This window comes from Micromonospora sp. NPDC005161, assembly GCF_053599855.1.
In genome coordinates this window covers 1-45741 of record NZ_JBSFYQ010000048.1, presented here as the reverse complement: position 1 = coordinate 45741, position 45741 = coordinate 1, and the positions used below count along the sequence as shown (strand labels likewise).

Below are 45741 nucleotides of genomic sequence, written 5' to 3'. Positions count from 1 at the left end.
GCATCATCGTGCTCGTGGCGGGCACCGCCCTAATCGCCTTCTCCGCGCCGGCTACCTGATCGTCTAGCCGCATCTGTCACGAAGGTCCCGAGACTAATCCGTCACAGAGGTCCTGAGACTCGACATCGCCGGCAGCCGGCCGGACTCACCTCGGGGGCTGTGTAGCTGCGTCGCCGGTCTGCTCGCGCCACTGGCCGCCGTCGGCCTGGACGAGACGCTTCACCATCTGCCGGGCCTCGTCCTCGGTGTCGAACTCCCACCGCAGCACCTTGCCCGTCTCTGAGTCGCCGGACCTGGCGACGACGTGCCACCGGACCTCGCGGGCGAGCCACACGTCACGCCGGGTCAATCGCCCCCAAGTCCCGTTCCACCAGCGCTCCACCAGCTCCTTCACAAGAAGATCGTACAAACGTTCTAATGCATCGCGCTGGTCACCGCCCGATACGCACCTGCTCCGACCGGATCCACTGATACATCCGGTAGTCGCGGTGGAACTCAAGGAGCCCTAGATGCTGAAGAGTCACCACGACCGGCTTCGCCTCCACTCGTGCCAGCGCTGCCGCGACGGGTTCCGCGGCTTGCGCTGTGTTGGAGTAGGCAAGGCTCACATGAGGGCGGTAGCCCTGGACGTGCTCGGGTGCCAGCTCGACGTTGCCGGTGCCCAGGACGCGGCTGATGACATCTCTTACCGCGTGACGTACCGCCGCGATGGGTGTTGGCGGGTTCGCAGGCAGGTAGACAGCCTCCGGTCTGACGACAGGGCGGTGGAAGGTGACGACCGGTGCGGGTAGCTCTGCAAGCTCTTCCCTGATCCCGTAGGTCAACCGGGCGACCTGCTCATCGTCCAGGTCGTCCACGAATCCGATCCCCTGCATGGTCAGGTGAAGCCACGTTGAGGGGATGAGGTCGAGCCCGGGAAACGGTCGTAGTGCCATCTGGTAGCGCTGCACCAGCTCCCCGAGCTTGGCGTACTCGCCCATCGTGAAGTGGCAGGCGTAGAAGTGCCGGCCCGCACGCCAGCCTGGCCGCCACCACCAGTGGTCCTTCATCTTGTCGACGTGCTCGATCGGAGGGGGCATCTTCTTCCCTGCCTAGAGGTCTGAGAGGCCCTCTGCATCCTCGGGTTGTTGCGTCACGTCGTAGTCGTCGCGGGCCGCACTCGCCGAGGTGTGGGAGGACCATGACCTTGTCTTTCCCTCGAAGCGGGGCACCCCCATAGAGCCCACCAACCTCAGCCGCTCGTTCGCCCGGCTCCGCGAGGCCGCCGGACTGCCTGGTGTCCGCCTGCACGATCTCCGGCACGCCGATGTAAAGATCACCCTCAAGGTCTACGCTCACGCCAACCTCGATGCGATGCGTCAGGCGCTTTGCAAGCTCGACGGGAAGCTCTCGTGAATCGCGTTGCTGTCAGCGTTGCTGTCAACCGGCCGACCCATGGCAGTGCCCGTCGGGAAATGCCTGGTGGAATTGGAGCCCCCGGCCGGGATCGAACCGGCGACATCTCGCTTACAAGGCGAGTGCTCTGGCCAGCTGAGCTACAGGGGCGCGTGCGTCGAAGTCAGCATAGCGAGTGACGTCTGGATATCCCGCTCGCGAGGGCTCCCGAGCACGGGAAACGTCAACAACCCGACGCCAATACGGCCTCCCACGGACGCGCCATGCGTCGATTGATGCATGACCGTGCCCGACTGACCGTATTGCGTAGGCCGTGCGCCACTTCCGGTGCGCCCCCGCCTTGGCAGCGCGGGGAAACCCGTTTACGGTGCAGTGACACGGACGACAGGCCGGCCGCCACGCGATCGGCCCGCCGTCCGTTGACCGGCACGGACATGTGCCGGTCGCTCCTTCACTCGGATCGTCCGGCACGTTCCTGCCGGTGAAAGGAAGCGCTTCACCATGGCTACGGTCACCTATTCCAAGGCGTCCCGAATCTACCCGGGCACCGAGCGTCCCGCCGTCAACGAGCTGGACCTCGAGATCGGCGACGGCGAGTTCCTCGTCCTGGTCGGCCCCTCCGGTTGTGGCAAGTCCACCAGCCTGCGCATGCTCGCCGGGCTGGAGGACGTCGACGCCGGCTCGATCTACATCGACCAGCGTGACGTGACCCACCTGCCCCCCAAGGCCCGCGACATCGCGATGGTCTTCCAGAACTACGCCCTCTACCCGCACATGACGGTGTACGAGAACATGGCGTTCGCCCTCAAGCTGCGCAAGACCTCCAAGTCGGAGATCGACCGGCGGGTGAAGGAGGCGGCCGGGCTGCTCCAGTTGGAGGAGTACCTCGGCCGCAAGCCGAAGGCGCTCTCCGGTGGTCAGCGTCAGCGCGTCGCGATGGGCCGGGCGATCGTCCGCGAGCCGCAGGTCTTCCTCATGGACGAGCCGCTGTCGAACCTCGACGCCAAGCTGCGCGTGCAGACCCGTACCCAGATCGCGTCGCTGCAGGCCAAGCTGGGCGTCACCACGGTCTACGTCACGCACGACCAGGTCGAGGCCATGACCATGGGCCACCGGGTCGCGGTGCTCTTGGATGGCGTCCTCCAGCAGGTGGACACCCCGCGGGCGCTCTACGACACCCCGGCCAACGTCTTCGTCGCCGGTTTCATGGGCTCCCCCGCCATGAACATCAAGACCGTGCCGCTGAACGAGCAGGGCGCCGAGTTCGCCGAGCTGCAGATCCCGCTGACGCGCGAGCAGGTCGAGGCGGCCCGCGCCGAGGGCGGCGACGGCAAGGTGACGGTGGGCTTCCGCCCGGAGGACTGCGACCTGGTCAGCCCGACCGAGGGTGGCATGCCGGTCGTGGTCGAACTCGTCGAGGACCTCGGCTCGGACGCCAACATCTACGGTCACGCCGCGCTGGGTGGCAACTCGGAGCGCTTCGTCGTCCGCACCGACCGACGCAGCATGCCGAACATGGGTGACACCGTGTTCGTCAAGCCGCGCACCGGCCGCAGCCACGTCTTCCACGCCACCACCGGCAGCCGGATCTGACGTAACGCCGTACCGACAGGGGCGGTCCGCTTCGGCGGGCCGCCCCTGTGGCATCTCCGGACCCGGTCGATCCCGCCGCCGGACACGATGAGGCCCCGTCCCCCGGAGTATGCGGGGAACGGGGCCTCGATGACGCTCGTCTACTGCTCGGCGGCGCGTCGGCGGGCGACCTCGGCCAGGGTGACCGCGGCGGCCACGCTGGCGTTGAGCGACTCGACCTCGGAGATCATCGGGATGCTGACGGTCAGGTCGCAGGTCTCCCCGACCAGCCGGGAAAGCCCGCGCCCCTCGGAGCCGACCACGACCACCAGCGGGCCGACGGCGGCCTCCAGGTCGTAGAGCTCGGTGTCACCGTCGGCGTCCAGACCGATGACAATGAAGCCGGCGTCGCGGCACGCCTTCAGCGATCGGGTCAGGTTGGTGACCTGCGCCACCGGCACCCGCGCGGCCGCGCCGGCACTGGTCCGCCAGGCGGTCGCCGTGATCCCGGCGGCACGACGCTCGGGTACGAAGACACCCTGCGCGCCGAACGCGGCGGCCGAGCGGATCACCGCGCCCAGGTTGCGCGGGTCGGTGACACCGTCCAGCGCGACCAGCAGCGGGGCCTGCTGCTCCAGGGCCGCGGCCACCATGTCCTCGAACGGCTGGTACGCGAACGGCGGCACCTGCAACCCGACGCCCTGGTGCAGCACCCCGCCGGTCATCCGGTCCAGCTCGGCCCGGCTGATCTCCAGGTTGGCGATGCCCCGGTCGGCGGCGGTCCGGATGATCTCGTTGATCCGGTCGTCCACGTCGATGCCCTGGGCGGTGTAGAGCGCCGTCGCCGGCACCTGGGCGCGCAGCGCCTCCAGCACCGGGTTGCGCCCGACCAGCAGCTCCGGAGTGTCCCTGGCCGGGTTGGACTTGCGCCCCGGCGTGACCCGCGGGCCGGACCGACCTGCGGGCTTGCCGCCCCGGCCGCCGGTGCCGCCCCGGTTGACCGGAACGCCCCGGCCACCGCCCTTGCCCCAGGTGGTGTCCTTGCTGCCGGGCTGGCCGATCTTCGGGGCACGCCCCTCCTCGGCCGCCGCCCGGCGCTCCTTGTCCTGCTTCCAGGCGGTGCGCTGGGGCAGCTTCTCGGTGCCCGAGTAGCCCTTGTGCCACGGCCGCTCGTCGGCGGGCAGGGTGCGCCCCCGCCCGGCCAGCGAATCCTTGTTCTTGCCGCCGGTGCCCTTGGGGGCGCCCGCCTTCGGCGTCAGTCGCCGGCCACGGCGCTGCGAGTTGCCGGCCATCAGTCCTGCTCTCCAATAGTCCAACGGGGGCCCTGGGGTGTGTCCTCGACCACCACGCCGGCCAGCTTGAGCTGGTCGCGTACCGCGTCGGCGGCAGTCCAGTCCTTGCGGCCCCGGGCCTGTGCGCGCTGCTCCAGGGCCAGCGCGATCAGGGAGTCCACCACGGCACGCAGATCATCCGAGCGGCCGCCACCGGTCCAGGCCAGGTCGAGGGGGTCGATCCCGAGGATATCCAGCATCGCCCGTACTGCGGCCAGGGTGGTGCGGACGGTCACATCGTCGCCGGTGCTCAGCGCGGTGTTTCCGTCCCGGATCTGCTGTTGCAGCACGGCGAGCGCGGCGGAGGTGTTGAGGTCGTCGTCCATTGCCGCGACGAAGCCGCTCGGCAGCTCGCCGAACTGCCCGGCGCCGACCCGCTCGGCGGCCCGCTGCACGAAACCCTCGATCCGGCGGTACGCGGTGGCCGCGTCGCGCAGCGCGTCCTCCGAGTAGTCGATCATCGAGCGGTAGTGCGCTGCGGCGTAGTAGTAGCGCAGCTCGACGGGCCGCACCCCGAGCGAGTCCACGTACGCCAGGCCCAGCGCGTTGCCGGCGGACTTGCCCATCTTGGCTCCGCCGATGCTGAGCAGCCCGTGGTGCACCCAGTGGCGGGCGAACGGCAGCCCGGCCGCCTGGGACTGGGCGATCTCGTTCTCGTGGTGCGGGAAGGTGAGGTCGAGCCCGCCGCCGTGGATGTCGAACTCCGGGCCCAGGTAGCGCCAGCACATCGCCGAGCACTCGATGTGCCAGCCCGGGCGGCCCAGCCCCCACGGCGAGGGCCAGTAGGCGTCCGCCGGCTCGTCGGGCTTGGCGCCCTTCCAGAGCGCGAAGTCGCGCGGGTCGCGCTTGCCCCGGTCCGGCGCGTCACCGGCCGACTGCATCGCGTCCGGCGACTGACCCGACAGCGACCCGTACGCCGGCCAGGAGGCCACGTCGAAGTAGACGTCGCCGGAGCCGTCGGTGGCCGGGTAGGCGTGCCCGTCGGCGATCAACTTGGTGATCAGCTCGTGCATCTCGGGGATGTGCCCGGTGGCGCGGGGCTCGTAGGTGGGCGCCAACACGTTCAACGCCCGGTACGACTCGGCGAGGATCAGCTCGTTGGCGTACGCGATGGACCAGAACGGCCGGCCCTGCTCCCCCGCCTTGACCAGGATCTTGTCGTCGATGTCGGTCACGTTGCGGATGAAGGTGACCTGGTAGCCGGCGGTCAGCAACCAGCGGCGCAGCACGTCGTAGTTGACGCCAGAGCGAAGGTGACCGATGTGTGGCGGGGCCTGGAGAGTGAGACCACACAGGTAGACCCCCACCTTGCCGGCTTCCCGCGGGACGAAGTCCCGCACCGATCGGGTGGCGGTGTCATACAGGCGTAGCGTCACCGTACAAGGGTAGCCGTCCACGCCTGTCCGGGTCCGCCGGTGCCGGGTCGTACGCTGCCAGGCGTGGATGCGACCGCACGCCCCGGTGAGCCGCCGGCCAGCCCCAGCGCCCCCGCCGGCCGAGCCGACGCGGTTGTCGGGCGGGCCGGCGAGACGGCACAGACCCTGGACCGCGGGTTACGGCTGCTGCACCTGGTCGCCGAAGCGCCGGCCGGGCTGACCGTCACCGAGGTGGCGAACCAGCTCGGCATCGGGCGAGCGGCCGTCTACCGGCTGGTCGGCCCGTTGACCGGGCACGGAATGCTGCGCCGCGACGCCGACGGCCGCCTCCGCCTCGGCGCGGGAGTGCTGCACCTGGCCCGGCGCGCCCAGCCGCTGCTGGCCGAGGGAGCGCTGCCCGCCCTGCGCCGGCTCGCCGAGCATGCCGGCGCCACGGCACACCTGACCGTGGTCGAGGGTGGCGAAGGCGTCGCCCTGGCCGTGGTCGAGCCGAGCTGGACGTCGTTCCACGTCGCGTACCGGACCGGGGCGCGGCATCCGCTGGACCTGGGGGCGGCGGGCCGGGCCATCCTGGCCGGGCGTGCCGGGGCGGCGGGACCGGTGAGCAGCAGCGGCGAGTTGCAGTCCGGCGCGTACGGGGTGGCCGCGCCGGTGCTCGGCGTACCCGGACTGGAGGCGAGTGTCGGCGTGGTCGCGCTCGCCCCGCTGGACGTCGAGACGGTCGGCACCCAGGTCCTTGCCGCCGCCACGGCCGTCGCCACCGCCCTCCGCTGACACGCTGCGGCTTGGTCGACTCGGGTTCCCGGACATCGTGGTGTCCGGGTGGCCGCGACAGCCCGACTTCCAGGAACGCGAGTCGATCACCACCTGTGCCATAGCAAGATCGGCCGGTCGATCCGCGGTTGTCCACAGGGACCGGTCGGACGTCCGGTCGGGGTTGTCCACAGGGGTTTCGGCGGCCACTCGGCGGTCGGCACGCTGCCTGGCATGCCGCCACGTCCGCACCGACCCGAGACTCTGACCTGGCAGGTCTTCCGCGGCTCCGACGCGATCCGGGATGGCCTGCTCACCGAGCACCAACTGCGCAGCGCCGCCTGGGTGCGACTGCGCCACGACGTCTACGCCGACGCGCGGCTCGACCGGGACCACACCCTGGCCTGTCGCGCTGCCCTCCTCCGGCTACCACCCGGGGTGGCGGTCGGAGGCCCGTCGGCCGCATACCTGCACGGCGTCGAACACGCCGCCGCCTTCACCGACGACGTTCACGTCCTCGTGCCCAGACCGCTGCGGATCGGCGCACAGCGCGGCCTGCGCGTGCACGCCAATGCCATCACCCCGCCCCTCGACGTCCGCCCGCGAGAGGAGGCCGCGACCCCTGCGCAGACAGGACGTCCGCGGGAATCAGGACGCCTACCGTCGGCCGGGCTTTCACCAGCGGCAGGGCTTTCACCGGCGGGAGCAGGACTGTCACCACGCCCGACACGGCAACCGCCCCGGCAGCGTGCGGCGGCGGCCAGGCCGGGCAGCACGGTGGCGGTCAGACCGGGCGACGAACGGGGGGCGGCCGCCGCGCTGGGACCGGTCTGGGACCCGGGCGGCGCGATCCCCCGTTCCGACCCCGGGCGAGCTGCCTGGGAGACCGCCGTCTGGCTCGATCCGATCCGCGCGGTCGCCATCGTCGACGCGCTGCTCGGGCTAGGGCTGACCAATCGCGACACGCTGGCCGACGTGGCCGCTCGCAACGCGAACCTGCCCGGTGGGCGACGGGCACGGTGGCTCTTCGATCTGGCTGATGGCGGGGCAGAATCTCCGCCGGAGTCGCACCTGCGCGTCCGGCTGGCGCTTGGTGGGCTGCCGCGACCGGTCGTCCAGCATCCGGTACCCCTGCCCAACGGCGTCGTCCTGCATCCCGACCTGGCCTGGCCGGAGTACCGGGTAGCCGTCGAGTACGACGGGCAGTGGCACGCCGACGCTGACCAGCTGCACCGCGATCGCCGCCGGCTGAACCTGCTCGTCGGCGCCGGGTGGCTGGTGCTGCACGTGACCAGCCGACGCCTGCACGCCGAGTTCCCGGCGGTGCTCCGCGAGGTGCGCGGCGCGCTGACCGATCGGGGATGGCGCAGGTGACGCCCCTACCCGGACCAGGGCGAGGGGCGGTACGGGCGTGGCGGCCGCCGCGACCCGAGGCGACAAGGTCCACTCGGGTTCCTGGAAATCGTGCGGTCCGCCCGCCGATGACACCCCGCCTTCAAGGAACTCGAGTCGATCAAGAGGTGCCGCCGCGCACCGCGCCAGCCGGCGCCCTGCACCGCCGGGCCCGGGAACGCGACGGGGCCCGGTCGACCTGCGTCGACCGGGCCCCACCTGATCACGTTACGGTCGGGCGTTCGGCTTGAGCGGGGTCTTCACCGCCGCGTAGGCGTCGACGATCCCGTACCCGTAGAAGCCGTTGAAGTTGACCCCGCCGGCGCAGTAGGCGTCGAAGGTCTCGTCCCGGCCCTCATTGCGGTACTGCTGCAGCCGCGGCTCTGGGCAGGCGTGCTCGGCCGCCGTCCGGTAGAGGTGCTGCTCGACCAGGTCCGGCGACATGCCGAAGCCACCCCGGCGCTCCGGCTTGCCGTACCGGCTGACGATCAGCGCGGCGACGCCGGCGGCGTGCGGGGACGCCATCGAGGTGCCCTGGAGGTAGGTGTAGTAGCCACACTCACCGTTGGCCTTGCACTGCTTGAAGACCGACTGCTCGAAGCCGGCGACGATGTTGCCGGCGGCGTCGACCGAGCCCTCCTCCTGGAGCACGTGCTTCGGGTACGACGAGAGGGTCATGTTGGCGTCCGTGCGGAACGTGTCGGTGCCGAATCCGTCCCGGAACCAACCGCCCGGCGCGGCGACCGAGATCTGCTCGGTGCCGTAGTTGGAGAAGTCCGACTTCTTGCCGGACGGGCCGATCGACGACACGCCGATCACGTGCGGGCCCTCGGTGGGCAGGTCCCAGCAGCTCTCGTTGTCGATCGGGCGCGGGTACGGGTCGGCGCCGTAGTCCGGGCTGGTGACGTCGGTGCGCGGGGCGCCGAGGTCCTCGTTGTTGTTGCCGAGCGCCCCGACCAGGGTGACGCCCTTGTTGTGGGCGAAGACCAGCGCCCGCTTCATCGCCTTGATGATGGCCCGCTGCTCGGCCTGGTCCTCCGGCGAGTCGGCGGGGTTGGCGGTGCAGTTGTAGAGCCACGGGTCGACGTAGAACGACATGTTGACCACGTCGATCCCGGACCGGCCGGCGTAGACCAGGGCGTTGACCACCGGGTCGAGGAAGAAGTAGCCGGAGTCCTGGCCACCCTTCAGTTCGACCAGCGAGACGTTCGGGGCGACGCCGGAGAGGCCGAAGCCGTTCGCCGCGGCGCCGATGGTGCCGGCCACGTGGGTGCCGTGCCCGCCGTCGTCGGTGCCGACCGGGTCGAGGCAGCTCGGCACCTCGCAGGCGCCGTCCACGTCGGTCATGTCCGGCGCGAAGTTGCGCGACAGCGCCCAGTTGAAGTTCGGCGCGATGTCCGGGTTGCTGGCGTCGACGCCGGTGTCCAGCACGCCGACGGTCACCCGACGGTCACCTGGCTCGATCTTGCGCGCCTTGTCGGCCCGGATCATCTCCAGGCCCCAGAGCTTCTCGTCGAGCGGGTCCAGCCTGGCGCCCTTCTTGGCAGCGGCACCGGCGGCGGCCTTGGCGGCCATCAGCTGGTTTTCCTGCTCGACCCGATCCAGCTTCGGCTTACGGCCGATGGCCTTCTGCTCGGTGGCGCCGATCAGCGTCGGGGCGGCGGTCGCCCGTGCGGCGAAGTCCGCCCGGTCGCTGGTGACCTGGAACATGCCGACCTCGTCGGACCGGGACACCACCGTGCCGCCGGCCGCGCGGATCGCCGCGATCGCCGTGTCGGCGGCGACGCCGTCCTCGGCGACGACCGTGAAGGTGCCGGAGCTGGTCGGCGCGGCGCTGGCCGGTACACCCAACCCCGTCGCCGTAAGTGCCAGCACTGTCGCGGTCGCGACGGCACCGGCGGTGAAGCGCTTGCTCACCACATCGGATCCTCTCGTTGAGGGACGTGGCAGCCATCACACAACACCCGACGGATTTACGCCAGCTGAACGCCCGCTATGGCGGTGAATCTCTCCTTCATCCACCCGGGTCGACGCGTGCCCCACCCGGATCGACGCGCAATTCCGGCACATCGGGCGGCGTCAGTGGCCGGTCGGACGGCATGGCGGGCAGGTCAGACGGCACACCGGGCAGGTCGGCCAGCGCTGCCGGCGGGTCAGCCATCGTGGACACACCACCGTCAGCACGGTGCCCACTGTCTTAACGACCGTCGGCCACCAGCACCGGCTCGGGCGAGGCAGGCGGGGGTTCCGCTGCCGGCCCGCGCAGCTCGTCGAGCCGCACCAGGGCCACCCCGGCGACGATCAGCCCACCACCGAACAGCTGCCAGGCGGTGGGCAGTTCGTCCAGGAAGAGCCAGGCGATCAGCACCGCGAAGAGCACCTCGGTCAGCCCGACGAACGACGAGAGCCGGGGGCCGAGGATGCGGGTGCCGGCGATCCCGGCCAGGTACGCGATCACGGCGGCCACCAGGGAGAGCCCGGCGATGGGCAGCAGCCAGCTGGTGCGCTGTCCGGCGAAGGTGACCTCGCCGAAGGTGGCACGCAGCGGCAGCAGACCGGTCAGCCCGATGAGGAGCAGCACGGCGGCGCCGACGGCCATCCCGCCGCTGGCCATGGCGACCGAGGGCAGCCGGGAATCGACCCGACCGGCGAGCACGAAGTAGCCGGCGAGGCCGAACGCGGCGCCCAGCCCCCAGAGCACGCCCACCGGGTGGAAGTTGGCGGTGCCGGTGAGGTCCAGCACGAACGCCAACCCGGCCAGGGCGGCCACCGACCCGGCCACGGTGAGCCGGCGCGGCTGCTGCCCGTGCCGCAGCCACATCCACCCGACGACAAGGATGATGCCCAGGTACTCCAGCAGCAGCGCGACGCCGACCGGCAGGTAGCGCACGGCGTTGAAGAAGCAGACCTGGGCCAGCGCCACGCCGAGCAGGCCGAACATTCCGATCGCGGTGACGTTCCGCCGCAGCACGTCCCACCTGCCCCGCAGCGACAGCAGCGCCGGGATCGCCAGCACCAGGGCGGCCACGCCGACCCGGGCGATCACCGCTGACTCGGCCGACCAGCCGGCCTCGATGAGCGACCGCGCGAAGGTGCCCGAGGTGGCGAAGGTGACCGCGGACAGCAGCGCCAACGCGGCGCCGACGGCGGGTCGTGGCTGCATCCTGCGCTCCTCGGATCGGCGATGGCGTCATGAGCAAACTATCCTTGTGCCCATGACGCTATGCGGCCCCTGTGACAGGAGTCAAGTTGCTGTTCGCTCATGACACCGAGTGTTCTCTGATCGCCGCTGCCGCGCTGGTCAACACCGCGGGCCGAGACGGCGAGCTCCTGCCCGACATCGCCGCGCTGGACGCGTTCTTCACCCGGCACTCCTACAGCGGACGGCACGAGCACACCGACGCCGAGCTACGCGCTGTCCGGCAGTTGCGGCCCCAGCTGCGCCGCATCTGGCACGCCGAACCGGCCGAGATCGTCGCCGTGGTCAACGGCCTGCTGCTGGAGCACCGGGCGCTGCCACAGCTGATCGAACACGATGACGAGCCGTACCACCTGCACGCCGTGCCCCGCGACGCGCCGCTGGCCACCCGGATCGCCGTCGAGGCGGCGATGGCGATCGCCGACCTGGTCCGCGCCGACGAGTTGAGCCGGCTGCGGATCTGCGAGTACCCCGACTGCGAGAACGTGGTCGTGGACCTGTCCCGCAACCGGTCGCGGCGGTTCTGCGAGGCCGGCTGTGGCAACCGCGCCGCGGTGACCGCCTACCGCGCCCGCCGGGCCGCCGGCCGCTGATTCTGCCGGCGCGACCTCCACGATGCGGCACCCACCGCGGCAGGCCGGGAGTCAGGGGTGGGTCATCCGGAGCAGGTCGAGCACCTCGTCGAGCTGGGTCTCGCTGAGCTTGCCGGAATCGACGTGCCCCCGGGAGATCACCACCTCGCGGATCGAGGTCTGCCTGGCCAGCGCCTCCTTGGCGATCGACGCGGCCTCGTCGTACCCGAGGTAGCGGTTGAGCGGGGTGACGATCGACGGCGAGCCCTCGGCGTACGCCAGGCAGACCTCGGCGTCCGCGACCAGGCCGGCCACCAGACGGTCGGCGAACAGCCGGCTCGCCGCGGACAGCAACCGGATCGACTCCAGCAGGTTGCGGCCCATCACCGGGAGCATCACGTTCAGCTCGAAGTCACCCTGCGAGCCGGCGAAGCCGACCGTCGCGTCATTGCCGATCACCTGGGCGCACACCTGCCGCATCGCCTCGGCGACCACCGGGTTGACCTTGCCCGGCATGATCGACGAGCCGGGCTGGAGGTCGGGGATGCGCAACTCGCGCAGGCCGGCGCGCGGGCCGGAGCCCATCCACCGAATGTCATTGGCGATCTTGTAGAGGCCCACCGCGACGGTACGCAACTGGCCGGACGTCTCCACCAGCGCGTCCCGGGCACCCTGCGCCTCGAAGTGGTTGCGGGCCTCGGTCAGCGGCAACCCGGTCGACTCGCGCAACCTGCCGATGACGGCGGCGGCGAAACCTAGCGGCGTGTTGATCCCGGTGCCCACGGCGGTGCCGCCCAGCGGCAGCTCGGCCAGCCGGGGCAGCGCCCCCTCCAGCCGTTCCACGCCGTAGCGGACCTGGGCGGCGTACCCGCCGAACTCCTGCCCGAGGGTGACGGGCGTCGCGTCCATCAGATGGGTACGCCCGGCCTTCACCACCGTCTCGAACTCGGCCGCCTTGCCCTCCAGAGCCTCCGCGAGGTAATTGAGCGACGGCAGCAGGTCCTCCGCGATGAACTGGGTGGCGGCCAGGTGGATTGAGGACGGGAACACGTCGTTGCTGGACTGGGAGGCGTTGACGTCGTCGTTCGGGTGCACGTCCCGGCCCAGCTCGCGGGTGGCCAGGGTGGCGATCACCTCGTTGGCGTTCATGTTCGACGACGTCCCCGACCCGGTCTGGAACACGTCGACCGGAAACTGGTCGTCATAGCCGCCAGCGGCCACGTGCGCGGCGGCGGCGACGACGGCGGCGGCCACGTTCGCGTCGATCACGCCCAGCTCACCGTTGACCTCGGCCGCCGCCCCCTTGATCTGGGCCAGCGCCTTGATCTGGGCCGGTTCGAGGCCCCGGCCGGAGATCGGGAAGTTCTGCACCGCACGCTGCGTCTGCGCCCGCCACAACGCTTCGGCGGGCACCTCCACCTCGCCCATCGAGTCGCGTTCGATCCGGTAACCCGTCGCCTCTGGAGTCGTCACGCGTACCATCCTGCCGCGCCCGTCGCCGACTCGCAGATGAACCCTCAGTCCAACTCGGCCAGCAGCCGCTCCACCCCGTGCTGGTCCGGTGACTCGATCTGTCGGAACAGGGGCAGGGCCCGGATCAGATGCGCGCGGGCCGCGGCCGGGTCGGTGTCCCGTAGGCAGCGGGCGATGCCCTCCAGCGCGCGGGCCAGCTCGTACCGGACACTCAACCGGGTCGCGTCGCCGAGCACCCGTCGGTGCAGGTCGAGCGCGCTGGCGACGTCCCCCTGGTCCAGGATCGCCCGGGCCAACAGGTTGCGCGAGGCGCACTGCCCCACCCGGTCGCCCACCTCCATCATCGCCACCAGCGCGTCCCGGTGCAGGGCAGCGGCGCGTTCCGGCCGCCCGGCGACGCGCTCCATCACACCGATCTCGTTGAGCACCTCACCCTCGCCGAACCGGTTGCCCCACTGGCGCTTGAGGTGCAACGCGATCCGCAGGATCCGACGGGCCGGGCGCAGGTCACCCATCCGGTGCCGGATCATGCCGAGGTGCCCGATCGCGTTCACGGTCTGCCGCATGTCCTTCGTCTGACGGGCCAGGAGAAGATGCTGCCGGGCGGTGCGCAGCGCCTCGTCGTACCGGCCCCAGCCGACCAGCGCGAAGCACAGGTTGTTCTGCAGGTTGGTCAGCTCGTGTGCGTCACCGAGCCCGGTGACCAGGCTCAGTGCCTCGTCGAACTTCGCCTTGCCCTGCCGGAAGTCACCGTTCGCGGCGTACGAGATTCCGAGGTTCCACAGCGTGCTGAGCACGTCACCGCGCAGCCCGAGCCGGCGGCGCAGGTCGAGCGCCACCTCCATCGACCTGATCGCCTCCGGGAAGCGGGCCAGCCGGAAGTACGCCGAGGAGAGGTAGTTGAGCATCACGGCGACGGCCGCATCGTCACCGAGTCGCTCGGCGACCCGGAGCCCGATCGTGTGGGTCTCGATCAGCTCGTCGAGGTGCCCGCCGTCGAAGTTGAGCCGCCAGCAGGCCCGGGCCAGCTGCCAGCACTGGGTGGGGAAGTCCTCCTCCTCCGCCAGCCGGACCAGGGCAGTGAGCGCGGCAAGGTTCTCCTCGAACCACGCCCGCCCTTCGGCAGCCGGGGCGGCCACCAGATCGGGCCGGCTGGGCATGCTGATGGGGATGGTGCGGCGACTGCCCGCCGCCTCGATCGACCAGGCGATCGCCACCGTGACGGACAGGTGGTGGTCCAGCAGCCGCTCCAGGGCGGCCCGGCGTTCGTGCCGCCACTCCCGGGAATCCAGCAGCAGCCGGGCGTACTCCCGAAGCAGGTCGTGCAACCGGTACCGGCCCGACTGCACCTCCTCCACCAGGTGCGCGTCGACCAGCTCGTCCAGCAGCTCCTGAGTTTCGGTGAGGGACAGCTCCGCGAGGGCGGCAGCCACCTCGCTGTCCAGGCGTCCGCCCGGGTGGAGGCCGAGCAACCGGAACAGCCGTTGCGCCGGCGGAGAGACCTGCGCGTACGACAGTGCGAACGCCTGCCCCACCGAGCGCTGCCCGGCGGCCAGCTCGGCCAGCGGGCCCGCCCCGGTGACCAGGCGCTCGGCGAGGTCGGCGACGCGCCAGTGCGGTCGGTGCGCCAGTCGGGCGCCGGCCAACCGGATGGCGAGCGGAAGGTGGCCGCAACGACGCGCCACCTCGGCGGCCGCCTCCGGTTCGGCGGCGACACGTTCCGCGCCGGCCACCCGACCCAGCAGCTCGACGGCCTCGTCGGCGTCGAGCACGGGCAGCGACGACGGTCGTCCCTCGTCCACCCCGACCAGCCGGCGGCGGCTGGTGATCAGGACCAGGCAGTGTGAGCCGTTGGGCAGCAGCGGTGCCACCTGGTCGACGCTGGCCGCGTTGTCCAGCACCACCAGGGCGCGCCGGCCGGCCAGCTCGGTCCGCCAGAGCGCCAGCCGGTCGTCCGGGTCCACCGGCATCCGCTCCGCCGCTACGCCAAGCTGGCGAAGCAGGGCGGCCATGGCCGTGGCCGGCGTCAGCGGGCTGCGCTCGCTGTGCCCGTGCAGGTCGACGAAGAGCTGGGCATCCGGGTAGCGGTCGGCGAGCGCGGTGGCGACGTGCACGGCGAGGGTGGTCTTGCCGCTGCCGGCCATCCCGTCGATCAGTTGGATCCGGCTGCCGTCCTCCTCGATCTCCTTGACCAGGCGGGCCATCGTCTCGTGCCGGCCGGTGAAGTCACCGATCGCCCGGGGTAGCGACCGGACCGGGGCGACCAGCCTGGTCTCCCGGCCGGCCAGGGCCAGGTCGCCGGCGAGCACCCGCTGGTGCAGTTCCTGCAACTCGACGCCCGGTTCGATGCCCAGCTCGTCGGCGTAGATCTGCCGGCCCTCCCGGTAGACCGCGAGCGCGTCGGCCTGCCGGCCGACCGAGGAGAGGGCGAGCATCAGTTGGCCGCGCAGGCGTTCCCGCAGCGGGTGCTGGTCGACGCTCTCGGTCAGCTCCTCCAGCAGCTCGGCGGCCTGGCCGAGGCGCAACTCGACGTCGACGCACTCCTCCAGCGCGGTGAGGCGCTGCTCGTCGAGCCCTTGGGCGCGGCGGCGGACGCTGCGGCTGGTGATGCCCCCGAGTGCCGGCCCACGCCAGAGCACCAGGGCCGCGCGGAACCGTTCCCGCGCGTCGACCAACCGACCGGCCGAGACAGCGGCCCGGGCAGTCTCCACAGTGCGGGTGAAGACCTCGGCGTCCAGGTCAGCCGGCGCGGTACGCACGCCGTACCCCGCCGGGTCGGTGACGATGGTCTCCGGTGCCAGCCCGAGCTCGGCGAACCGGCGCCGCAACCGCGACACGCAGGTCTGCAACTGTGCGCGGGCGGTGGCCGGTGGGCGCTCCTCCCAGACTGCGTCGACCAGCTCCTCGACCGGCACCAACCGGCCGGACCGCAGCAGCAGCATGGCGAGCACGATCCGGTCGCGACCGGCGGTGACGGTGGACTCGCCACCGCCGACCCGCAGAGGCCCCAGGATCCCGAACCGCATCTGCTCCCCCGCATCGATGGTGCAACTTCCAGCAGAGTAGCCCCACGGTCACGGATCGCCTCGATCCGGCGATAGTGATCTGAGAGCGGATCGACAGCGACGCGCCGGAGACTCGCTCCGGGTTGTCGGTGACGACATCCGACGGGGGCGGTGCGCCCGTTCCCACCCCAGCGGGGGCGGGCGCACCGATGTCGGTGAAGCACAGACGACAGAAGGGGGCGTCGGGCTGATCGCCCGGTGCCCCCTTCGCGTACGCGGGTCAGCGACGACCGACGGTGAGCACCGGCTTGGTGACCTCGGCGAAGAAGTCGTTGCCCTTGTCGTCGACCACGATGAAGGCGGGGAAGTCCTCCACCTCGATCTTCCAGATCGCCTCCATGCCCAGCTCCGGATACTCCAGGACCTCGACGTGCTTGATGCAGTCCTGGGCAAGGCGTGCGGCGGGGCCTCCGATCGAGCCGAGGTAGAAGCCGCCGTGCTGCTGGCAGGAGCGGGTCACCTGACCAGACCGGTTGCCCTTGGCCAGCATCACCTGCGAGCCGCCGGCGGCCTGGAACTTCTCCACATAGGCGTCCATCCGGCCGGCGGTGGTCGGCCCGAATGAGCCGGAGGCGTACCCCTCGGGGGTCTTGGCCGGGCCGGCGTAGTAGACCGCGTGGTCGCGGAGGTACTGCGGCATCGGCTCGCCAGCGTCCAGCCGCTCGGCGATCTTGGCGTGCGCGATGTCCCGGGCCACCACCAGCGGGCCGGACAGCGACAGCCGGGTCTTCACCGGGTACTTGGACAGCTCGGCGCGGATCTCGTCCATCGGCCGGTTCAGGTCGACCCGGACGACCGTCTCGGCGTCGAGCGAATCGTCGGTGACGTCGGGCAGGAAGCGCGCCGGGTCGGTCTCCAGCCGCTCCAGCCAGACACCCGACGGGGTGATCTTGGCGACCGCCTGCCGGTCCGCCGAGCAGGAGACCGCGATCGCCACCGGGCAGGAGGCACCGTGCCGGGGCAGCCGGACCACCCGCACGTCATGGCAGAAGTACCGGCCACCGAACTGCGCGCCGATGCCGAAGTTGCGGGTCAGCTCCAGCACCTCCGCCTCCAGCTCCAGGTCCCGGAAGCCGTGGGCGCTCATCGAGCCGGCGGTGGGCAGCGCGTCCAGGTACTTGGCGCTGGCGTACTTCGCGGTCTTCAGGGCGTACTCGGCGGAGGTGCCGCCGATGACGATGGCCAGGTGGTACGGCGGGCAGGCCGCGGTGCCGATCAGCCGCAGCTTCTCCTCCAGGAACTGCATCATCCGCGTCGGGTTGAGCAGCGCCTTCGTCTCCTGGTAGAGGTACGACTTGTTGGCCGAGCCGCCGCCCTTGGCCATGAACAGGAACTTGTACGCGTCGGGGTGCCCGTCCGGGTCCTCGGCGTACAGCTCGACCTGGGCCGGCAGGTTGCTGCCGGTGTTCCGCTCGTCCCACATGGTCAGCGGGGCGAGCTGCGAGTAACGCAGGTTCAGCTTGGTGTACGCCTGGTAGACACCCCGGGAGATGGCCTCGGCGTCGGCCCCGTCGGTCAGAACGTGCCGGCCCCGCTTGCCCATCACGATGGCGGTGCCGGTGTCCTGACACATCGGCAGCACCCCGCCGGCGGCGATGTTGGCGTTGCGCAGCAGATCCAGCGCCACGAACCGGTCGTTCGGCGAGGCGGCCGGGTCGTCGATGATCGCCCGGAGCTGAGCCAGGTGCGCGGGGCGCAGGAAGTGCGCGATGTCGTGCATCGCCTCGGCGGTCAGGGCGGTGAGCGCGGCCGGCTCCACGGTGAGGAACCGGCGGCCTCCCGGGCCGTGTACGACGTCCACGCCCTCGTCGGTGACCAGGCGGTAGTCGGTCTGGTCGGGGCCGGTCGGCAGCAAGGGGGCGTACGAGAATGCGGCGGCACTGCTCATGAGCGGCAAGCCTAGGGCAGGCCGGTCGATCATTCCCACCCGCCGGGCTGGTCCTGGGATGCCGCTCTCATTCGCCGGCCCCGCCGAGCTCCCGGCTCGTCCCGGTCAGCGTCCCGCCCGGCCGAGGCTGGCCGCGCCGGCACCGCCCGCTCAGCCGTCCTTGCCTCCGGCCGGGTCGCCGCAGAGTTCCCGCTTGGGCCCGCAGTTGTCGTCGCCTCCGGGGGCGGGGCCGGTGCCGCCCGGGCCGGGGATGCCGCCGCTGTCGGGCGGTGCGCCGGGGGCGCCGGCGGTCGCGCCGAAGCGGACGTACCCGATTTCCCGCCCCTCACCGACGATCATGCCCTGCGGCCCGACGGCGAGGGCGTTCGCGGGGGTCCGCAGGGCGGCAAGCTCCCGGCCGCTGCGCGGGTCCACGGCGACCAACCGGGACGGCTTCTCGTCGGCGACCACCGCCGCGTACGGCGTGAGCGCCGCGCCGGCCTTGCCGCCGGCGGGCCGGGTCCACAGAACCCGGTCGGTGCCGAGTTCGCGGGCCACCACCGAGCGCTTGTCGGCGGCCCGGAACAGGGCGTACCGGTCGTCGACCGCGATCAGCTTGGTACCCGGTTCGCCGACCCAGAGCAGCCGCCCGTCGTACCCGTCGATGACCGCCTCGCGGCCGTCCGGGCCGACCCCGACCAGGACGTTCCGCGCGCCCTGCGGGTCCTCGCGCTGGGCGCAGCCGGCGCTGTCGGCGGTCCGCAGGTTGACGCCGGCCCGCTGCCAGGCCTCCTGCCCGGTAGCCGGGTCGCGGGCGGAGATGGCGAAGTAGCAGGTGCCGTCCTGGGAGCGGGCGTCGATCCGCAGCATCCGACCGCCCACCACGGAGAGCCGCTCGTCCCGGTCCGGCTCGACGTTCTGCAGCACCCGGCCGGTCGCGGTGTCGACCACGTGCACGCGACCGTCGACCGGGAACCCGAGCAGTGGTGGCACCGGCTCCGGTCCGGCCACCCGGTCGTCGATCCGGGTGGCGGTGAGCCGGCGGGTGCCGCGCAGACCCGGGTTGTCGGCGAGCAGCCCGCTGCTCACGCCGGGCAGGAAGGCCGTCCACAGTGGTGCGGTGCCACGCGGATCCCAGGCGCTCAGGGTGCAGTCGGTGGCGTCGGTGCAGTGGGCGTCCAGCAGCAGGTTGCGGTACGTCCAGACGGCAACCGCGTCGTCGTCACGTCGCCGGGTCACCCCGGTGCTGGGGTCGAGCAGCTCGTACCCCTTGACCAGGAGCTTTCCTACCGCGACCACCGGGTCCCGGTCGCCGCCGGCCACCGCGGACCAGTCCGCCTTGCGCTCCCAGAGCTGAGCGCCGGTGGCGAGGCTGCGGGCTTCGACCCGGGTGCGCTGCTCGACCACCACCGTGTCGCCGGCGATGGTCACGCTGCGCGGGGTGCCGCCGGCCCGCACCTGCCAGACCACGTCCGGCTCGGAGATGGGTTCACTGCGGTCCACCCAGTCCCACAGGCCCGGGAAAGGGTTCCACACGCCGGTCGCGGCGAGGGCGACCACCACGGCGAGGCCAAGCAGCAGCCCGCCGCGCACGCTCCCCTTCGCCACACGCACACGGTAGCCACGATCACGGATCTTTCGTACGCCCGCGCCGCCGTGTCGCCGCGCTTTCTGCGGCCGGAGGTGTTAACAGGGGGCCCTTCCTCTACCGGAGGCGTTAAGAAGGTGCCCTTCCTTCGGTCCGTACGGCACTGCGCACCAGCGGCAGCGTGCGGTACGGGATCTGCTCGGCCAGCGCGATGATCGTCGAAGCCCGAGTGATCCCAACGGACGACACGATCTGGTCGATGACCCGCTGCAGGTCCGTGTTGGAGCGGGCCACGATCCGGCAGAGCAGGTCACTGGAACCGGTGATGGTGTGCGCCTCCAGCACCTCGGGAATGGCGGCCAGGTGGGCGGTGACCGGGTCGTGGCCGTGCCGCTGACTGATCTCCAGGGTGACGAAGCTGGTCACCCCGAACCCGATCGCGGCCGGTGAGATCTCCGGGCCGAACCCGCCGATGACTCCCCGGTCGACCAGCTTGTCCAGCCGGGCCTGCACGGTGCCTCGGGCCACCCCGAGCCGCCGGGAGCACTCCAGCACGCCGATCCGCGGCTCCTCGGCGAGCAGTTCGATCAAACGCACGTCGAGCGTGTCGAGCTGTACAGCCTGCTCACCATTCATGGGTTCAGACCATACCGAATGTGCAACCTGACCAGCTTTTACTCCGACAGTTGCCCAGTCGGGGCCGGCACAGCGATCCTCGCCACAGGAACCAACCACGGCGGCCCACGAGGCCGGCCGGTACGCGAGGGAGGCCACCATGACCCAGGCGATCGACCGACCCCAGTCGACCGAGGACGTCGACGTCGACCGGCTCGTCGGCGCCGTCGACCACGACATCAGCCACGACCCCTTCCCGGTGAAGGGCCTCGACCACGTGCACTTCCTGGTCGGCAACGCCAAGCAGGCCGCGCACTACTACTCCACCGCGTTCGGCATGACCTGCGTGGCGTACCGCGGCCCCGAGCAGGGCTACCGGGACCACGCCCAGTACGTGCTGACCAGCGGCTCCGCCCGGTTCGTGCTGACCGGCGCGGTGCGCCCGGACGCCGACGGCGCCGAGCACGTGGCCCGGCACAGCGACGGGGTGAGCGACATTGCGCTCGAGGTGCCGGACGTGGACACCGCGTACGCACACGCCATCGCCCAGGGCGCCACCAGCGTCGTGGAGCCGCACGAGGTGACCGACGAGCACGGCACGGTCCGGATGGCGGCCATCGCCGCGTACGGTGACACCCGGCACACGCTGGTCGACCGGTCCCGCTACACCGGCCCGTTCCTGCCCGGCTTCGTGGCCCGCAGCCCGATCGTGGACCGGCAGCCGATGATCGACGCCGGCATCCAGCCGAAGCGCTTCTTCCAGGCCGTCGACCACGTGGTCGGCAACGTGGAACTGGGCCGGATGGACGAGTGGGTCGAGTTCTACAAGCGGGTGATGGGCTTCACCAACATGGCGGAGTTCATCGGCGACGACATCGCCACCGACTACTCGGCGCTGATGAGCAAGGTCGTGGCGAGCGGCACCCGCAAGGTGAAGTTCCCGCTCAACGAGCCGGCGATCGCGCGCAAGAAGTCGCAGATCGACGAGTACCTCGAGTTCTACCAGGGCCCGGGCGCCCAGCACATCGCCGTCGCCACCAACGACATCCTGGCCAGCGTCGACGCGATGCGGGCCGCCGGGGTGGAGTTCCTGGACACCCCGGACTCGTACTACGAGGACCCGGAGCTGCGTGCCCGGATCGGCAACGTGCGGGTGCCGATCGAGGAGCTGAAGGCCCGCAGGATCCTGGTCGACCGGGACGAGGACGGCTACCTGCTCCAGATCTTCACCAAGCCCGTGCAGGACCGGCCGACCGTCTTCTTCGAGTTGATCGAGCGGCACGGCTCGCTCGGCTTCGGCAAGGGCAACTTCAAGGCGCTCTTCCAGGCCATCGAGCGGGAGCAGGAAGCCCGCGGCAACCTGTAACACTTGCGAGCGTGACGCAGCCTCCGTCGTACCCGACGCCGCCGGTCGGTGGGCCCCCGCCCGCCGCCGGCGGCGTCGCTCCGCCGCCCGGACCACACCCCCAGGGGTACGCGGTGCCGCCGCAGTACGCTCCGCCCGGATACGCCCCGGCGCCGTGGTACGCCGGGCCGCCCCGACCGGTGACCCCGCCACCGGCACTGAGCCCCGGCGGGCAGCCGCTGGCCAGCTTCGCCGACCGGCTGCTGGCCGCTCTGATCGACACCGCGGTCTTCCTGGTGATCGGCATGGTGCTCGCCGTACCCGCAATGATCATCTTCATGATCGTCGTCATGCCCGACCTCTTCCAGGTCGCGCCGGACGGCACCCTCCGCGAGCCTGACTTCCTCAACGATTTCCTGCTGCCGTTGCTGTGGATCGAACTCGCGGTCTTCGCGATCTCGCTGGTGATCGGGTACGTCTACTACGTCGAGATGATGTTCAAGAGCGGCCAGACGTTCGGCAAGAAGAGCATGAAGCTGCGGATCGTTCCGCTCGACCCGGCCCGCACCCTCGACCGTCGGGCCGCCGCCAAGCGGTACCTGGTGCAGCAGGGCGCCGGCCTGATTCCCGGTCTGAGCTATCTCGACGGGTTGTGGCAGCTCTGGGATAAGCCCTGGCAGCAGTGCCTCCACGACAAGGTCGCCGGAACCGTCGTCGTTAAGGTGTCCTCGTGAGCGAGCGCAGCGAGCGAACCATCAGGCTCAGTAGCGTGGCGCCTCGCGCCGGCGCGCAGCGAAGCGGAGCGGCGGCGTGAGCGTGCAACCTGGCTGGTACGTCGACCCGGCCGACCGTGAGACCCGGCGCTACTGGGACGGCGAGGGCTGGCTCGGCGCGCCCATCCCCGTCGACGAGACTCCGCCGGACGGGCCACCCCCGGTCGAGCCGCCACCCGTCCCGGTCACCCCGGCCGCGCCGGCACCGCCGGCCGCTCCCGGCCCGGTGACCGCCGCGCCGGGCTGGTCGCCACACCACGGTCCAGGTCCACAGCCAGGGCCGGGCACACAGCCGGGGCACGGCCCGGGCTGGGGACCGCAGGCGGGTCCCCCCGGCTGGGCACCGCACGGTGTTCCGCCCGGCTGGGCGCCGCACGGTGCTCCTCCCGGCTGGCCTGGACGGCCGCCCGAGCCGCGCCCGCACGGGCTGGCGTTGGCCGGCTACGGCCAGCGGTTCACCGCCCGACTGATCGACTTTGGCCTCGTCTTCGCGCTGAACGCACTGGTCAACGGCTGGTTCGTCTGGCGGTGGGTCCAGGAGTGGGCGCCGTACTGGCGGGAACTTTTCCGGCGAGCAGCGCGCGGCGACACCTCCGCCGAGGGGATGCCGGTGCCTGGCGAACAGGCCGGGCTTCTCCTGGTGGTGATCCTGGTGATCGCCACGGCGCTCTGGCTGGCGTACGAGGTGCCCGCCATGGCCGCTGGCGGGCAGACCATCGGCAAGCGGGTGATGCGGATCCGCGCCGTGCCGCTCGCCGCCGACCAGCCGCTGGGCTTCGGCTCGGCGCTGAGCCGGTGGACCACGCTCGGCATGCCCACCCTGCTCTGGTACTGCGCCGGGCTCGGCCTGCTGCTGCAATTGGTCGACGCCCTCTCCCCGCTCTTCGACCACCCGCTCCGTCAGGCGCTGCACGACAGACGTGCGCAGACGGTGGTCGTCCAGGTCCCCCGCACCACCGGTTCCGCCACCCAGAACGACAGCAACGAGCCCTCGGGAGAAACCCCATGACCGACTCCGGACGTCACCAGCCGGCGCTGCGGCTGACCCGCGCCGACCTCGACGCGCTGCCCAGCTACGTACCGGGGCGCAGCCCCGCCGACCTGGCGCGTGAGCTGGGTCTGCCGGAGGCGATCAAGCTGGCCAGCAACGAGGTGCCGTACGGGCCGCTGCCCGGTGTGGTGGAGGCGGTCACCGAGGCGCTCGCCGCTTCGCACCGCTACCCGGACATGGGCGTGGTCGCGTTGCGCGACGCGCTGGCCCAGCGGTACGGGGTGGACGCCGACCGGATCGCCACCGGCTGCGGGTCGGTGGCGCTCGCCGAGCACCTGGTGCGGGCCACCTGCCTGCCCGGCGACGAACTGCTCTACTCGTGGCGGTCGTTCGAGGCGTACCCGATCATTGCGGCGACCAGCGGCGCGACCAGCGTGCGCGTGCCCAACGACGCCGGGCACGGGCACGACCTGGCGGCGCTGGCCGCGGCGGTGACCGACCGGACCCGGATGGTCCTGGTCTGCAACCCGAACAACCCCACCGGCACTGCGGTACGCCGGGCGGAGCTGGACCGGTTCCTCGACGCGGTGCCGGACGACGTGCTGGTGGTCATCGACGAGGCATACCGGGAGTTCGTCACCGACCCGGAGGTGCCGGACGGGCTCGACTACCTGGACCGGCCGAACGTGGCGGTGCTGCGCACCCTGTCCAAGGCGTGGGGCCTGGCTGGGCTGCGGGTGGGCTGGCTGGTCGCCCAGCCGGTCGTGGCGGCGGCGATCCGCAAGGTGGTGACCCCGTTCTCCACCAGCACGGCCGCCCAGGCCGGGGCTCTTGCCGCGCTGGCCCAGGCTCCGGAGATGGAGCGCCGTTGTGCCCTGGTCGTCGCCGAGCGGGACCGGGTCACCGAGGCGGTGCGCAAGTTCGTGCCCGACGTCCCCACCAGCCAGGCCAACTTCATCTGGCTGCCGCTGGGCGACCGGGCGGTGGCGTTCGGCAAGTCGTGCGAGGCGCGCGGGGTCATCGTCCGCCCGTTCGCCGGGGACGGGGTCCGCGTCACCATCGGCACTCCGGCCGAGAACGACGCGTTCCTGGCCGCCGCGGAGGCGGCACTGGTCTGACTCGCCGGCTCACTCCGGTCGCCGACGGCGCACCACCAGCCAACCGATCAGGTGGCGGCCAGGACCACCGTCTCGGCGGTCAGGTAGTACCGCTGGTCGTCCCCGGTCGGGTCGACCGGCTCGCGGAGCCGTTCCACCGCGAGGTAGCCGTCCGCCGCCGCCACCGCCCCGGGCGCCCAGCCGGTCCCGTCCGAGCCGACGTTGAGCGTGAAGCGAGAGAGCTGCCTACCGGTCACCGGATCGAGCGTCACCAGGTCGTTCTCGTCGGTCAGCAGGTGCACCCGGCCGGGTTGGGCGGCGAGCACCCGGGCCCGTCCCAGCCCGTCGACCCGCCACAGCTCGGCACCGGAGCGGGTCGACCGACCAACGGCCACACCGTCGAGCACGGTGATCGCCTGCTCGCCGGCCAGGATGGTGCCGGACGAGTCCAGCGCGGGGGCGGCGATCGGCTCACCGGCGCCTAGCAGCCACCCCCGGCCACCCGCGTCACCCGGCCCGGCGGTCCGCAGCCCCGGGCAGTCCGACCGCCCGGTACGGCAACCGAGCGGTGTCGCCACCAGCCCGTCCGGGCCGTTCGGCGGCCGCCAGCGCTCGCGCACCATGCCGGTCACCGCGTCCCGGAACTCGACCGTGGCCGGGCCGGCGCAGTTGTCGACGCCGATCAGCTGGCCGGAGGAGGTGGTGCCGACGTCGTCGCGGCAGCCTCCGGGCAGGTCGACCCGCCACAGCTCCCGGCCGCCGCTCAGCGCCACCCCGCGCGCCTGGGTGTCTCCGGTGACCACCAGCACCGTCCGGCCGTCCTTGAGGTCGGTGAGGTAGATCCCGCGCGGATCCCAGACCGTTGCCGCCCCGGTACGCCGGACCACCGGCCCACCCCGGGCGGGCACCGGGCCGTCGGCTCGCCAGAGCACCCGCCCGGTCGACGCGTCGAGCGCGACCAGACGGCCGTCGGACCAGCGGCTGACCACGGTCCTGCCGCTGGCCACCACCCCGGTCAGCTCCGCCGGCCAGCGCCGGTACGACCAGTACGGGCTGGTCCGGCGCCGCCCGTCGACCGGCCGGTCGGCATAGACTTGGCGGTGCGCGGCGTACACCCGCAGCCGCGCGTCCACGATCAACGGGGCGACCGGCAGCCGACCGACCACACCGACGGCCGGCTGAGCCGCGGCCGGGTACGTCCCCCGTGCCACCGTGCTCACCTCGGCCGGCGCGAGCACCCGGTGGACGATGACCGCGACCGCCGCGGTGGCGAGCAGCGCCACGACCGCCATCACGAGCCGTCGTCGGCCCTTCGGGAACCCCATGCCGCACCTCCGCCCGGCACCCTACCCAGCGGAACCCGTCGGACCCTGGTCAGGTCGCGCCGACCGGCGGGGACATCGGCGGTGGAACCGGACGGATGAAGGTCAGGCTGCTTCGACGGAGCCGGTGGCGCCGGCCACGAGGGCCAGGTCGGCGAGATCACGCCGAAGCGCCACCTCCACCGCCCGGGCGGCGAGCCCACCGAGCAGCAGCGCCACCACCCGGCCGTACGGGGCGGTCGGCACCGCCTCCTGGGTGACGGTGACCGCCGTGCAGCCACGACGGCGACGCTGGACCGACCGCAGGCTCCAGGTGATCCGGTAGTCCACACCGGCACCGGAGGAACAGAGCACCAGCCGGTGTGGGGCGCGCGCCTCCACCACCAGGAACTCCTCGGTCAGCGTGCCGCCGCCCGGCTGGGTGCGCTCCTCGCGCCACGCGGTGCCGGGCCCGAACGGACCCGGGGTGAGCAGCTCGACCGGGCCGGCGGCGCTCAGCCGGGCCGCACGGCCGGGAAGGTCGGTCAGTAGACGCCAGACGTCGACGGCGTGCGCCTCGATGAACCCGGTAACCGCCACCGTCGACATGCCACCCTCCCGTGTCCTCGACGGTACGCGGGGTAAGGGCCGGACGGGGCCTCCGGGACGGAATTTCCACCGCCCGGAGGCCACGTTGTCCGTTTCGCCCGGCCGATCGGCGGCGGTCAGCGACCGGTACGGCGGTCAGCGATCGAAGCGACCGGCCCGGATCGCGCCGATGAACGCCGTCCATCCCGGCGGGCTGACGGCGAGTGTGGGACCGGCCTGGTCCTTGGAGTCGCGGACCGCGACCAGACCGACGACGTCGACCAGGTTGTCCGCCACCTCCACGCAGAGCCCCTGGTCGTTGGAACGGCTGCTGGTACGCCATACCGCGCCCGCGAAATCGTGCATCGTCCTACCTCCGTGTGCGATGGGGTGCCCCACCGCTGGCAGCCGGGCGCGGCCCGGCCCGTACCGGGCGGCGGGGCGGCGATGGAATCCGCGACGATCAACGGGGTAACCCGGATCGGTGATCGCACAGCCGGTGCGATCATCAGTCCCATCGACGAGACGGTTCCCCGGACGGGCCCACACTGGGTCCAGCACGACCCCCGAACCCGGTCCGACCGGCCGGTCAAGGGGTGCCCGGATCAGCGGGCCGGACGGACCGTCCCGGTGACCTCGCCGAGGGCGACGGTGGTGCCGTCCGGGCCGGGAGCGGTGGCGGTGATGGTCACCGTGTCGCCGTCGGCGAGGAAGGTGCGACTCTCCCCGCCGAGCTTCACCGGCTCTGCCCCGCCCCAGGTCAGCTCCAGGAACGAGCCGACCTGCCCACGGTCCGGGCCGGAGACGGTGCCCGAGGCGTACAGGTCGCCGGTGCGCAGGGACGCGCCGTTGACGGTGAGGTGCGCCAACTGCTGGGCCGGCGTCCAGTACATGGTGGCGAACGGCGGCTCGCTGACCCGCTCGCCGTTCCATTCGACGGCCAGCCGGAGGTCCAGCCCCAGGTGCGGCACGTCCCGCAGGTAGCCGACGACCGGCGGGTCCTGGTCCGGCGCCGGCACGAAGGCGTCAGCGAGCGCGTCGAGTGGCGTCACCCAGGCCGAGATCGAGGTGGCGAAGGACTTGCCCAGGAACGGCCCGAGCGGCTGGTACTCCCAGGCCTGGATGTCCCGCGCCGACCAGTCGTTGACCAGCACCACGCCGAAGACGTGGTCGGCGAAGTCGTCGACGGACACCCGGGCGCCCAGCGGGCTGGGAACGCCGACCACGAAGCCGACCTCAGCCTCGATGTCGAGGCGTACGGACGGGCCGGTGACCGGGCCCTCGGCGGAGGCGCGCTGGCCGGTCGGGCGGATAACCGGCGTCCCGGAGACCACCACCGTGCCGGCCCGCCCGTGGTAGCCGATCGGCAGGTGCTTCCAGTTGGGCAGCAACGGCGGCTGGCCCGGGCGGAAGATCTGCCCGACGTTCGACGCATGGTGCTCGGAGGAGTAGAAGTCGACGTAGTCGGCCACGTCGACCGGGAGCAGCAACTCCACCTCATCCAGCGGCACCAGCAGCGGCTCCACCTCGGCCCGGTGCGCCGGGTCGGTCAGCAGTTCGGTGATCCGCCGCCGCACGGCCGTCCACTGCGGACGGCCCAGCGCCATGAAGTCGTTGAGAGTGGGCCGGCACAGCGTCCCGGCGGCCAGCACCAGCTCGGCGGCCTCCGCCGCGGCCAGGTCGAGCACCCACGAACCGATCCGCACGCCGATCCGCGGCCGACCCCCGTCGGACCGAAACACCCCGTACGGCAGGTTCGTCACCCCGTACGGCGAACCGTCGACACCGGTCACCCAGGTCATGCGTCGTAGCCCCCGTTCACCAGCCCCAGCCGGATCAGATCGGTCAGTGGTTCCAGGATGCTGCACGAGCCGAAGCCGACCCAGAGCGGGCGGAGCGCGTCCAGCCGGCCGTTCGTGCGCTCCAGCAGCGGGCGCGGATCGGTGACGATGAGCAGCTCGGCGACCGTGCCCACGCCGTCGCCCTCGGCGGCCGCCAACGTCGCGGCCAGCACGTTGGCGTAGCCGTGGTGGGTGAACCCGGTCTCCGGGTCGAGGTGGCGGACCGCCTGGTGCAGCCCCGCGGTCAGCTTGAACGGCAGGTCCCGGTCCCGGCAGGCGCAGATAACCGCGGCCAGCTCGGCCGGCGTGGGGAATAGCTCGGCGGCCAACCCACCGGTGCGGAACTTGGCCGCGACCGGCACCCCGTCGGCCCGGGCGGCGGCGAGCGCGTCCAGCGCGCCCGTCAGCCCGAAGGTCAGCGGCAGCTCGGCGTAGACGGCCTCGACGTCGGGCAGGGAATCGGCCACCCGCAGCAGCTCGGCGATGCCGGGCAGCGGATCCTCGCCCCGCCGGGCGACCGCCACCTCGACCTGCCGGGCGGTGACGCCGTCCGGCGCCAGGAACGACAGCGCGAAGGGCAGGTTCCCGATCCCGGTGTCTCCGATCACGCCGACCACCAGGCCCTCGGCGGGGTCGACGAGACCACTCAGCTCGCCCGCGGCGACGGTCGAGGCCGGGACCAGCAGCGGGCCGACCAGGTCGGTGTACCAGGCGGCGCGGTGCCCGCGGTGGGCGGACAGGGCGTCGGGCAGCGCGGCGCTGCCCGGAGGGAAGACGGCGGCGTCATCCACCAGGCCGTCGAGGAGTGCGGGCACCTGCGTTGACACGGAACAAGAATGTACGGGACGCTACAAGGAACGGACAACAGCGTCCGATTATCGGACGCCCCCGGCCGGTTGACGGGACATATCGGGAGGCGAGATGCCGTACTACCGCAGCGTCGGCGAGGTGCCGCGCAAGCGCCACACCCAGTTCCGTCAGCCCGACGGCAGCCTCTACGCCGAGGAGCTGATGGGCCAGGAGGGCTTCTCCTCCGACTCGTCCCTTCTCTACCACCGGCGCGCGCCCACCGCGATCCTGGCTGCCGACGAGTTCACCCCGCCGGCGTTCACCCGGACGCCGAACCTGCCGCTCAAGCCTCGCCACCTGCGCACCCACAAGCTCGACGCCGGCGGTGCCGACCCGGTCCTCGGCCGGCAGTACCTGCTCGCCAACGACGACGTACGGATCGGGTACGTGCTCGCCGACCGGCCGTCGCCACTGTTCCGCGACGCCACCGGCGACCACTGCCTCTACGTCGAGTCGGGGGCGCTGCGGGTCGAGTCCCCGTTCGGCGTGCTGGACGCGGTGGCCGGCGACTACGTCGTCATCCCCACCTCGACCATCCACCGGCTCGTGCCCACCGGCGAGCAGCCCGTCCGGCTGCTCACCGTCGAGGCGTCCGGGCACATCGGCCCGCCCAAGCGCTACCTCTCGGTCCGGGGCCAGTTCCTGGAGCACTCGCCGTACTGCGAGCGCGACGTCCGCGGCCCGGACGCCCCGCTGCTCGTCGACGGCGAGGAGGCGGAGGTGCTGGTCCGGCACCGGCGTGGCTGGACCCGCTACGTCTACGCGAACCACCCGTTCGACGTGGTCGGCTGGGACGGGCACCTCTACCCGTGGGCGTTCTCCATCCACGACTTCGAGCCGATCACGGGCCGGATCCACCAGCCCCCGCCCGTGCACCAGACCTTCCAGGGCCCGAACTTCGTCATCTGCTCGTTCGTTCCCCGCAAGGTCGACTACCACCCGGACTCGATCCCGGTGCCGTACAACCACCACAACGTCGACTCCGACGAGATGCTCTTCTACACCGGCGGCAACTACGAGGCCCGGCGCGGCTCCGGCATCGAGCAGGGCTCGATCTCGCTGCACCCGTCCGGCTTCACCCACGGCCCCCAGCCGGGCGCCGCCGAGCGCTCCATCGGTGCGGACTACTTCGACGAACTGGCCGTCATGGTCGACACCTTCCGCCCGCTGGACCTCTGCGACGCGGCCCCCGCCTGCGAGGACGACGGCTACGCCTGGACGTGGGCGCGTCGCGCCTAGATCACGAGCGGATGGCCGTGCGGGTGAAGATGGCGAATTCGGCGACCGCGGTGGCGGCGATGGCCAGTACGAGCGGCCACGGCGAGCCGACCACCGCGTACACCAGGAGCAGCACCGGCGCGGCCGCCACGGCGTAGATCGCCAGGGCCATCGTCCGGTCCGAGTGCAGCAGGGCGGGTAGGACGGTCCGGGTCAGCCCCGGCAGCCGAGCCGCGAGCTGCCAGACGACGATCGCCCCGGTGAGCGCGGCGAGCACCGCCAGGACGCGGGAGAAGCCGTCGTTCGCCGAGGCGGCGAAGGCCACGACCACCGCGGCCACCAGCGACCAACCAGCGCCGTAGAGCACCAGACGATGCAGGCCGTACGCGATGGTCCGCCCGGAGTCCATCCGGCGCGGGCTGATCGTGGCCGCCTCGGCGAGGTGTTCCAACGCCTCCGACCAGCGGCGCTGCTCCAGCCGGATGACACCCACGTCGTGCCGGGCGTCGGCGAGGCGCGGGTCGAGCCGCAGCGCCTCGCGGTAGGCCCGCTCGGCCAGGTCGAACAGCTCCAGCCGGGCCGCCACCAGGCCGAGCACCAGGTGCGCCTGCGGTTCGTCCGGGGTCAGCTCGACCCCGCGCCAGGCCGCGTTCAGCGCCGGCTGGCCGTTGCGCGAATCGGCCAGGAGCGCCGCCGCGCTGCGCTGGGCGTACGCGTCCGCCGGGCCGAGCGCGAGGAGCTGGTCGGCGGTGGCGGCCGACTCGGCGTAGCGCTCCAGGTCGGCCAGCGCCATGCCCCGGGCGACCAGCGGCGGGAGTGCCTCCGGTGCGGCGGCCACGGCCGCGTCGGCGGCGGTGAGCGCGTCGACCGGCCGGCCGGCCGCCAGGTGTACGCGGGCCAGCATGGTGAGCGCTTCCGGGTCGTCGGGCTTCAGCGCGAGCCCATAGGTCAGTTCCCCGGCCGCCTCGTCGTGGCGACCGAGTTCGGCGAGGAGCTGGGCGCGCTCGAGGTAGCCGTCGGCGGCGGAACGGTCGGAGGCGGGGTCGCTGGACATCGCGGCGAGCCTAGGTGGCCGGCGCGTCGTACACCAGGGCCACCGCGATGCCGGCGAGCCCTTCCTCGCGGCCGGTGAAGCCGAGCCCGTCGGTGGTCGCGGCGGAGACGGTGACCGGGGCACCGACGGCAGCGGAGAGAACCTGCTGGGCCTCCGCGCGGCGCCGGCCGATCTTGGGTCGGTTGCCGACGATCTGCACGGAGACGTTGCCGATCTCCAGGCCGGCGGCCCGCACCCGGCGTGCCGTCTCGGTCAGCAGGGCCACCCCGGACGCGCCCGCCCACTCCGGCTGGCCCACCCCGAAGGCGGAACCGAGATCACCCAGACCGGCGGCGGAGAGCAGCGCGTTGCAGGCGGCGTGCGCGGCCACGTCGGCGTCCGAGTGCCCGGCGAGGCCGTCCTGGTCGGGCCAGAGCAGGCCGGCCACCCAGCAGGGCCGGCCGGGCTCGAACGCGTGCACGTCGGTGCCGACGGCCACCCGGGGAACGATCATGAACCGAGGGTACGCGTCAATCGGCGGCCGCGAGCAGATGCTCGGCCAGCGCGAGGTCGAACGGGCGAGTGATCTTCAGCGCGTACTCCGAGCCGGGCACGCAGCTCACCGCGATGCCCTGCTTCTCGACCAGCCCGGCGTCGTCGGTGAGCGGATCGCCGGCCGCGGCGTGCGCGGCAGTGAGCACGGACCGGCGGAAGCCCTGCGGTGTCTGCACCGCGCGCAGGGCGGACCGGTCCACGGTGCCGAGCACCACCTCGTCGGCGCCGACCTCCTTGATCGTGTCGACGACCGGCAGCACCGGGATGACCGCGTCCCGCCCGTCGCGGACAGCCGCCGCGACGGACTCCACCAGCTCCGGCGGCGTCAGCGCACGGGCGGCGTCGTGCACCAGGATGATCGTCGGACCGGCGGGCACCGCGGCCAGCGCGGCGGCCACCGACGCCTGCCGCTCCGCGCCGCCAGGCACCACGGTCACCGGGGCGACCGGTGCGAGCAACTCGCGGACGGCCGTCACCTCGGCAGCCGGGGCGGCCACCACGATCGTGTGCACCGAGGGTGCGGCGGCCAGCCGGCGCACGGCGTGCACCAGCAGCGGCTCCCCGGCGAGCAGGCGCAGCGCCTTGGGTCGGCCGGGGCCGAGCCGTACGCCGGCACCCGCCGCAGGCACGAGGACCGCGACGTCACCGCGCGGATTCAGCTGCGCGGTCACGTCGCGGTCCTCGGTGGTTTCTTCGCTACGAATTGGGTACGACGATGCTGTGCGGACTAGGCCTCGGTGAGCACCTTGTCGAGCAGCGTCTCCGCCTCGTCCTTGGTGCTCTTCTCCGCCAGCGCGACCTCGCCGACGAGGATGTCACGGGCCTTGGCGAGCATCCGCTTCTCGCCCGCGGAAAGGCCCCGCTCCCGCTCCCGACGCCACAGGTCACGCACGACCTCGGCGACCTTCAGCGGGTTGCCGGAGGCCAGCTTCTCCAGGTTGGCCTTGTAACGCCGCGACCAATTGGTCGGCTCCTCGGTGTGCGGTGCCCGAAGAACGTCGAAGACCTTGCCGAGGCCCTCTTCGCCGACCACCTCACGCACGCCCACGATCTCGGCGTTCTCGGCCGGCACCCGGACCGTCAGGTCACCCTGCGCGACCCTCAGGACGAGGTACTGCTTAGGCTCGCCCTTGATGACCCGAGTCTCGATTGCCTCGATGAGTGCGGCCCCGTGGTGGGGGTAAACAACGGTCTCGCCGACACTGAAAACCATAGGTTCGAAACCCCTTTCGCTGTGTCTAGGGTAACACGGTCAGGCACCGATGTCTCACCGATGTCCTGACCGTTGGCGCAGCTCAGGGGCCCTGTGAGAGGTCTTTCTTCAGCTTGACAGGCGGTCAAACCGATGGTTCGAACACGCTCCGTAACGCACGGATGACTTCCCGGTACGGGTGAACAGAACGTCGAGATCAAGGGCTATGCGCTCACCTCATGGTATCCCGCCGGGCGGGACCGCGCCCAGGTGTAGCGGGAGGTGCCCCCGGTGCGGGACGCTGGAGGCAGCACCACACTCCGCTCTCGAGACGCTGCCAGGGGGTCCGATGGGCAAGCCGGACGCAGAGGGCCACGGGCTGCCCGACCTGCCACCCGAGTGGGGTCGGGTGGTCGTCCCCGACGACGCGTCCGCACTCGCCACCGAGGCCGCCCAGATCCGCCGTGAGCTGCGCCGGACCACCGGCCTACCGGGTGGGCACCGCGCCATGGCCCTGCCACTGCTGATCCTGCTGGTGGCCGTGCTCACCACACTGGCCGGCCTGCTGGCGGTCACCTGGCCGCGCGCCAACCGTGGCGCCGACCGCCCGACCCCGGCTCCCTACGCGCCACCCGCGCCCCTCGCCGGGCGGGCGCTGCCCGCGCTGGACCTGGTCGACGCCGGCCAGTCACCGGTACCCCTGCGCGGCCTACTGCCCGCCATGATCATCCTGGTGGACGGCTGCCCGTGCGCGGACCGGGTGGCCGAGGCCGTGGCGGCGGCGCCCGCCGGGGTGGCCGTGGTCACCGTCAGCGGAGGGCGGGCGGTTACCGCCCCACCGCCGGTCGGGCGGGACGTCCGCGCCCTGGCCGACCCCGCTGGCGGGCTGCGCTCGTTCCTGGGCGAGCCGGCGCGCAACGACACCGCGACCGCACTGCTGGTCGACCGCGCCGGCGTGGTGACCCGGGTGCTACCCGAAGTGGGGCCGGTCGACGCGTACCGGGAGGACCTGACCGCCCTCGCCCGCTGAGGTGGCCTCGCCGGACGGCCCGGCCAGCGAACGCCGGACGTACGGCTCGGGTCAGGACAGCTCGACGAATTGAGCCTCGACGTCGACCGGCTCCTCGCCGGCCGTCGACAGCGACACCCGGATCGGGCCACCGATCGCGTCGACGTCGGCCATGTTGAGCGCGCCGTCACAGTCGATCCGGGACGGTCCCGTCAGCCGCGCGCCGGTGACCACCACCAGCATGCCGCCCGGCCGGGTGCAGCGGTACTGCAGCAGATAGCGGCCGCCGTCGCCCGAGGCCTCCCGGATCACGCTCTTTCCAGGGGTGAGCGTCGCCCGCTCCCGCCAGATCGTCGCGCTGAATCCGGGCAGCCCGTCCGCCGGGTCCCCCTGGGATACGAACTCATCCGCGGGGCCGTCAAGGTCGGTGATCCTGCCCGTCTCCGGGTCGATCCACACCGACGAGGTCTCCCCCTCGCGGGCGATCACACTCGTCTCCGAATCCAGCTGCACCGTGCGCCGCACGTCGGGCACGCCGGAAGGCGTGCCACTTCCCGGCCCGATCTCGTCCGGCCGGACGGTCGGGGTGGGAGCCGGCTGGGCCGTCGCAGCGGGCGCGGCGGCACGCCACCACCAGCCGCCGACGGCCAGGGCGGCCAGGGCCACCCCGACCAGCGCCGCCGAACGCAGCCGGTCGTCCGCCGCAGCATCCATGCGGCGAGCGTACCGGCCGGGTCGCGCGGCGATCAGCCCTGTCGATCGAGCAGCACGGCGTACAGGGTGAGGCCGGGACCGAACGCCAGCATGACGATCCGCCGGGGCGCCGCCGTCGCGCGGCTCAGCCGATCGAGGATCAGCAGCACGGTCGGGGAGGAGCAGTTGCCGTGCTCGTCGAGCGTCGCCCGGGACGCCGCCAGCGCCTGCGGCGGGAGGGCCAGCTCCCGCTCGACCACGTTGAGGATGCGCGGCCCGCCCGGGTGCACCGCCCAGCCGTCCACCTCGGAGACCGTGGTGCCGTGCCGGGCCAGCAGGTCGTCGACCAGCCCACGGACGTGCCGGGAGAGCACCTGCGGCACCTTCGGCGACAACCCCATCCGGAAGCCCGCGTCGGTGACGTCCCACGTCATGTGGTCGGCGGTGGACGTGTCGGTGATCGAGGTGACCTCACGCATGACGTACCCCGGGCCGCCCGGCATCACCACGGCGGCGACCGCGGCGTCCGAGAAGAGCGCATGCGAGACGATCTGCTGGGTGTCCACCCGGGCGCTGGACGGCTGGATGTGCAGGCTCGTCAGCTCCGCGCAGAGCAGCAACGCTGGACGGCCCCGGGCGGTGACGAAGTCGCTCGCCGCGCCCAGCCCCGGCAGCGCCGCGTAACAGCCCATGTGACCGACGAACATCCGCTGGGTGTCCGGAGCCATGCCGAGATCCCGGGCGAGCAGGATGTCGAGCCCGGGGGTGGCGTACCCGGTGCAGGAACAGACGATGAACAGCCCGATGTCGCCGGCGCCCAGCCCGGCCGCGGTCAGCGCACGGCCGACCGCCTCCTTGCCCAGCGGCAGCGCCTCCACCTGGTAGCGGCGCATCCGGCGTTCGGTCGGCCAGTCCGAGACGTCCTCCAGCAGGGGATTGACCGCGGCCTGTCGGCGCGTCACCCCCGAGTTCGCGAAGATCCGCTGGGCCAACGACCGGGTGGTGCCGGAGAAGTGCCGGGAGAAGAAGCCCTCCCACAACTCGTCCTGCGAAGCGGACGGCGGCTGTGCCGTCCCGAGCCCCGCGATCACTGGTACGGCCACGATCCCCACCTCTCGTCCGACCCGATCCTCCCCCGACTCCTCCCCCCCGGCCATCCCGGCCAGCCGATCCCCCGCGCCGGTCCAGCCGCACCGGCTCACCAACGTGGGGCCGATCCGTCACGGTCCGGATCCCCGCCCAGCGCGGCAATACCGAGCCAGTCGGCGCAGACGTCCGACGTGGCCGGATGCAGCGAGCCGCAGCGGGCGTCCCGGTAGAGACGCTCCAACGGGTGGCCGCGCCGCGTCGCCGAGGTGCCCGCCGCCTCCAGCATCGACGCCGCCACCTCGGCGGCCGTGGTGCCGGCGAGCAGCTTCGCCCGCCACACCCAACGGTTGGTCTCCGCGTCACCCGGCGTCTCGTCCACCCGGCGGGCCGCCTCGGCCACCACCAGCTGGGCCGCCGCCGTGGCCGCGTCCGCCCGCCCCAACCGCGCGCGCACGGCCGGCAGACCGGCCAGGTTGCGGGCGTTGAGGTGCTCGGCCGCCGCGTCGATCGCCGCCCGGGCCACCCCCACGTAGACCGCCGCGTAGCTGGCCACCAACCAGTGCGGCATCAGCTGGGCGACCACCAGGGCGAGCCCCTCCACTCCGCCCAGCAGCCGGTCGGCCGGCACCGTGACGTCCAGGTGCAGGTCGTGCGACGAGGTGGCGCGCATGCCGAGCGCGTCCCAGGTCGGCTCGACGGTCAGGCCCTCCGGGCCGGCAGGCACCAGGAACTGGGAGACCACCGACTGGTCCGCGGTGCTGCGCGCGGCCACCAGGTAACCGTCGGCGTGCCCGGCGCCGGAGCAGAAGGTCTTGCTGCCCTTGAGGCGCCAGCCCGCATCGGTCGCCTCGTAGACCGTGCTCAGCTGGGAGAGCCGGGCCCCGGCGCCGCGCTCGCTCATCGCCACCGCGTACCAGGAGCCCTGCGCCGCGGCGGTGAGCAGCCGGTCCCGGGCGGCCAGCGCCTCGTCCGGCACGCCCAGCGCCTCGGCCAACTCCTCGGTGACCGCGCCCAACGCGCCGGTCACCGAGGCGTGCATGTTGAACACCAGGGCGGTCGCGCCGTTGCCTCGGGCAAGTTCGGTCGCCACCGCGGCGTACTCGGCGAAGCTGGCGCCCAGGCCACCCAACGACCGGGGCACCATCAACCCGAACAGGCCGGCCTCCCGCAGGTCACGGAAGTCCTCGACCGGAAAGGAGCCGTCCCGGTCGTGTTCCGCCGCCCGCGCGGCGAACCGCGGCGCCAACCGGCGGGCCGCCTCCAGCGCGTGCACCGTCATATTGCCCCCTTCTCGGCGTCCCTTACCCCCGCCACGGCCCGACTATCCGTTGCGGACCCCCCGGCCCTGGTATAGCACCGAGGTGGACCGGGTCGGCACGATGCGCGGAGCACGGCCGGTGGCCGCCGCACCGGGCCTCCGGGCGGCGCGGGCCCGCCGCAACAGCCAGGTGACCAGGCCACCGACCTGAGGTCGGATGCCGCGCAGCCGCAACACGACGCCATGCCGCTCGCACTCGGCCACCAGCGCCCGGGCATCCACGAACAACTGTGGATCGTGGATGCCGCGCGGCACGGTCGGCAGTCGCTCGGCGATGCGCACCGCGACCAGCCGGGCCAGTGCGGTGTCGTTCAGGGTGTCCAGCACCAGCAGCCCACCCGGGCGCAGCAGCCGGCACGCCTCGGCCACCGCGCGCGGCCAGGCCGGGACGTGTTCGAGCAGCTCACCTGCGGAAACCACGTCGGCGCAGCCATCGGCGAGCGGGACCGCGGTGACGTCGGCCTGGATCACGCGCACCCCGTGCCCGGCTGCCTGGACCAGCGCCGAGCGGGTCAGGTCGACCCCGACGTGCCGGTATCCCTTGCCAGCCAGGTGCGGCGCGAGCAGCCCGGCACCGCAGCCCAGGTCGACCAGGAGCGCGTCAGGGCGGGCAGCCGGTGGCACCAGTGCCGCGCGGGCCTCGGCGAGCCAGTGCAGCATCGCGAACGCGCCATCCGGCCGCCACCACTCACCGGCCAGATCGTCGTACTGGCGCGGATCGTTGCGCGGCAGCACCCGGGGGCCGGTGGACGCCGCGGCCGCAGCCACGTCTCGCATGGCTCCGAGCGTGGCACGACTGCTCGGTAACGACCAGACTTCCCTTATGTCGTCGAGGGTGTTAGGGCTGGTCAGGGCGAGCCATCCGGAACCGGCCGCGGCGGTGACCACAGTGGCGGGTCTGCTGGCCTGGGGAGTGGGGCACCGGCCGGCCGGAATCGCCTCGGTGGTGCTCGCGGTGCTGGCCAGCCAGCTCGCCGTGGGCTGGACCAACGACGCGCTGGACGCCGAACGGGACGCCACGGTGGGGCGTACCGACAAGCCGGTCGCCACCGGCGCGGTCGGCCGCCGCACCACGGCCTGGGCCGCGGCGGCGGCCGCGGTGGCCTGCCCGCTGCTGGCGCTGACCACGAACCCCACGGCGGCGTTCTGGCTCACCGTCGCCCTGGTCTCCGCGCTGCTCTACGACTGGCCGCTCAAGGCCACCGCGTTCTCGGTGCTGCCGTACGCGGTCTCCTTCGGCGCGCTGCCCGCCTTCGTGGTGCTGGGGCTGCCCGACGAGCCGACCCCGCCGGCCTGGCTGCTGGCGGCGGCCGCCTGCCTGGGTGCCGGGGCGCACTTCGCCAACGTCCTGCCTGACCTGGCCGACGACGCCCGCACCGGGGTGCGGGGCCTGCCGCACCGGTTGGGCCCAACCGGCAGCCGGGCCGCCGCGGCCGGGTTGCTCCTCGCGGCGACCGCGGCCCTGGTCCTCGGGCCGCCCGGGCCACCGTCGGTGATCGGGATGACGGCGGTGGGCGCGGCCGCCGTGGTGCCGGCGCTGGGCTGGTACGCCGGGCGCTCGGCGGTCCGGGCCGGCCGCCGGCCGGTGGCCGCCTTCCGGGCGGTGATGCTGGTGGCCCTCATCGACGTGGTCCTGCTGGTGGTGAGCGGTCGGGTGGTGTGACCGGCACCCGGGAAGGTGGCATTGCCCGGGTCCGCGTGCGGGCCTCGATCAGCTCCAACTACCCTGGAGCGCGGTCTGCGCGGGTATGGCCACCGTGCCCGGCGTACGGCCGGGTGGGGATCGTGACGAGGAGGACCGACGTGACGCGCTCGATCAGGGGATCCCGGCGGGCGGCCCTGTTGCTGTCCGGGATTGCGGTGACGACCAGCCTGCTGGCGTCCGGGTGCGGCGCCGGCCAGATCGCCGAGACCGCCAAGAAGGCGACGTCGGTCCAGGGCGTGAACCTCTCGTCCGGCAACGGCGTCTTCGCGGTGCGTGGCCTGCTGGTCGAGTACCCGGGCACCGAGGGCTACCGGGCTGGGCAGGACGCAACACTCAACGCCGTGATCTACAACGACTCGAAGGACACGGTGACGGTCACCGTCACCACCGAGAGCGCCCGCGAGGTCGTGATCAGCGGCGGCTCGGAGAGCCCGTCGCCGTCCGCCTCCGAGTCGGCCTCCGCCAGCCCGTCCGCCTCCGACTCCGGCTCGGCCAGCCCGTCGGCGACCCCGTCGGAGACCGGATCGTCCTCGGCCACCCCGTCCGCCCCGGAGTCCGCGCGGGCGTCCGGCTCGGCCAGCCCCTCCACTCCGGGTCAGCCCGCCCGGATCGAGCTGGCTCCGCTGAGCTACCTCCAGCTCAACTCCGAGGCCACCCAGCAGCTCCGGCTGATCGGCCTGACCGAGGCGCTGCGCTCCGGCCAGAACGTCGTCGTGACCTTCGACTTCGGTAACGGCAACACGCTCACCGGCCCCGCGCCGGTCGCGGTGCCGCTCACCCCGGCAGCGCCCCCCTCGCCGATCATCGAGCGCGAGGGCGGCTACGAGGGTGACGAGGGCGGCACGACCCACGGCTGACCCGAGCGACATCGACAAACGCCCCGGCGTGGTGACCACCACGCCGGGGTGTTTTCGTCGTACGCGAGGGCTAGCGTCCTGATGTGACCACCTCCCGATCGACCCCTCCGCGCGGCGGCACGGCCAGCGGCGCCCGCGGTCGGTCCACCGCCCGCGAGCCACGCCCGGCCTACGAGTGCGACGCCTGTGGCCACCAGCCGCCGAAGTGGGTGGGGCGCTGCCCGGAATGCGGCGAGTGGGGCTCGGTGGTCGAGTGCACGGTGACCGGCCCGACGGTCTCCGGTCGGGTGGTCAGCTCCCGGCTTCCCGCCGAGCCGGCCCGACCGATCGCCACCATCAGCGCCGCACCGGCCCGCGCCCGGCCCACCGGGGTGAGCGAGCTCGACCGGGTGCTCGGCGGCGGCCTGGTCCCGGGCGCGGTGGTGCTGCTCGCCGGCGAGCCGGGCGTGGGCAAGTCCACCCTGCTGCTGGACGTGGCGCAGCAGTGGGCCGTCGGCGCCGGCAGCCCGTCGCTCGTGGTCAGCGGCGAAGAGTCGGTCAGTCAGGTACGCCTCCGCGCCGAGCGGATGGGCACCCTGCACGACCAGCTCTACCTCGCGGCGGAGAGCGACCTGGCGGCGGTGCTCGGGCACCTCGACGCGGTCAAGCCGGGCCTGCTGGTGCTCGACTCGGTGCAGACCATCTCGACGACCGGCACCGAGGGGGTGCCCGGTGGGGTGACCCAGGTCCGGGCGGTCACCTCGGCGCTGGTCTCGGTCGCCAAGGAGCGGGGCATCGCCACGGTGCTGGTCGGGCACGTCACCAAGGACGGCCAGGTCGCCGGCCCCCGGGTGCTGGAGCACCTGGTCGACGTGGTGCTGCACTTCGAGGGCGACAAGCACTCGTCGCTGCGGCTCGTGCGCGGCGTCAAGAACCGGTTCGGCGCGGCCGACGAGGTCGGCTGCTTCGAGATGCACGAGGGCGGCATCAGCAGCCTCGCCGACCCGTCCGGGCTGTTCCTGACCCGTTACTCCGAGCCGGTGCCGGGCACCTGCGTGACGGTGGCGATGGAGGGGCGCCGCGCCCTGGTCACCGAGGTGCAGGCACTTATCGGCGCGACGGTCGCCGGCTCGCCCCGGCGTACGGTCTCCGGCCTCGACTCGGCCCGGCTGGCGATGGTGCTCGCGGTGCTGCAACGCCGCACCGAGCGGCTCACCCTGCACGACCGGGAGGTCTTCGCGGCCACCGTGGGCGGAATCCGCGTGGTGGAGCCGGCCGCCGACCTGGCGGTCGCGCTGGCGGTCGCGTCCGGCGGGCTCAACCTGGCCATCGCGCCGCACCTGGTGGCGATCGGCGAGGTGGGGCTGACCGGCGAGGTGCGCCGGGTCGGGGCGGTGCCGCGCCGGTTGGCCGAGGCGGCCCGGCTCGGGTTCAAGGTGGCCCTGGTCCCGCCCGGCTGCGGCCCGGCCAGCACCGGTGCCGGTCCCGAACAGATGCGGGTGACCGAGGTCACGGACGTCCGCTCGGCGTTGCACCATGCCGCTCGTGCGTCCGCCGAGTGACCCACCGTGTCGACGGGGACGGCGATACCGGACAGCACGCCGCAAGCGGGAAACGGCTGAAGGGGCGGCATCGTGACACATCACAGTAACCACGACAGCACCCACCGCACGGCAGTCCGTAGACTGTGCCCGTGCCGATCGACCGCGATACCACCAAGCCTGCCGGCGCGCCGCCCCACGCCCGCACCGGCGGCGTGGGCTCGCCCGCCCGCACGATCAGTGTCAGCGTGACCGCGGGAGCCGCCGGGAGCGCCGGGGACCCGCTGCGGGCGAACCTCGCCCTGATGGCACCCGGCACCGCGCTGCGGGACGGGTTAGAGCGCATTCTGCGCGGCCGCACCGGCGCGCTCATCGTGCTCGGCTACGACAAGGTCGTCGAGGGCCTGTGCACCGGCGGCTTCCCCCTGGACGTGGAGTTCTCCGCGACCCGGGTGCGGGAGCTCTGCAAGATGGATGGCGCGGTCGTGCTCTCCAGCGACGGCACCCGGATCGTCCGGGCGGCCGTGCACCTGATGCCCGACCCGTCCATCCCGACGGAGGAGTCCGGCACCCGGCACCGCACGGCCGAGCGGGTGGCCCGGCAGACCGGCTATCCGGTCATCTCGGTCAGCCAGTCGATGCGGATCATCAGCCTCTACGTCAACGGTCAGCGGCACGTGCTCGACGACTCGGCGGCCATCCTCTCCAGAGCCAACCAGGCGCTGGCCACCCTGGAGCGCTACAAGCTCCGGCTGGACGAGGTCTCCGGGACGCTCTCCGCTCTGGAGATCGAGGACCTGGTCACCGTGCGGGACGCGGTGGCGGTGGTGCAGCGACTGGAGATGGTCCGCCGGATCGCCGACGAGATCGCCGGCTACGTGGTCGAGCTGGGCACCGACGGCCGTCTGCTCGCCCTCCAGCTCGACGAGCTGATGGCCGGCGTGGACGCCGACCGGACGCTGGTCATCCGGGACTACCTCCCGGTCGGCCGCAAGTCCCGCACTCTGGACGAGGCGCTGGTCGAGCTGGACCTGCTCGGCGCCACCGAGCTGATCGACCTGGTGTCGGTGGCCAAGGCCATCGGTTACCCGGCCGCATCGGACGCGCTGGACGCCGCGGTCAGCCCTCGGGGCTTCCGGCTGCTGGCCAAGGTGCCCCGGCTGCCGGTGCCGGTGGTCGACCGGCTGGTGGTGCACTTCGGCAGCCTCCAGCGGCTGCTGGGCGCCACGGTGGAGGACCTGCAGGCAGTCGAGGGGGTCGGCGATGCCCGGGCCCGGGGTGTCCGCGAGGGGCTGTCCCGGCTCGCCGAGGCATCAATCCTGGAGCGGTACGTCTGACCCGGCTCAGCCGGTGACTGTGACCTTTACCGGCGCGCTGAGCTTGGTGCCGACCCGGGCGAACACCTGGTACGTCCCGACCGGCGGGAAGGGGCCGGCGGCCAGCCCACTGCCGTCGCAGCGGGTGGTGTCCCGCCCGTTCCAGCCCACCTCGTAGGAACGCTCGAAGTTCGGGGTGAAGGACTGCACGTCCGAACCCTTGACCTTGCCGCAGGTGTCCGACGACCACACCTTCTCGGCCCCGGACTTGATGAAGATCTCCTGAAGGTCGGCACCGACGTTCCGGCTGCACGTCCGGTCCGAGGTGTTCTTGATCTTGAGCTTCAGGTCGACGACCGCTCCGCGTTGAACGGAGGTGGGCCGTGCCACCGAGGTCACGCTGATCTCCGCATCGGTGCAGGTGCCGTCGTCCACCGACCCGGCAGCCGAGCCCGGTGGCGGGTCGTTGCTGGTGGTCTCCGGGCTCGGACTCCCGTTGTCAGGATCGTCGGACGCTGGCGGAGCGCCGGTCTGCGGGGTCAACACCGGCCCGCCGGGACCCGGGCTCGCGGCGGACGTCGGAGCAGACGTCGGCGTCTCCCCCGCCTGCGGCCGACCGTCGGAGCGACCCGAGCCGGTGCACGAGTAGAGCAGGACAATCAGGAAGAGAAGCCCCGCTCCGAGTACGACGGCGCGACGCCGCCAGTACACGGCGGGTGGCAGGGGGCCGACCGTCAGACGCATGATGCCTCCCACCGTAGCGGCGCTGCGCCCCCCAGCCCGCCGCGACGCGCCGGAGCGCCGCCGGCACCACCCGGTAACCGTCCACTGAGGACGACCTTGTCGATCGTCCGGCGCACCGTCAGAGGTAGACCTTGCGCTGATAGACGGCGTGTGCGCCGGCCACCCGGTCGAGGAAGAGCAGCCCGGCGCAGTGGTCGATCTCGTGCTGCAACGCGCGCGCCTCGAAGCCGTCGGTCACCAGACGGACCGGTTCCCCGCTGCCCGGCAGGTCGCCCTCCACCACCAACCGGCTGGCCCGCTTCACGTCCCCGGTCAGGTCCGGCACCGACATGCAGCCCTCCCGGCCTGGTTTCCACCGGGTCGCCTCGACCACCCGGGCGTTGCAGAGCACGAAGGTGCCGTGCACGGTGACGGCCTTCGGATGCCCGGTCACGTCGACGGCGAACACCCGGGCCGCCACCCCGATCTGCGGTGCGGCCAGGCCGACGCAACCCGGCGACACCCGCATGGTGGCGACGAGGTCGGCGGCCAACCGGACGGTGTCCCCCGCGGTTGGATCGACCTCGCCGCCGGCCCGGCTCAGCACCGGGTGCGGGGCCGACACCACCGCGCGCACCTCGCCCGGCTCGGCCAGCGACTCCGGCGTCCAGTCGCCCAGGCCGACGTACGTCCCGACGTTCCAGTCAGTGCCCGGGTCGCTCCGCTCGCCGGTCACAGCAGATCCGGATCCGCCGGCCGGAGGGTGACCTCGACCCCCAGCTCGGCAGCCGTCCGATGCAACCGGTCGGTCAGCCCGTCGGCGACGCCGGCCGGCAACTCCACCTCAGCCAGCACCACGTAGAGCGAGCCGGCCAACCGGGTACTCAGGTCGGTGACGTTCCCGCCGGCGTCCACCAGCACCCGGGTCATCGCCGCGACGATGCCCATCCGGTCCGACCCGTGCACCGCCATCACGTACGGCTCGCCCACCGGGGCCACCTCACCGTCCGGGATGACCGCGCGTACCGTCGCCAGAAGCTGACCCTCGGCGGCCAGCGGCGCCAGCGCCGCCTCGACCTCGGTGGCGGCCGGACCGGTGCAGATGAGGGTCATCGCGAAGTGCCCCCGCAACCGGGTCATCGTGCTGTCGGTGAGATTGGCGCCCAGTCGGGCCAGCACCTCGGCGACGTCGGCCACGATGCCCGGCCGGTCCCGACCGATGACGGTGATCGCGAGCTCGTTCATCCGGGCATTCTGCCCGATCCGTCGGCCGCCGCCGTGACACCCCGCCCGAGCCGCCCATCCAGCGGGAACGCGCCGCGTGACATCATCGACGGCGCGATGACTCAACCCGATTTCGCCACTCTGATCAGCCAGTGGTACCGACAGCACGCCCGTGACCTGCCGTGGCGCGAGCCCGGGGTCAGCCCGTGGGCCATTCTGGTCAGCGAGGTCATGCTCCAGCAGACGCCGGTGGTCCGGGTGGTCCCCGCCTGGCAGGCGTGGTTGGCCCGCTGGCCGGACCCGGCCGCGCTGGCGGCGGACAGCCCGGCCGAGGCGATCCGGATGTGGGGGCGCCTCGGCTACCCCCGCCGGGCGGTCCGGCTGCGGGAGTGCGCGGTCGCGATCGTGGACCGGCACGGCGGCCAGGTGCCGGACCGACTGGAGCAGCTTTTGGCGCTGCCCGGGGTCGGCACGTACACGGCGCGGGCGGTGGCCGCGTTCGCGTACGGGCAGCGGCACCCGGTGGTCGACACGAATGTGCGCCGGGTGGTCTGCCGGGCGGTGGCCGGCGAACCGGACGCGGGGGCGGCCACCCGGCCCGCCGACCTGGTCGCGACCGAGGAGCTGCTGCCCGCCGAGCCGGCCGCAGCGGCCCTGGCCAGCGCGGCGTTCATGGAGCTGGGCGCGGTGATCTGCACGGCCCGTTCACCGCGCTGCACGGCCTGCCCGGTCGAGTCGGTCTGCGCGTGGAGGGCCTCCGGGCAGGAGGCGCCGGCCGGACCCACACGCCGCCCCCAGCGGTACGCGGGCACCGACCGGCAGGTACGCGGGCTGCTGCTCGGGGTGCTCCGAGAGAACACCGGACCGGTGCCGCACCAGCGGCTGGACCAGGTCTGGACCGACGACGTGCAGCGCGCCCGGGCCCTGGCCGGCCTGGTTCAGGACGGGCTGGTGGAAGCGGTCGGGGCCGACTCCTTCCGCCTCGCCGGCGACGGCCCGTCCCTACCCGCCTGATCACCTCCGCCGACGCGGCCGGGGCGAGGTCGGCAACGAGCGCTATACCTCAGAGGCATATTCATACCTCTGAGGTATAGCGCCAAAGACAGTGACCGCCACCCGGTGGGGGCCGCATCGGACGGACACCAACCGCCGAGGGGTGGAAGCCGCGCACACGGCAAGGACACGGGGACAGCAAAAAAAGCGGGGCCCCGGTGGGGCGCCGCCCCGGGGCCCCCCCCCACAATGGGGTTGTGTTTATAGAAACCGCCGAAAGGGAAATCGGGGGGTATGGTAAAAATGTTAATAA

Annotated in this window: 43 protein-coding genes and 1 tRNA gene; 16 read left to right on the top strand and 28 right to left on the bottom strand. The window is 72.4% G+C overall.

The window, feature by feature from the left end; translation table 11 throughout:
- Positions 1-145: 145 nt before the first annotated feature.
- On the bottom strand, positions 146-394 hold the full coding sequence (locus ACWD5O_RS31465; RefSeq protein ID WP_354963491.1) for a hypothetical protein: 249 nt from the start codon (positions 392-394) through the stop codon (positions 146-148).
- Between the two features lie 37 nt (positions 395-431).
- Entirely contained in the window at positions 432-1079 is a 648-nt protein-coding gene (locus tag ACWD5O_RS31460; RefSeq protein ID WP_354963490.1) for a 2'-5' RNA ligase family protein, read from the bottom strand.
- 88 nt (positions 1080-1167) lie between these two features.
- Here ACWD5O_RS31460 and ACWD5O_RS31455 point away from each other — a divergent pair, with 88 nt between their 5' ends.
- The gene (locus ACWD5O_RS31455; protein WP_354963489.1) at positions 1168-1395 is read left to right on the top strand and encodes a hypothetical protein; all 228 of its coding nucleotides are present in this window, start codon (positions 1168-1170) and stop codon (positions 1393-1395) included.
- A gap of 73 nt (positions 1396-1468) precedes the next feature.
- On the opposite strand, the gene ACWD5O_RS31450 is transcribed toward ACWD5O_RS31455, so the two are convergent.
- Positions 1469-1545 (bottom strand) — tRNA-Thr (locus ACWD5O_RS31450).
- A gap of 351 nt (positions 1546-1896) precedes the next feature.
- Between ACWD5O_RS31450 and ACWD5O_RS31445 the strand changes: the two genes are divergently transcribed.
- Positions 1897-2988 (top strand): ABC transporter ATP-binding protein, encoded by a 1092-nt coding sequence (locus ACWD5O_RS31445; RefSeq protein ID WP_354963488.1) that lies wholly within the window; start codon positions 1897-1899, stop codon positions 2986-2988.
- A gap of 140 nt (positions 2989-3128) precedes the next feature.
- Here ACWD5O_RS31445 and rlmB read toward each other — a convergent pair whose 3' ends face one another.
- Together rlmB and cysS are read right to left on the bottom strand one after the other, a co-directional pair.
- Positions 3129-4259 (bottom strand): 23S rRNA (guanosine(2251)-2'-O)-methyltransferase RlmB, encoded by a 1131-nt coding sequence (gene rlmB / locus ACWD5O_RS31440; RefSeq protein ID WP_354963487.1) that lies wholly within the window; start codon positions 4257-4259, stop codon positions 3129-3131.
- Positions 4259-5674, bottom strand: a complete 1416-nt coding sequence (cysS, locus tag ACWD5O_RS31435) for a cysteine--tRNA ligase (protein WP_354963486.1) — start codon at positions 5672-5674, stop codon at positions 4259-4261. Before cysS ends, rlmB begins: the two co-directional genes overlap by 1 nt.
- A 63-nt stretch (positions 5675-5737) precedes the next feature.
- Here cysS and ACWD5O_RS31430 point away from each other — a divergent pair, with 63 nt between their 5' ends.
- Positions 5738-6448, top strand: a complete 711-nt coding sequence (locus ACWD5O_RS31430; RefSeq protein WP_387324322.1) for an IclR family transcriptional regulator — start codon at positions 5738-5740, stop codon at positions 6446-6448.
- 213 nt (positions 6449-6661) lie between these two features.
- A complete protein-coding gene (locus ACWD5O_RS31425; RefSeq protein WP_354963485.1) occupies positions 6662-7801 on the top strand; it encodes a hypothetical protein in 1140 nt (379 codons plus the stop codon).
- A gap of 246 nt (positions 7802-8047) precedes the next feature.
- Here ACWD5O_RS31425 and ACWD5O_RS31420 read toward each other — a convergent pair whose 3' ends face one another.
- Entirely contained in the window at positions 8048-9736 is a 1689-nt protein-coding gene (locus tag ACWD5O_RS31420; protein WP_387324319.1) for a S8 family serine peptidase, read from the bottom strand.
- A gap of 280 nt (positions 9737-10016) precedes the next feature.
- Positions 10017-10982, bottom strand: a complete 966-nt coding sequence (locus ACWD5O_RS31415) for an EamA family transporter (RefSeq protein WP_354963482.1) — start codon at positions 10980-10982, stop codon at positions 10017-10019.
- 86 nt (positions 10983-11068) lie between these two features.
- Here ACWD5O_RS31415 and ACWD5O_RS31410 point away from each other — a divergent pair, with 86 nt between their 5' ends.
- Positions 11069-11611, top strand: coding sequence for a CGNR zinc finger domain-containing protein (locus tag ACWD5O_RS31410; protein WP_354963481.1), 543 nt, complete (start codon positions 11069-11071; stop codon positions 11609-11611).
- Positions 11612-11662: 51 nt separating this feature from the next.
- Here ACWD5O_RS31410 and ACWD5O_RS31405 read toward each other — a convergent pair whose 3' ends face one another.
- The 5 genes from ACWD5O_RS31405 to ACWD5O_RS31385 all read right to left on the bottom strand — a co-directional run bounded on the left by ACWD5O_RS31405 (position 11663) and on the right by ACWD5O_RS31385 (position 20219).
- Positions 11663-13072 (bottom strand): class II fumarate hydratase, encoded by a 1410-nt coding sequence (locus ACWD5O_RS31405; RefSeq protein WP_354963480.1) that lies wholly within the window; start codon positions 13070-13072, stop codon positions 11663-11665.
- Between the two features lie 35 nt (positions 13073-13107).
- Positions 13108-16089 carry an AfsR/SARP family transcriptional regulator gene (locus ACWD5O_RS31400; protein WP_354963479.1) on the bottom strand — a complete coding sequence of 994 codons (2982 nt, stop codon included), beginning with the start codon at positions 16087-16089 and terminating at the stop codon, positions 13108-13110.
- Positions 16090-16348: 259 nt separating this feature from the next.
- Positions 16349-18016, bottom strand: a complete 1668-nt coding sequence (locus ACWD5O_RS31395; RefSeq protein WP_387324311.1) for a fumarate hydratase — start codon at positions 18014-18016, stop codon at positions 16349-16351.
- A gap of 150 nt (positions 18017-18166) precedes the next feature.
- Complete coding sequence (locus ACWD5O_RS31390; RefSeq protein WP_387324308.1) at positions 18167-19609, bottom strand: outer membrane protein assembly factor BamB family protein; 1443 nt, start codon at positions 19607-19609, stop codon at positions 18167-18169.
- Positions 19610-19712: 103 nt separating this feature from the next.
- The gene (locus ACWD5O_RS31385) at positions 19713-20219 is read right to left on the bottom strand and encodes an Lrp/AsnC family transcriptional regulator (protein WP_387324305.1); all 507 of its coding nucleotides are present in this window, start codon (positions 20217-20219) and stop codon (positions 19713-19715) included.
- 139 nt (positions 20220-20358) lie between these two features.
- Between ACWD5O_RS31385 and hppD the strand changes: the two genes are divergently transcribed.
- The 4 genes from hppD (at position 20359) to hisC (ending at position 24425) form a co-directional block, all read left to right on the top strand.
- A complete protein-coding gene (hppD, locus tag ACWD5O_RS31380) occupies positions 20359-21564 on the top strand; it encodes a 4-hydroxyphenylpyruvate dioxygenase (protein WP_387324302.1) in 1206 nt (401 codons plus the stop codon).
- An 11-nt stretch (positions 21565-21575) separates the two neighbouring features.
- A complete protein-coding gene (locus ACWD5O_RS31375) occupies positions 21576-22277 on the top strand; it encodes an RDD family protein (RefSeq protein ID WP_387324300.1) in 702 nt (233 codons plus the stop codon).
- A gap of 76 nt (positions 22278-22353) precedes the next feature.
- A complete protein-coding gene (locus tag ACWD5O_RS31370) occupies positions 22354-23325 on the top strand; it encodes an RDD family protein (RefSeq protein WP_387324297.1) in 972 nt (323 codons plus the stop codon).
- Positions 23322-24425 carry a histidinol-phosphate transaminase gene (gene hisC, locus ACWD5O_RS31365; protein ID WP_354963473.1) on the top strand — a complete coding sequence of 368 codons (1104 nt, stop codon included), beginning with the start codon at positions 23322-23324 and terminating at the stop codon, positions 24423-24425. The genes ACWD5O_RS31370 and hisC overlap by 4 nt, the downstream gene beginning before the upstream one ends.
- 47 nt (positions 24426-24472) lie before the next feature.
- Here hisC and ACWD5O_RS31360 read toward each other — a convergent pair whose 3' ends face one another.
- The 5 genes from ACWD5O_RS31360 to ACWD5O_RS31340 form a co-directional block, all read right to left on the bottom strand.
- On the bottom strand, positions 24473-25729 hold the full coding sequence (locus tag ACWD5O_RS31360; RefSeq protein WP_354963472.1) for an outer membrane protein assembly factor BamB family protein: 1257 nt from the start codon (positions 25727-25729) through the stop codon (positions 24473-24475).
- 102 nt (positions 25730-25831) lie between these two features.
- Positions 25832-26314 (bottom strand): SRPBCC family protein, encoded by a 483-nt coding sequence (locus ACWD5O_RS31355; RefSeq protein WP_387324293.1) that lies wholly within the window; start codon positions 26312-26314, stop codon positions 25832-25834.
- Positions 26315-26449: 135 nt separating this feature from the next.
- Positions 26450-26659, bottom strand: a complete 210-nt coding sequence (locus ACWD5O_RS31350) for a DUF397 domain-containing protein (RefSeq protein ID WP_354963470.1) — start codon at positions 26657-26659, stop codon at positions 26450-26452.
- A gap of 239 nt (positions 26660-26898) precedes the next feature.
- Complete coding sequence (gene fahA, locus ACWD5O_RS31345) at positions 26899-28095, bottom strand: fumarylacetoacetase (RefSeq protein ID WP_387324290.1); 1197 nt, start codon at positions 28093-28095, stop codon at positions 26899-26901.
- Entirely contained in the window at positions 28092-28961 is an 870-nt protein-coding gene (locus tag ACWD5O_RS31340; protein ID WP_354963468.1) for a hypothetical protein, read from the bottom strand. Before ACWD5O_RS31340 ends, fahA begins: the two co-directional genes overlap by 4 nt.
- 94 nt (positions 28962-29055) lie before the next feature.
- Between ACWD5O_RS31340 and ACWD5O_RS31335 the strand changes: the two genes are divergently transcribed.
- Positions 29056-30222 carry a homogentisate 1,2-dioxygenase gene (locus ACWD5O_RS31335; RefSeq protein WP_387324287.1) on the top strand — a complete coding sequence of 389 codons (1167 nt, stop codon included), beginning with the start codon at positions 29056-29058 and terminating at the stop codon, positions 30220-30222.
- A 1-nt stretch (position 30223) separates the two neighbouring features.
- Here the strand turns inward: ACWD5O_RS31335 and ACWD5O_RS31330 are convergent, their stop codons facing one another.
- The 4 genes from ACWD5O_RS31330 to ACWD5O_RS31315 are packed head-to-tail and all read right to left on the bottom strand — an operon-like array spanning position 30224 to position 33002.
- Positions 30224-31255: a tetratricopeptide repeat protein gene (locus ACWD5O_RS31330; protein ID WP_387324284.1), complete on the bottom strand. Its 1032-nt coding sequence runs from the start codon at positions 31253-31255 to the stop codon at positions 30224-30226.
- A 10-nt stretch (positions 31256-31265) separates the two neighbouring features.
- Entirely contained in the window at positions 31266-31748 is a 483-nt protein-coding gene (gene ispF, locus ACWD5O_RS31325) for a 2-C-methyl-D-erythritol 2,4-cyclodiphosphate synthase (RefSeq protein WP_354963465.1), read from the bottom strand.
- 16 nt (positions 31749-31764) lie between these two features.
- Complete coding sequence (ispD, locus tag ACWD5O_RS31320; RefSeq protein ID WP_387324280.1) at positions 31765-32460, bottom strand: 2-C-methyl-D-erythritol 4-phosphate cytidylyltransferase; 696 nt, start codon at positions 32458-32460, stop codon at positions 31765-31767.
- Positions 32461-32516: 56 nt separating this feature from the next.
- Positions 32517-33002, bottom strand: a complete 486-nt coding sequence (locus ACWD5O_RS31315; RefSeq protein ID WP_007073334.1) for a CarD family transcriptional regulator — start codon at positions 33000-33002, stop codon at positions 32517-32519.
- A gap of 328 nt (positions 33003-33330) precedes the next feature.
- Between ACWD5O_RS31315 and ACWD5O_RS31310 the strand changes: the two genes are divergently transcribed.
- Positions 33331-34011 (top strand): hypothetical protein, encoded by a 681-nt coding sequence (locus ACWD5O_RS31310; protein WP_354963463.1) that lies wholly within the window; start codon positions 33331-33333, stop codon positions 34009-34011.
- 51 nt (positions 34012-34062) lie between these two features.
- Here ACWD5O_RS31310 and ACWD5O_RS31305 read toward each other — a convergent pair whose 3' ends face one another.
- From ACWD5O_RS31305 to ACWD5O_RS31290, 4 genes are all read right to left on the bottom strand, one after another.
- Positions 34063-34704: a hypothetical protein gene (locus ACWD5O_RS31305; RefSeq protein ID WP_354963462.1), complete on the bottom strand. Its 642-nt coding sequence runs from the start codon at positions 34702-34704 to the stop codon at positions 34063-34065.
- A 32-nt stretch (positions 34705-34736) separates the two neighbouring features.
- Positions 34737-35795 (bottom strand): type III polyketide synthase, encoded by a 1059-nt coding sequence (locus tag ACWD5O_RS31300; RefSeq protein ID WP_354963461.1) that lies wholly within the window; start codon positions 35793-35795, stop codon positions 34737-34739.
- Between the two features lie 86 nt (positions 35796-35881).
- Positions 35882-37051 (bottom strand): acyl-CoA dehydrogenase family protein, encoded by a 1170-nt coding sequence (locus tag ACWD5O_RS31295; protein WP_354963460.1) that lies wholly within the window; start codon positions 37049-37051, stop codon positions 35882-35884.
- A gap of 42 nt (positions 37052-37093) precedes the next feature.
- On the bottom strand, positions 37094-37867 hold the full coding sequence (locus ACWD5O_RS31290) for a methyltransferase domain-containing protein (RefSeq protein WP_450087551.1): 774 nt from the start codon (positions 37865-37867) through the stop codon (positions 37094-37096).
- 46 nt (positions 37868-37913) lie between these two features.
- On the opposite strand from ACWD5O_RS31290, the gene ACWD5O_RS31285 reads away from it, so the two are divergent.
- The 4 genes from ACWD5O_RS31285 to disA all read left to right on the top strand — a co-directional run bounded on the left by ACWD5O_RS31285 (position 37914) and on the right by disA (position 42509).
- A complete protein-coding gene (locus tag ACWD5O_RS31285; RefSeq protein WP_354963458.1) occupies positions 37914-38753 on the top strand; it encodes a UbiA family prenyltransferase in 840 nt (279 codons plus the stop codon).
- A 140-nt stretch (positions 38754-38893) separates the two neighbouring features.
- A complete protein-coding gene (locus ACWD5O_RS31280; protein ID WP_354963457.1) occupies positions 38894-39652 on the top strand; it encodes a hypothetical protein in 759 nt (252 codons plus the stop codon).
- An 83-nt stretch (positions 39653-39735) separates the two neighbouring features.
- Positions 39736-41193: a DNA repair protein RadA gene (gene radA / locus ACWD5O_RS31275; protein ID WP_354963456.1), complete on the top strand. Its 1458-nt coding sequence runs from the start codon at positions 39736-39738 to the stop codon at positions 41191-41193.
- A gap of 131 nt (positions 41194-41324) precedes the next feature.
- Positions 41325-42509, top strand: a complete 1185-nt coding sequence (gene disA / locus ACWD5O_RS31270; RefSeq protein ID WP_089021854.1) for a DNA integrity scanning diadenylate cyclase DisA — start codon at positions 41325-41327, stop codon at positions 42507-42509.
- A 6-nt stretch (positions 42510-42515) separates the two neighbouring features.
- On the opposite strand, the gene ACWD5O_RS31265 is transcribed toward disA, so the two are convergent.
- The 3 genes from ACWD5O_RS31265 to ACWD5O_RS31255 all read right to left on the bottom strand — a co-directional run bounded on the left by ACWD5O_RS31265 (position 42516) and on the right by ACWD5O_RS31255 (position 44456).
- Positions 42516-43232, bottom strand: a complete 717-nt coding sequence (locus ACWD5O_RS31265; protein ID WP_354963455.1) for an RAD23 family protein — start codon at positions 43230-43232, stop codon at positions 42516-42518.
- Between the two features lie 118 nt (positions 43233-43350).
- Positions 43351-43947, bottom strand: coding sequence for a peptide deformylase (locus ACWD5O_RS31260; RefSeq protein WP_354963454.1), 597 nt, complete (start codon positions 43945-43947; stop codon positions 43351-43353).
- Positions 43944-44456, bottom strand: a complete 513-nt coding sequence (locus tag ACWD5O_RS31255; RefSeq protein ID WP_354963453.1) for a glycine cleavage system protein R — start codon at positions 44454-44456, stop codon at positions 43944-43946. The genes ACWD5O_RS31260 and ACWD5O_RS31255 overlap by 4 nt, the downstream gene beginning before the upstream one ends.
- 96 nt (positions 44457-44552) lie before the next feature.
- Here ACWD5O_RS31255 and ACWD5O_RS31250 point away from each other — a divergent pair, with 96 nt between their 5' ends.
- Positions 44553-45449 carry an A/G-specific adenine glycosylase gene (locus ACWD5O_RS31250; protein WP_450004520.1) on the top strand — a complete coding sequence of 299 codons (897 nt, stop codon included), beginning with the start codon at positions 44553-44555 and terminating at the stop codon, positions 45447-45449.
- Positions 45450-45741 lie beyond the last annotated feature (292 nt).

Bases quoted from the DNA above. Each gene is read 5' to 3' on its own strand.
- ACWD5O_RS31460 (WP_354963490.1), bottom strand. From the start codon at position 1,079: ATGCCCCCTCCGATCGAGCACGTCGACAAGATGAAGGACCACTGGTGG.
- ACWD5O_RS31445 (WP_354963488.1), top strand. From the start codon at position 1,897: ATGGCTACGGTCACCTATTCCAAGGCGTCCCGAATCTACCCGGGCACC.
- rlmB (WP_354963487.1), bottom strand. From the start codon at position 4,259: ATGGCCGGCAACTCGCAGCGCCGTGGCCGGCGACTGACGCCGAAGGCG.
- ACWD5O_RS31425 (WP_354963485.1), top strand. From the start codon at position 6,662: ATGCCGCCACGTCCGCACCGACCCGAGACTCTGACCTGGCAGGTCTTC.
- ACWD5O_RS31415 (WP_354963482.1), bottom strand. From the start codon at position 10,982: ATGCAGCCACGACCCGCCGTCGGCGCCGCGTTGGCGCTGCTGTCCGCG.
- ACWD5O_RS31405 (WP_354963480.1), bottom strand. From the start codon at position 13,072: ATGGTACGCGTGACGACTCCAGAGGCGACGGGTTACCGGATCGAACGC.
- ACWD5O_RS31400 (WP_354963479.1), bottom strand. From the start codon at position 16,089: ATGCGGTTCGGGATCCTGGGGCCTCTGCGGGTCGGCGGTGGCGAGTCC.
- ACWD5O_RS31395 (WP_387324311.1), bottom strand. From the start codon at position 18,016: ATGAGCAGTGCCGCCGCATTCTCGTACGCCCCCTTGCTGCCGACCGGC.
- ACWD5O_RS31385 (WP_387324305.1), bottom strand. From the start codon at position 20,219: ATGAATGGTGAGCAGGCTGTACAGCTCGACACGCTCGACGTGCGTTTG.
- hppD (WP_387324302.1), top strand. From the start codon at position 20,359: ATGACCCAGGCGATCGACCGACCCCAGTCGACCGAGGACGTCGACGTC.
- hisC (WP_354963473.1), top strand. From the start codon at position 23,322: ATGACCGACTCCGGACGTCACCAGCCGGCGCTGCGGCTGACCCGCGCC.
- ACWD5O_RS31360 (WP_354963472.1), bottom strand. From the start codon at position 25,729: ATGGGGTTCCCGAAGGGCCGACGACGGCTCGTGATGGCGGTCGTGGCG.
- ACWD5O_RS31355 (WP_387324293.1), bottom strand. From the start codon at position 26,314: ATGTCGACGGTGGCGGTTACCGGGTTCATCGAGGCGCACGCCGTCGAC.
- ACWD5O_RS31350 (WP_354963470.1), bottom strand. From the start codon at position 26,659: ATGCACGATTTCGCGGGCGCGGTATGGCGTACCAGCAGCCGTTCCAAC.
- fahA (WP_387324290.1), bottom strand. From the start codon at position 28,095: ATGACCTGGGTGACCGGTGTCGACGGTTCGCCGTACGGGGTGACGAAC.
- ACWD5O_RS31335 (WP_387324287.1), top strand. From the start codon at position 29,056: ATGCCGTACTACCGCAGCGTCGGCGAGGTGCCGCGCAAGCGCCACACC.
- ACWD5O_RS31330 (WP_387324284.1), bottom strand. From the start codon at position 31,255: ATGTCCAGCGACCCCGCCTCCGACCGTTCCGCCGCCGACGGCTACCTC.
- ispF (WP_354963465.1), bottom strand. From the start codon at position 31,748: ATGATCGTTCCCCGGGTGGCCGTCGGCACCGACGTGCACGCGTTCGAG.
- ACWD5O_RS31315 (WP_007073334.1), bottom strand. From the start codon at position 33,002: ATGGTTTTCAGTGTCGGCGAGACCGTTGTTTACCCCCACCACGGGGCC.
- ACWD5O_RS31310 (WP_354963463.1), top strand. From the start codon at position 33,331: ATGGGCAAGCCGGACGCAGAGGGCCACGGGCTGCCCGACCTGCCACCC.
- ACWD5O_RS31305 (WP_354963462.1), bottom strand. From the start codon at position 34,704: ATGGATGCTGCGGCGGACGACCGGCTGCGTTCGGCGGCGCTGGTCGGG.
- ACWD5O_RS31295 (WP_354963460.1), bottom strand. From the start codon at position 37,051: ATGACGGTGCACGCGCTGGAGGCGGCCCGCCGGTTGGCGCCGCGGTTC.
- ACWD5O_RS31290 (WP_450087551.1), bottom strand. From the start codon at position 37,867: ATGCGAGACGTGGCTGCGGCCGCGGCGTCCACCGGCCCCCGGGTGCTG.
- ACWD5O_RS31285 (WP_354963458.1), top strand. From the start codon at position 37,914: ATGTCGTCGAGGGTGTTAGGGCTGGTCAGGGCGAGCCATCCGGAACCG.
- ACWD5O_RS31265 (WP_354963455.1), bottom strand. From the start codon at position 43,232: ATGCGTCTGACGGTCGGCCCCCTGCCACCCGCCGTGTACTGGCGGCGT.
- ACWD5O_RS31255 (WP_354963453.1), bottom strand. From the start codon at position 44,456: ATGAACGAGCTCGCGATCACCGTCATCGGTCGGGACCGGCCGGGCATC.
- ACWD5O_RS31250 (WP_450004520.1), top strand. From the start codon at position 44,553: ATGACTCAACCCGATTTCGCCACTCTGATCAGCCAGTGGTACCGACAG.